The 56,131-nt window shown below is 69.8% G+C and carries 55 protein-coding genes (2 of these 55 only partly in view); 23 read left to right on the forward strand and 32 right to left on the reverse strand.

What is annotated here, in order from left to right; translation table 11 throughout:
* The 3 genes in view from B842_RS11695 to B842_RS11705 are tightly spaced (at most 35 nt apart) and all read left to right on the forward strand, a layout consistent with a single transcriptional unit that may run on beyond the window.
* Positions 1-5 carry the 3' portion of a hypothetical protein gene (locus tag B842_RS11695; RefSeq protein WP_245631315.1) on the forward strand. The gene continues 1,600 nt to the left of window position 1, outside the view, so only the last 5 of its 1,605 coding nucleotides appear in the window; the start codon falls outside the window, past its left edge; it ends in the stop codon at positions 3-5.
* On the forward strand, positions 5-1,081 hold the full coding sequence (locus tag B842_RS11700) for a glutamate ABC transporter substrate-binding protein (protein ID WP_040086838.1): 1,077 nt from the start codon (positions 5-7) through the stop codon (positions 1,079-1,081). The genes B842_RS11695 and B842_RS11700 overlap by 1 nt, the downstream gene beginning before the upstream one ends.
* 35 nt (positions 1,082-1,116) lie before the next feature.
* Positions 1,117-3,495: a serine/threonine protein kinase gene (locus B842_RS11705; RefSeq protein ID WP_082028523.1), complete on the forward strand. Its 2,379-nt coding sequence runs from the start codon at positions 1,117-1,119 to the stop codon at positions 3,493-3,495.
* A gap of 84 nt (positions 3,496-3,579) precedes the next feature.
* Here the strand turns inward: B842_RS11705 and B842_RS11710 are convergent, their stop codons facing one another.
* The 3 genes from B842_RS11710 to pta form a co-directional block, all read right to left on the reverse strand.
* Positions 3,580-4,584 (reverse strand): hypothetical protein, encoded by a 1,005-nt coding sequence (locus tag B842_RS11710; protein WP_040086839.1) that lies wholly within the window; start codon positions 4,582-4,584, stop codon positions 3,580-3,582.
* Positions 4,585-4,771: 187 nt separating this feature from the next.
* On the reverse strand, positions 4,772-5,971 hold the full coding sequence (locus B842_RS11715; RefSeq protein WP_040086840.1) for an acetate kinase: 1,200 nt from the start codon (positions 5,969-5,971) through the stop codon (positions 4,772-4,774).
* Positions 5,972-7,345, reverse strand: a complete 1,374-nt coding sequence (gene pta, locus B842_RS11720) for a phosphate acetyltransferase (RefSeq protein ID WP_040086841.1) — start codon at positions 7,343-7,345, stop codon at positions 5,972-5,974.
* A 481-nt stretch (positions 7,346-7,826) separates the two neighbouring features.
* Here pta and B842_RS11725 point away from each other — a divergent pair, with 481 nt between their 5' ends.
* The 3 genes from B842_RS11725 to B842_RS11735 are packed head-to-tail and all read left to right on the forward strand — an operon-like array spanning position 7,827 to position 10,134.
* The gene (locus B842_RS11725; protein ID WP_040086842.1) at positions 7,827-9,194 is read left to right on the forward strand and encodes an FAD-dependent oxidoreductase; all 1,368 of its coding nucleotides are present in this window, start codon (positions 7,827-7,829) and stop codon (positions 9,192-9,194) included.
* A gap of 1 nt (position 9,195) precedes the next feature.
* Entirely contained in the window at positions 9,196-9,630 is a 435-nt protein-coding gene (locus B842_RS11730) for a GNAT family N-acetyltransferase (RefSeq protein ID WP_040086843.1), read from the forward strand.
* A gap of 21 nt (positions 9,631-9,651) precedes the next feature.
* A complete protein-coding gene (locus B842_RS11735) occupies positions 9,652-10,134 on the forward strand; it encodes a GNAT family N-acetyltransferase (protein WP_040086845.1) in 483 nt (160 codons plus the stop codon).
* Here the strand turns inward: B842_RS11735 and B842_RS11740 are convergent.
* Positions 10,110-11,129, reverse strand: coding sequence for an ATP-grasp domain-containing protein (locus B842_RS11740; RefSeq protein ID WP_052437921.1), 1,020 nt, complete (start codon positions 11,127-11,129; stop codon positions 10,110-10,112). The two genes, B842_RS11735 and B842_RS11740, sit on opposite strands and share 25 nt — an antisense overlap.
* On the reverse strand, positions 11,130-12,422 hold the full coding sequence (locus tag B842_RS11745; protein WP_040086847.1) for an adenylosuccinate synthase: 1,293 nt from the start codon (positions 12,420-12,422) through the stop codon (positions 11,130-11,132). It lies immediately after the preceding gene.
* 103 nt (positions 12,423-12,525) lie between these two features.
* On the opposite strand from B842_RS11745, the gene B842_RS11750 reads away from it, so the two are divergent.
* From B842_RS11750 to B842_RS13300, 3 genes are all read left to right on the forward strand, one after another.
* Positions 12,526-13,368, forward strand: coding sequence for a hypothetical protein (locus B842_RS11750; protein WP_040086849.1), 843 nt, complete (start codon positions 12,526-12,528; stop codon positions 13,366-13,368).
* Between the two features lie 267 nt (positions 13,369-13,635).
* On the forward strand, positions 13,636-14,550 hold the full coding sequence (locus tag B842_RS13530; RefSeq protein ID WP_082028451.1) for a PRC-barrel domain-containing protein: 915 nt from the start codon (positions 13,636-13,638) through the stop codon (positions 14,548-14,550).
* Between the two features lie 296 nt (positions 14,551-14,846).
* A complete protein-coding gene (locus B842_RS13300) occupies positions 14,847-15,530 on the forward strand; it encodes a PRC-barrel domain-containing protein (protein WP_052437922.1) in 684 nt (227 codons plus the stop codon).
* 4 nt (positions 15,531-15,534) lie between these two features.
* Here the strand turns inward: B842_RS13300 and B842_RS11765 are convergent, their stop codons facing one another.
* The 7 genes from B842_RS11765 to B842_RS11795 form a co-directional block, all read right to left on the reverse strand.
* Positions 15,535-16,716 carry an FUSC family protein gene (locus B842_RS11765; RefSeq protein ID WP_040086851.1) on the reverse strand — a complete coding sequence of 394 codons (1,182 nt, stop codon included), beginning with the start codon at positions 16,714-16,716 and terminating at the stop codon, positions 15,535-15,537.
* Between the two features lie 60 nt (positions 16,717-16,776).
* Entirely contained in the window at positions 16,777-17,808 is a 1,032-nt protein-coding gene (fbaA, locus tag B842_RS11770) for a class II fructose-bisphosphate aldolase (protein WP_040086852.1), read from the reverse strand.
* Between the two features lie 121 nt (positions 17,809-17,929).
* Positions 17,930-19,129, reverse strand: coding sequence for a glycoside hydrolase family 76 protein (locus B842_RS11775; protein WP_040086854.1), 1,200 nt, complete (start codon positions 19,127-19,129; stop codon positions 17,930-17,932).
* 90 nt (positions 19,130-19,219) lie between these two features.
* Positions 19,220-19,897, reverse strand: coding sequence for a TrmH family RNA methyltransferase (locus B842_RS11780; RefSeq protein WP_174520242.1), 678 nt, complete (start codon positions 19,895-19,897; stop codon positions 19,220-19,222).
* Positions 19,878-20,432: an orotate phosphoribosyltransferase gene (gene pyrE / locus B842_RS11785; RefSeq protein ID WP_040086858.1), complete on the reverse strand. Its 555-nt coding sequence runs from the start codon at positions 20,430-20,432 to the stop codon at positions 19,878-19,880. Before pyrE ends, B842_RS11780 begins: the two co-directional genes overlap by 20 nt.
* A 37-nt stretch (positions 20,433-20,469) precedes the next feature.
* Positions 20,470-21,609, reverse strand: coding sequence for a type III secretion system chaperone family protein (locus B842_RS11790; RefSeq protein ID WP_040087689.1), 1,140 nt, complete (start codon positions 21,607-21,609; stop codon positions 20,470-20,472).
* A gap of 34 nt (positions 21,610-21,643) precedes the next feature.
* A complete protein-coding gene (locus B842_RS11795; protein ID WP_040087690.1) occupies positions 21,644-22,483 on the reverse strand; it encodes a sulfurtransferase in 840 nt (279 codons plus the stop codon).
* 184 nt (positions 22,484-22,667) lie between these two features.
* On the opposite strand from B842_RS11795, the gene B842_RS11800 reads away from it, so the two are divergent.
* A complete protein-coding gene (locus B842_RS11800) occupies positions 22,668-23,165 on the forward strand; it encodes a DinB family protein (RefSeq protein WP_040086859.1) in 498 nt (165 codons plus the stop codon).
* On the opposite strand, the gene B842_RS11805 is transcribed toward B842_RS11800, so the two are convergent.
* Entirely contained in the window at positions 23,151-23,408 is a 258-nt protein-coding gene (locus tag B842_RS11805; RefSeq protein WP_052437923.1) for a DUF7218 family protein, read from the reverse strand. The two genes, B842_RS11800 and B842_RS11805, sit on opposite strands and share 15 nt — an antisense overlap.
* A gap of 85 nt (positions 23,409-23,493) precedes the next feature.
* On the opposite strand from B842_RS11805, the gene B842_RS11810 reads away from it, so the two are divergent.
* Positions 23,494-24,108 (forward strand): nucleotidyltransferase domain-containing protein, encoded by a 615-nt coding sequence (locus B842_RS11810; protein WP_040086861.1) that lies wholly within the window; start codon positions 23,494-23,496, stop codon positions 24,106-24,108.
* Between the two features lie 53 nt (positions 24,109-24,161).
* On the opposite strand, the gene clpB is transcribed toward B842_RS11810, so the two are convergent.
* Positions 24,162-26,720 (reverse strand): ATP-dependent chaperone ClpB, encoded by a 2,559-nt coding sequence (clpB, locus tag B842_RS11815; RefSeq protein WP_040086863.1) that lies wholly within the window; start codon positions 26,718-26,720, stop codon positions 24,162-24,164.
* 123 nt (positions 26,721-26,843) lie between these two features.
* On the opposite strand from clpB, the gene B842_RS14025 reads away from it, so the two are divergent.
* Together B842_RS14025 and B842_RS14030 are read left to right on the forward strand one after the other, a co-directional pair.
* On the forward strand, positions 26,844-27,083 hold the full coding sequence (locus tag B842_RS14025; RefSeq protein ID WP_245631314.1) for an MmcQ/YjbR family DNA-binding protein: 240 nt from the start codon (positions 26,844-26,846) through the stop codon (positions 27,081-27,083).
* A gap of 6 nt (positions 27,084-27,089) precedes the next feature.
* Positions 27,090-27,230: a hypothetical protein gene (locus B842_RS14030; RefSeq protein WP_245631313.1), complete on the forward strand. Its 141-nt coding sequence runs from the start codon at positions 27,090-27,092 to the stop codon at positions 27,228-27,230.
* Between the two features lie 53 nt (positions 27,231-27,283).
* On the opposite strand, the gene B842_RS11825 is transcribed toward B842_RS14030, so the two are convergent.
* A complete protein-coding gene (locus B842_RS11825) occupies positions 27,284-28,633 on the reverse strand; it encodes a sodium/glutamate symporter (RefSeq protein WP_040086865.1) in 1,350 nt (449 codons plus the stop codon).
* Between the two features lie 39 nt (positions 28,634-28,672).
* Positions 28,673-29,704 carry an alcohol dehydrogenase AdhP gene (adhP, locus tag B842_RS11830; RefSeq protein WP_040086867.1) on the reverse strand — a complete coding sequence of 344 codons (1,032 nt, stop codon included), beginning with the start codon at positions 29,702-29,704 and terminating at the stop codon, positions 28,673-28,675.
* 190 nt (positions 29,705-29,894) lie between these two features.
* Between adhP and B842_RS11835 the strand changes: the two genes are divergently transcribed.
* Positions 29,895-30,965 carry an LLM class flavin-dependent oxidoreductase gene (locus B842_RS11835; protein WP_040086868.1) on the forward strand — a complete coding sequence of 357 codons (1,071 nt, stop codon included), beginning with the start codon at positions 29,895-29,897 and terminating at the stop codon, positions 30,963-30,965.
* A gap of 3 nt (positions 30,966-30,968) precedes the next feature.
* Here the strand turns inward: B842_RS11835 and B842_RS11840 are convergent, their stop codons facing one another.
* The 4 genes from B842_RS11840 to B842_RS11855 are packed head-to-tail and all read right to left on the reverse strand — an operon-like array spanning position 30,969 to position 34,007.
* Positions 30,969-31,901, reverse strand: a complete 933-nt coding sequence (locus tag B842_RS11840; RefSeq protein ID WP_052437924.1) for an ABC transporter substrate-binding protein — start codon at positions 31,899-31,901, stop codon at positions 30,969-30,971.
* Positions 31,898-32,563 carry an ABC transporter permease gene (locus B842_RS11845; protein WP_040086870.1) on the reverse strand — a complete coding sequence of 222 codons (666 nt, stop codon included), beginning with the start codon at positions 32,561-32,563 and terminating at the stop codon, positions 31,898-31,900. Before B842_RS11845 ends, B842_RS11840 begins: the two co-directional genes overlap by 4 nt.
* Complete coding sequence (locus B842_RS11850) at positions 32,560-33,204, reverse strand: ABC transporter permease (RefSeq protein ID WP_040086872.1); 645 nt, start codon at positions 33,202-33,204, stop codon at positions 32,560-32,562. Before B842_RS11850 ends, B842_RS11845 begins: the two co-directional genes overlap by 4 nt.
* Complete coding sequence (locus B842_RS11855) at positions 33,201-34,007, reverse strand: ABC transporter ATP-binding protein (protein ID WP_040086873.1); 807 nt, start codon at positions 34,005-34,007, stop codon at positions 33,201-33,203. The genes B842_RS11850 and B842_RS11855 overlap by 4 nt, the downstream gene beginning before the upstream one ends.
* Before the next feature lie 108 nt (positions 34,008-34,115).
* Between B842_RS11855 and B842_RS11860 the strand changes: the two genes are divergently transcribed.
* Together B842_RS11860 and B842_RS11865 are read left to right on the forward strand one after the other, a co-directional pair.
* Positions 34,116-35,099, forward strand: coding sequence for an alpha/beta fold hydrolase (locus B842_RS11860; protein WP_040086876.1), 984 nt, complete (start codon positions 34,116-34,118; stop codon positions 35,097-35,099).
* A 34-nt stretch (positions 35,100-35,133) separates the two neighbouring features.
* Positions 35,134-36,300, forward strand: coding sequence for an FAD-binding oxidoreductase (locus tag B842_RS11865; RefSeq protein ID WP_156119519.1), 1,167 nt, complete (start codon positions 35,134-35,136; stop codon positions 36,298-36,300).
* Here the strand turns inward: B842_RS11865 and B842_RS11870 are convergent.
* Complete coding sequence (locus B842_RS11870; RefSeq protein WP_040086878.1) at positions 36,286-37,089, reverse strand: carbon-nitrogen hydrolase family protein; 804 nt, start codon at positions 37,087-37,089, stop codon at positions 36,286-36,288. The two genes, B842_RS11865 and B842_RS11870, sit on opposite strands and share 15 nt — an antisense overlap.
* Before the next feature lie 92 nt (positions 37,090-37,181).
* On the opposite strand from B842_RS11870, the gene B842_RS11875 reads away from it, so the two are divergent.
* A complete protein-coding gene (locus tag B842_RS11875; protein ID WP_040086879.1) occupies positions 37,182-37,421 on the forward strand; it encodes a hypothetical protein in 240 nt (79 codons plus the stop codon).
* Positions 37,421-38,590, forward strand: a complete 1,170-nt coding sequence (locus B842_RS11880) for an alpha/beta hydrolase (RefSeq protein ID WP_052437926.1) — start codon at positions 37,421-37,423, stop codon at positions 38,588-38,590. The genes B842_RS11875 and B842_RS11880 overlap by 1 nt, the downstream gene beginning before the upstream one ends.
* Here the strand turns inward: B842_RS11880 and exaC are convergent.
* From exaC to B842_RS11910, 6 genes are all read right to left on the reverse strand, one after another.
* Entirely contained in the window at positions 38,560-40,080 is a 1,521-nt protein-coding gene (gene exaC, locus B842_RS11885; protein ID WP_040086881.1) for an acetaldehyde dehydrogenase ExaC, read from the reverse strand. The two genes, B842_RS11880 and exaC, sit on opposite strands and share 31 nt — an antisense overlap.
* Before the next feature lie 145 nt (positions 40,081-40,225).
* Positions 40,226-40,630: a heat shock protein transcriptional repressor HspR gene (locus tag B842_RS11890; protein WP_040087699.1), complete on the reverse strand. Its 405-nt coding sequence runs from the start codon at positions 40,628-40,630 to the stop codon at positions 40,226-40,228.
* A 20-nt stretch (positions 40,631-40,650) separates the two neighbouring features.
* Positions 40,651-41,844 carry a molecular chaperone DnaJ gene (dnaJ, locus tag B842_RS11895; protein WP_040086882.1) on the reverse strand — a complete coding sequence of 398 codons (1,194 nt, stop codon included), beginning with the start codon at positions 41,842-41,844 and terminating at the stop codon, positions 40,651-40,653.
* Between the two features lie 140 nt (positions 41,845-41,984).
* Positions 41,985-42,638, reverse strand: coding sequence for a nucleotide exchange factor GrpE (gene grpE / locus B842_RS11900; protein WP_040086884.1), 654 nt, complete (start codon positions 42,636-42,638; stop codon positions 41,985-41,987).
* The gene (gene dnaK / locus B842_RS11905) at positions 42,638-44,488 is read right to left on the reverse strand and encodes a molecular chaperone DnaK (RefSeq protein WP_040086886.1); all 1,851 of its coding nucleotides are present in this window, start codon (positions 44,486-44,488) and stop codon (positions 42,638-42,640) included. The genes grpE and dnaK overlap by 1 nt, the downstream gene beginning before the upstream one ends.
* Positions 44,489-44,663: 175 nt before the next feature.
* Positions 44,664-45,755 carry a DUF4272 domain-containing protein gene (locus tag B842_RS11910; protein WP_040086887.1) on the reverse strand — a complete coding sequence of 364 codons (1,092 nt, stop codon included), beginning with the start codon at positions 45,753-45,755 and terminating at the stop codon, positions 44,664-44,666.
* 264 nt (positions 45,756-46,019) lie between these two features.
* Here B842_RS11910 and B842_RS11915 point away from each other — a divergent pair, with 264 nt between their 5' ends.
* From B842_RS11915 to B842_RS11925, 3 genes are read left to right on the forward strand one after another with little or no spacing between them, the layout of a single operon-like run.
* Positions 46,020-49,298, forward strand: a complete 3,279-nt coding sequence (locus B842_RS11915) for a bifunctional proline dehydrogenase/L-glutamate gamma-semialdehyde dehydrogenase (protein WP_040086889.1) — start codon at positions 46,020-46,022, stop codon at positions 49,296-49,298.
* Positions 49,291-50,721: an AI-2E family transporter gene (locus B842_RS11920; protein WP_082028453.1), complete on the forward strand. Its 1,431-nt coding sequence runs from the start codon at positions 49,291-49,293 to the stop codon at positions 50,719-50,721. Before B842_RS11915 ends, B842_RS11920 begins: the two co-directional genes overlap by 8 nt.
* A 1-nt stretch (position 50,722) precedes the next feature.
* A complete protein-coding gene (locus tag B842_RS11925) occupies positions 50,723-51,427 on the forward strand; it encodes an FAD-dependent oxidoreductase (protein ID WP_040086891.1) in 705 nt (234 codons plus the stop codon).
* On the opposite strand, the gene B842_RS11930 is transcribed toward B842_RS11925, so the two are convergent.
* Both B842_RS11930 and B842_RS11935 read right to left on the reverse strand, forming a co-directional pair.
* Positions 51,384-51,962: a nucleosidase gene (locus B842_RS11930; RefSeq protein ID WP_040086892.1), complete on the reverse strand. Its 579-nt coding sequence runs from the start codon at positions 51,960-51,962 to the stop codon at positions 51,384-51,386. The genes B842_RS11925 and B842_RS11930 overlap by 44 nt on opposite strands.
* Before the next feature lie 14 nt (positions 51,963-51,976).
* On the reverse strand, positions 51,977-52,912 hold the full coding sequence (locus B842_RS11935; protein ID WP_040086894.1) for a hypothetical protein: 936 nt from the start codon (positions 52,910-52,912) through the stop codon (positions 51,977-51,979).
* Between the two features lie 249 nt (positions 52,913-53,161).
* Between B842_RS11935 and B842_RS11940 the strand changes: the two genes are divergently transcribed.
* Together B842_RS11940 and cobA are read left to right on the forward strand one after the other, a co-directional pair.
* Positions 53,162-53,686 (forward strand): hypothetical protein, encoded by a 525-nt coding sequence (locus B842_RS11940; protein ID WP_040086896.1) that lies wholly within the window; start codon positions 53,162-53,164, stop codon positions 53,684-53,686.
* On the forward strand, positions 53,683-54,432 hold the full coding sequence (gene cobA, locus B842_RS11945; protein ID WP_052437927.1) for a uroporphyrinogen-III C-methyltransferase: 750 nt from the start codon (positions 53,683-53,685) through the stop codon (positions 54,430-54,432). The genes B842_RS11940 and cobA overlap by 4 nt, the downstream gene beginning before the upstream one ends.
* A gap of 8 nt (positions 54,433-54,440) precedes the next feature.
* Here the strand turns inward: cobA and B842_RS11950 are convergent, their stop codons facing one another.
* The 3 genes in view from B842_RS11950 to B842_RS11960 are tightly spaced (at most 9 nt apart) and all read right to left on the reverse strand, a layout consistent with a single transcriptional unit that may run on beyond the window.
* On the reverse strand, positions 54,441-55,355 hold the full coding sequence (locus B842_RS11950) for a sulfite exporter TauE/SafE family protein (RefSeq protein ID WP_052437928.1): 915 nt from the start codon (positions 55,353-55,355) through the stop codon (positions 54,441-54,443).
* Between the two features lie 9 nt (positions 55,356-55,364).
* Positions 55,365-56,012 (reverse strand): sirohydrochlorin chelatase, encoded by a 648-nt coding sequence (locus tag B842_RS11955; protein ID WP_040086897.1) that lies wholly within the window; start codon positions 56,010-56,012, stop codon positions 55,365-55,367.
* Positions 56,013-56,015: 3 nt separating this feature from the next.
* A protein-coding gene (locus tag B842_RS11960) for a sulfate adenylyltransferase subunit 1 (protein ID WP_040086898.1) crosses the window boundary here: on the reverse strand, positions 56,016-56,131 show its end. Its footprint extends 1,153 nt past the window's final position; the window shows 116 of its 1,269 coding nt (coding positions 1,154-1,269); its start codon lies off the right edge, out of view; it ends in the stop codon at positions 56,016-56,018.

The raw sequence follows: 56,131 nt of genomic DNA on the forward strand, positions 1-56,131 counted from the left end.
TGTGATGCGCCGTACCCTCGCCACCCTCGCCCTGCCCCTGTGCGCCGCACTCTTCCTCAGCGCCTGCTCCCTGCCGACGCTCGAGTTCCAGCGCTCCCCCGACGAGGGCCGTCCCGCCCTGCCGCCGCGTCCCGTCGCGCACGCCTACGGTCCGCCGATGCCCGCCGGCTCGCGGGTGGAGGAGCCCGGCGCGGAGGAACCCCGGGAGATCAACACGTGGGACGTCGTCGGCTCCCTGCGCCCCTACGAGGGGGAGCACGACCTCGCGTTGACGATCCCGCGGATCGTGGAGCGCGGCCGCATCATCGTCGGCGTCGACCAGTCGCAGAACCTGCTCTCCTTCCGTGACGGCGTGTCCGGTGAGCTGCAGGGTTTCGAGGTCGATCTCGCCCGGGAGATCGCCCGCGACATCTTCGGCGACCCCGAGCGCGTGGACTTCCGTTTCGTCGAGTCCGCCAGCCGCATGGACGCGCTGGAGAGGCACGAGGTCGATCTGGTCATCCGTACGATGACCGTCACCCGCGCCCGCCAGCAGGACGTGAGCTTCTCGACGCCCTACCTCACCACCGACTCCCGCCTCCTGGTCATGCGCAACTCCGCCATCCAGAGCGTCGCCCAGCTGCCCGGCCGCACGGTGTGCGTCACCGACGGTTCGACCGCCCTGGAGAAGGCCCGCATGTACGCGCCGCAGTCGCGGATCCTCAAGACCCGGGGCTGGGCCGACTGCCTCGTCGCCCTGCAGCAGCACCAGGCCGACGCGATCCTCTCCGACGACACGATCCTCTCCGGCATCGCCGCGCAGGACCCCTACACGGAGATCGTCGGCGAGTCGCTGGCCTCCGAGTCCTACGCCGTCGCCGTGGCACGCAGCACCACGGGGCTCGACACCGACGGGCTCGTCCGGCAGATCAACGCCACCATCGAGCGCGTGCGTGACGACGGCACCTGGTGGCGCCTCTACGACCGCTGGTTCGCCGTCTACCTGGCCACCCCCGGCCCACCCGCCCTGAACTACCGCGCCGAGCCCCCGCCGGTGCCGCCCACGCCCCCTGAGACACCCGGAGAGGAGGAGACCCCGTGAAGGACCGCGACCTCCCGCCGCCGGAACTGCCGGACATGGACGACTCCCCCGGCACGCAGGCCGTCCACTTCGACCCCTTCGCCGACGACGAGGACGACGTCAACGACGCCGGCCTCGACGCCCTCATCGCCGACCTGGGCAACCTCCGCGACCAGCACGAGGCCCCGACGACGGCCACCGCAGCGGGCACCGTGCCGGGCGGTCTCACGACGGGACCGGCCACCGCCCCCACCGCGGCGGCGGTCCGGGACGACACCTCCGCCCGCGCCCGGCAGGAGGCGCTGTCGACCTTCCGCGAACGCCGCGGCACACAACGCGGCGGCCGCACCGTCGCCGACGGCATGGTCGACCTGCCGTTCATCCTGCCGGCCCAGCCGGAGGAGGCCCTGCAGGACCCCGCGGAGGCCGCGAAGAAGGGCATCCCCGCGCCGCACCTCAACCCCGGCGACATGGTGGCCGGGCAGTACGAGATCCTCGGCGTCATCGCCCACGGCGGCATGGGCTGGATCTACCTGGCCAACGACCATTTCGTGTCCGGGCGCCTCGTGGTGCTCAAGGGCATGCAGTCGGAGAAGTCGGCGGACGAGTTGGGCGCGGCCGTCGCCGAGCGGGAGTTCCTGGCGGACATCACGCACCCCGGGATCGTGAAGATCTTCAACTTCATCGACGACCCCCGCGTGCCCGGCGGCTTCATCGTGATGGAGTACGTGGGTGGGCCGTCGCTACGCAGCCACCGCAACAGCCACGAGAACCATGTCCTGCCCCTCGACCTGGCGATCGCGTACATCATCGAGGTGCTGCCCGCGCTCGACTACCTGCACTCCCGCGGCGTGGTCTACAACGACCTTAAGCCGGACAACATCATCGTCACGGAGGACCAGGTCAAGCTCATCGACCTCGGTGCCGTCTCCGGCATCGGCGCCTACGGCTTCATCTACGGCACCAAGGGCTTCCAGGCGCCCGAGGTCTCCTCCGAGGGTCCGAGCGTGTCCAGCGACATCTACACCATCGGCCGGACCCTCGCGTCGCTGACGATCCACATGCCCAAGGACGAGAACGGCGTCTACCTGCCGGGCCTGCCCAGCCCGTCGACGGAGCCGCTGTTCCGCAAGCACCTGAGCTTCTACCGCCTGCTCACGCGCGCCACCAACCCCGACCCGACCCGCCGTTTCCGCGACATCTCCGAGCTGTCGACACAGCTCTACGGCGTGCTGCGTGAGGTCATCGCGATCCGCACGGGGCAGCAGTTCCCCGCGCAGCACTCGCTGTTCTCCCCGCAGCGTACGACCTTCGGCACGAAGCACCTGGTCTTCCGCACCGACCAGCTCATCGACGGCATCGACCGCACCGTGCGCATCACCTCCCCCGAAGTCGTCTCCGCGTTGCCCGCCCCGCTGATCGACCGCACCGACGTCGGTGCCGGCATGCTCTCCGGTTCCTCCTACACCGAGCCGCAGGAGGCGCTGGAGACGCTGCGCCAGGCGATGAAGACGCCCGAGTACGAGCAGTCCGCCGAGATCCCCCTCGGCGTCGTCCGCGCGATGCTGGACCTGGGTTTCACCGGTCAGGCACGCACGTGGCTCTCCTCCCTCGAGGGGCGGCTGGGCCACGACTGGCGTTTCCAGTGGTACTCCGGCGTCACCGCCCTGCTTCTCGACGACTACGTGTCCGCCCAGAGGCACTTCGCGGAGGTCCTCAACATCCTCCCCGGCGAGGCCGCCCCCAAACTCGCCCTCGCCGCCGTCGACGAGCTCATCCTCCAGCAGCTCGGCCACCACCACAGCGCCCTCCTGCCCGAGAAGGTCGCCCGCGCCGCCTCCCTGCTCAGCGCCAGCCTCGACTCCGTCGACCCCGAGGTCTTCGGCCAGATCAACCCCACCTGGGTCCACGTCTCCCAGGACCCGGCACACCTGCGCTTCAACGCCATGGGCCTCTACGGCCTGGTGTGGGCCACCAACCCCACCACCGTCTCCTCCGCCTTCGGACTCGCCCGCCAGCTCATGGCCGAGGACCAGATCGAGATGGCCGTCGCCGCCCTCGACCGCGTGCCCCAGGCCTCCCGCCACCACCGCATGGCGCAGCTGACCACCATCCTCCAGCTCATCTCGGGCACCCTCACCGAGTCCCGGATCCGCCGTGCGGCCCGGCGCCTCGAGGAGATCCCCACCAACGAGCCCCGCTTCCTCCAGATCAAGATCGCCGTCATGTCCGCGGGCCTCAACTTCCTCCGGGACGCCGACGTCGAGTCCGCCGCCTCCCCCAACGACCTCTTCGACTACCCCTTCACCCAGCGCGGCCTGCGCTACGGACTGTCCTACACCCTGCGGCAGCAGGCCCGGCAGGCCCCCTTCTCCCGGCACCGTTATGCGCTGGTGGACCTGGCGAACCAGGTGCGGCCGGTGACGTGGTTTTGATTTTCCTCCCCTCTCCCTCCCCTCTCCCTCCCCGTTGACACGTGACTTTCCCCGCAGATCCCGGTTTCCCCAGGTCGCGCGGTGTTACGGGTGGGGTTGACGTGTGAACGGAGAGGATGACCAGGCCAGCCCGGCGCTGGTCCACAGAGCGGGGTCGAGCGGCACGCCCCGCTCCGCGACGCGCCGGTACATGGCCACGATCCTCGGCACCGCCGAGCCGTCGCTCAAGTTGTGGTTGTTCACCCGGAAGTTCAGCACGCCGAGGTTCGATATCCGGTGCTGACGGATCACGTCGTCCCGGGCGGCGATCTCCACCGGTATCCCGAACTCCCCCGCGAGCTTGCCGCCGCCGTCGTACTCCGTCCCGAAACCGATCTCCGGCCAGCAGAAGTCCAACCGGGCGATGAAGCTGCCCAGGTGATCGCGGAGAATGACCTGCTGATGCGGCGCCGGCAGCCCCGCCTCCCACAGCGCCACCTTCAGGTCCGACTCGCGCGGGCTCCCCGACCACGGTGTCGCCAGCCGGGCGGTGTCGCGCATCGCGTCGACACCGACCCGTCCGGCGGCCCGGGCCAACGCGGCGTCGATGTCCTCCCGCGTGATCGTCCCCCGGGCCAGCGCATGATCCAGGCACCGCACGCCGGTGGTCACGTCGTGCCAGCGGGCGAGGTCGAGTCCGGTGCCGGCGACCGGGGTGACATGGACCTTCCCGAAGCGGGTCTCCACCACCTCCGCCGCCACCGACTGCCGCAGTGACAGGTGCCGGTGGACCACTCCGCCCCGGGTCCGACCGGCCCCGGTGACGCCGTGGGCGGCGAGTTCGACGGGGTGCGAGTCCTCCCACCCGGGCAGGGGCAGACCATGGATCAGCGCCGCCGACTTCCCGGCCACGATGCAGGTCGGCGCGGCCACCCCCGCCGCGACTATCGACGCCAGCGCCCGCTCCCGTCGGCCCAACCCGTGCCAGTCGGCGCTCCGGATGTGGATGCCCTTGGCGAGCCTGATCCGCGCCGCCACCCCGTAGAACTTCTTGCGCTCCCATGCCGTCAACGCGGACACGTCAATGAGAGGCCCCCCGACCCGTGACATGCCCACACCCTAACCCGCTCCGGCACGGCAGGCAGCGGACCACCCCGTTCACACGTCGGTCCCACCGGCCACACCTCGTGACCTGCGGAAACGCCCGACGTCGAGAAAAGCCACGTGTCAACAGAGAGGCCGGAAGCACGCGAAAACCCCCGACCAGCCAGGGTCGGGGGCTCACACGCAGAAGCGGCTACTTCTTGGCCAGGGCGGTGGCCTTCTGTGCGATGGCCAGCTCCTCGTTGGTCGGGACGACGAAGACCTTGACGGCGGAGTCGTCGGTGGAGATCTCGCGCGGACCGTCGTTGGGCAGGTCGTTGCGCTCCGGGTCGATCTTGATGCCGTACATCTCGAGGTCGGCCATGGCGTCCTCGCGGACGAACTTGGCGTTCTCGCCGACACCGGCGGTGAAGGTGATCGCGTCGACGCGGCCGAGGGCGATCATGTAGGAGCCGATGTAGCGGCGCAGCTGGTGGATGTAGATGTTGTACGCGGACCAGGCGTCGGTGTCGCCGTCCTCGATCATCTGGCGCAGCTCGCGGAAGTCGTTGACGCCGGACATGCCCTTGATGCCGGACTGGCGGTTGAGCAGGGTGTCGATCTCGTCGATGGACAGGCCCGCGGTGCGGTAGAGGTGGAAGATGATGCCCGGGTCGATGTCACCGCAGCGGGTGCCCATGACGAGGCCGGCGAGCGGGGTCATGCCCATGGAGGTGTCGATCGCGTGGCCACCCTGGACGGCGGAGCAGGAGGCGCCGTTGCCCAGGTGGAGGACGATCTGGTTGACGCTCTTCGGGTCCTTGCCGAGCAGCGCCGGGACCTGCTGGGAGATGAACTCGTGCGAGGTGCCGTGGAAGCCGTAGCGGCGGACGCCGTTCTCGCCGGCGACCTTCGCGTTGATGGCGTAGAGGGCGGCGGCCGGGGGCATGTCGGCGAAGAAGCCGGTGTCGAAGACGGCGACGTGCGGGATGTCCGGGAGGATCTCGCGGGCGACGACGATGCCGTCGACGTTGGCCGGGTTGTGCAGCGGGGCCAGCGGGATGATGTCGCGGATCATCTCGACGACCTGGTCGTTGATGAGCTCCGGCTCGGAGAAGACCTTGCCGCCGTGGACGACGCGGTGGCCGACGGCGGAGATGTCGACGTCGTGCGGTCCGACGCCGTGCTCGGTCATGATCTGGAAGGAGCGCTCGAGACCGACGGAGTGGTCGGCGATGGGCTCCTGGACGGAGTACTTCTCACCGCGGATCTTGATGGTGATGGAGCCCTGGGGCTCACCGATCTGCTCGACGAGGCCGGAGACCAGCGGCTCGTCGTTGGCGTCGGCGGTCGGGTCGAGGACCTGGAACTTGATGGAAGAAGAACCGGAGTTCAGGACGAGTGCGTAGGTCATTTAGTTTCCTCCGGCCTGGATGGCGGTGATAGCGACGGTGTTGACGATGTCCGGGACGGTGGCGCCACGGGAGAGGTCGTTGACGGGCTTGTTCAGACCCTGCAGGATCGGTCCGACGGCGAGGGCGGAGCCGGTGCGCTGTGCGGTCTTGTAGCCGATGTTGCCGGCTTCAAGGTCGGGGAAGACGAAAACGTTGGCCTGGCCTGCGACCTCGGAGTCGGGCATCTTCTTCTTCGCGACGCCCGGGTCGACGGCGGCGTCGAACTGCAGCGGGCCGTCGACCTTGAGGCTCGGGTCGATGCGCTTGGCGTTGTGGAGGGCCTCGATGGCGCGGTCGACGTCCGGGCCGGAGCCGGAGGCGCCGGTGGAGTAGGACAGGACGGCGACGCGGGGGTCGATGCCGAACTGGGCGGCGGTCTTCGCGGAGACGACGGCGATCTCGCCGAGCTGCTCGGCGGTCGGGTTCGGGTTGACGGCGCAGTCGCCGAAGGCCCAGAGACGGCCGCGCATGACCATCAGGAAGATCGAGGAGACCACGGAGGCGTCCGGGGTGGTCTTGATGATCTGGAAGGAGGGCTTGATGGTGTGCGCGGTGGTGTGCGCGGCACCGGAGACCATGCCGTCGGCGAGGCCCTTGTGGACCATCATGGTGCCGAAGTAGGAGATGTCCTTCATCGTCTCGCGGGCCTCGTCGAGGGTGACCCCCTTGGACTTGCGCAGCTCGACGAACTCCTCGGCGAACTCCTCGAGGAGCGGGGAGGCGAGGTGGTCGACGATGTGGGCCTTGCCCAGGTCGACGCCGAGCTCACCGGCGCGGTTCTTGATGTCGGCGGGGTCGCCGAGGATGGTCAGCTCGACGATGTCGCGGTCCAGCAGCTGGCCGGCGGCGAGCAGGATGCGGTCGTCCTCGCCCTCGGGGAGGACGATATGGGCCTTGGCGTCCTTGGCGCGCTGGAGCAGCCAGGACTCGAAGACCGGCGGGGACATGACCGGGGAGACGGAGACCTTGAGGGCCTCCTTGACCTTGACGACGTCGCGCAGGCCGTCCTCGGTGACGGCTGCGGCGATGACGGCGTCCAGGGACTTGGCCTGTCGCTCGGCGAGCTGGACGTGGGAACCGGAGGCGTCGGTGAGCAGGAGGATCGGCAGGCCGAGGGCGGCGGCGATCTCCGCGTCGAAGTGCAGGTTGCCGGTTCCGACGATGAGCACCGGGCCACCGTCGAGGAGGCCTGCCGTGACGATGCTGCCGACCTTGGGCTCGTGGTCGTCGAGACGGTGGACCTGGAGGCCGAGGGAAGCGGCGAGGCCGTCAATGTCAACACCGTCAAAGTTGCGGTTGATGACACTGAGCAGTGCTGAACGCGGGTCAGACATGCATAACCTTTCTGTCGCTGAGCGGGGTGTCCGGGGTAACACATCATCGCCGCTCGTGTGTGATCGGTCGCCATTCTATAACGAATGTCGCCTCCGCCACACAAGTACCAGGAGGAATTTTCAGACTTAACACGACATAGCCGGGCATTCCACAAATTGATACCCGCACCGAACGGGCGGCGGAAGGGGCACGGGAGCGTCGATAAGCATCCATCGCCGCAGCTCACACCCTAGAAATGACGTAACACCAACCCTGCATGAAGTGTATTTGGATTCATGCCCGTCCGCGCGGCAGGGAGTCCTGGATCACTCCCCCACAGCCTTTGACACACCTGCAAATGTCCGCGAATCGCCCGGCAGTGACCGCCCTGGGCCACACCCCATGGCCACCCCCGCCCCGGAATAGATCGCGACGCAGGGTGGTCAGTAGTATGGAGCGAAAGTATCTCCCTGTTTCCGAACTTAAGGATGTCACCCCACCATGTCCCGCCCCCTGCGCGTCGCCGTTGTCGGTGCCGGTCCCGCCGGCATCTATGCCTCGGACCTGCTCGTGAAGTCAGGTGAGGACGTGACCGTCGACCTCTTCGAGCGCATGCCCGCCCCCTTCGGTCTCATCCGTTACGGCGTCGCGCCCGACCACCCGCGCATCAAGGGCATCATCAAGTCGCTGCACGCGGTGCTCGACAAGCCGGAGATCCGCCTGCTCGGCAACATCGAGATCGGCAAGGACCTCACCGTCGACGAGATGCGTGACTACTACGACGCCATCGTCTTCTCCACCGGCGCCACCGGCGACCGCGAACTGCGCATCCCGGGCTCCGACCTGGACGGCTCCTTCGGCGCCGGCGAGTTCGTCGGCTTCTACGACGGCAACCCGGACTTCGCCCGCGACTGGGACCTGAGCGCCGAGAAGGTCGGCGTCATCGGCGTCGGCAACGTGGCCCTCGACGTCGCCCGCATCCTGGCCAAGACCGCCGACGAGCTCAAGGTCACCGAGATCCCGGACAACGTCTACGAGAACCTCGCCCGCTCCGCGGTGAAGGAGGTCCACGTCTTCGGCCGTCGCGGCCCGGCGCAGGCCAAGTTCACCCCGCTGGAGCTCAAGGAGCTCGACCACTCCGAGAACATCGAGGTCATCGTCGACCCCGAGGACATCGACTACGACGAGGCCTCCGAGAACGCCCGCCGCGAGTCCAAGTCCGTCGACCTCGTCTGCCAGACCCTCGAGGGCTACGCCATCCGCGAGCCGAAGGGCGCACGCAACAAGCTCTTCCTCCACTTCTTCGAGTCCCCGGCGGAGATCGTCGGCGAGGACGGCAAGGTCGTGGGCCTGAAGACCGAGCGCACCGAGCTCGACGGCACCGGCAACGTCCGCGGCACCGGCGAGTTCACCACGTGGGACGTCCAGGCGGTCTACCGCGCCGTCGGCTACCGCTCGGAGGCCGTCGAGGGCGTGCCCTTCGACGACGAGAGCGCCGTCATCCCCAACGACGGCGGCCGCGTCATCGACCCCGCCACCGAGGCCCCGGTCAAGGGCCTGTACGCCACCGGCTGGATCAAGCGCGGCCCGGTGGGCCTCATCGGCAACACCAAGTCCGACGCGAAGGACACCACCACCATGCTGCTGGAGGACTTCGCCGCCGGGCTTCTCGACGCCCCCGCCCACCCCGCCCCGGAGGCCATCCTCGAGCTGCTCCACGAGCGGGAGATCGCCGTGACCACCTGGGACGGCTGGTACAACCTCGACGCCGCCGAGCGCGCCCTGGGCGAGGCCGACGGCCGTGAGCGCAAGAAGATCGTCGAGTGGGACCAGATGATCATCTCCTCCCACCCGGAGTACGAGATCTAGGGTGCGGATCACCGCGGGTCCCCTCCGGGACCTCACCCCGCTGCAGGTGCACCAGCTGTACAAGCTGCGCGTCGACGTGTTCGTCCACGAGCAGCAGTGCCCCTACGCGGAGATCGACGACACCGACGCCCGTGACACCACGGTGCACATCTGCGCGTGGTCGCCGGAGGGGGAGCTGCTGGGCACCGCGCGCATGTTCCCCGTCGGGGAGGAGCGCCAGTTCGGCCGCTTCTGCCTCGCCCCCGCCGCCCGCGGCACGGGGCTGGCGCGGACCATCATGGAGCGGGCCCTCGAGCTCGGGGCCGACCGGCCCCTGGTGCTCGACGCGCAGGCCCCGCTCGTCGACTACTACGCGGGGTACGGTTTCCGCCCCGCGGGTGAGCTCTTCGACGACGAGGGCCTCCCCCACCAGCCCATGCGACGGGAAAAGGGCTGACGGCCGGGATACTGTGAGGGCATGAGTGAAAGCCCCCGCGTCTACGCCGTCGTCTCCCGTTTCTTCGACCTCTCCGCCCACGAGATCCATGCGCTGCTGAAGCTGCGCGCGGACGTCTTCGTCACGGAGCAGGGCTGGGCCCACACCGACATCGAGGACGTCGACATCGACGGCTCCTCCCGTCACCTGCTGCTCCATGACCTCACGCAGCGCCCGATGCCGCTGCTCGGTGCGGCGCGGGTGATCGACGCGGAGGTGGACGGGCGCGGCGTCGCGAAGCTGGGACGTATCTGCCTCACCCCCGCCAGCCGGGGCCGGGGCGTGTCGACGGCGCTCCTCGAGGCGGCCGTCGCCATGGCGCGGGAGACGTTCCCCGGGCGCGACATCGTGCTCGACGCGCAGGAGCCGCTGGTGGAGTTCTACTCCGGTCACGGCTTCGAGCCCTACGGCGAGCCCTTCACCCTCGGGCCGGTCGAGCGTCAGCCGATGGTGCTGGCCATCTGAGCGACCCGTTCGCGGGCCGTGTCAACGGTCTCCGCGGTGGCGAGCGCCACGCCCGCGGTGCCGTCGTAGAGACGGACGTCCGATTCCGGCACGGCCAGCGCTGCCGCCAGGTCCGCGGTCCCGGGCGGGCCCGTGAGGGGGGCGCAGGCGCCGGGTGAGATGAGCGTCGTGTCGATGGGCAGGCCCAGGATGGCGCGGGCGTGCAGGTCCCACTGGGAGAAGCGCTGCGTGCACAGGGTGACGGCGCCGATCCTGTGGGGGCGCGGGGTGACGGCGGAGAAGTAGACGTCCTCCCCCGCGACGAACATCTCGACCGTGAACAGGCCGCGCCCGCCGAGGGCGTTGGTGATGCGGGCGGTCATGGAACGGGCGTTCTCGAGAGCCCGCGGGTTGACCTCCATCGGCTGCCACGCGGCGACGAGCGCCCCCTCCCGGTGGGTGTGGCCGAGGGGTTCACAGAACCAGGTGGCCAGCCGGCCGGTGGCGGGGTCGACCGAGCGGACGGCGAGCATGGTGAGCTCGTGGTCGAAGTCGACGAAGCGTTCCACCATGACGCGGTCGCCCTGCCAGGCGCCCGCGAGGTCGGCCTCGGTGCGCACTACGGCGTGGCCGGAGCCGAAGGTCGCCGGCTTCACGATGCACGGCAGCCCCAGCTCCTCGACCGCCGCGGTGAACTCCTCGCGGGTGTCGGCGAAGCGGTAGGCCGTGGTCGGCAGGCCGAGCTCCTCGTTGGCGGTCCTCCGCAGGCGGTCGCGCGTCACGGTGAGCGCGCAGCCGCGGGCCGAGGGGGCGACGGTCACGCCGGAGGCCTCGAGGGCCTCCAGCGCGTCGACGTCGATGTCCTCCGTGAGGGGCACGACGATGTCGGCGCCGTGCTTCTCGACGAGCCCCCGCACCTCCGCAGCCCCCGCGGGGGCGGTGCGGACGGTGACGCCGAGGCGTCGGAAAGCGGCGGTGAGCTCCTCGGACTCCCCGAGCAGGAGGACAGTGGTCACTTACTTGTCCGCGAGGACGTCGTGGCGCACGATCGTCTGATCGCGGCCCGGGCCGACGCCGATGTAGGAGATGCGGCAGCCGGAGAGCTCCTCGAGGCGCAGGACGTAATCCTGGGCCTTCTGCGGCAGTTCCTCGAAGGTGCGGCAGCCGGTGATGTCCTCGTCCCAGGCGGGCATGGTCTCGAAGATCGGCTCCGCGTGGTGGAAGTCGGTCTGGGTGGTCGGCATCTCGTCGTGGCGCACGCCGTCGACGTCGTAGGCGACGCAGATCGGGATCTCGCCGATGCCGGTGAGGACGTCCAGCTTGGTGAGGAAGTAGTCGGTGAAGCCGTTGACGCGGGAGGCGTAGCGGGCGATCACGGAGTCGTACCAGCCGCAGCGGCGCTTGCGGCCGGTGTTGACGCCGACCTCACCGCCGACGGTCTGCAGGTACTCGCCCCACTTGTCGAAGAGCTCGGTCGGGAACGGGCCGGCGCCGACGCGGGTGGTGTACGCCTTGATGATGCCCAGCGTGGTGGTGATGCGGGTCGGGCCGATGCCGGAACCGACGCAGGCGCCGCCGGCGGTCGGGTTGGAGGACGTGACGAACGGGTAGGTGCCGTGGTCGACGTCGAGCATGGTGGCCTGGCCGCCCTCCATGAGGACGCGCTTGCCCTGGTCGAGGGCCTCGTTGAGCATGCGGTCGGAGTCGACGACCATCGGGCGCAGACGGTCGGCGTAGCTGAGGAAGTACTCGACGATGGTCTCCGGGTCGATGGCCTTGCGGTTGTACATCTTGACCAGGATCTGGTTCTTGACGTCCAGTGCGGAGGTCACCTTCTGACGCAGGATCGACTCGTCGAAGATGTCCTGCACGCGGATGCCGATGCGGTTGACCTTGTCGGCGTAGGCCGGGCCGATGCCGCGGCCGGTGGTGCCGATGGCGCGCTTGCCCAGGAAACGCTCCTGCACGCGGTCGAGGACCTGGTGGTACGGGGCGACGAGGTGGGCGTTCGCGGAGATGCGCAGGCGCTCCGGGTTGGCGCCGCGGGCGGCGAGGCCGTCGATCTCCTCGAAGAGGGCCTCGAGGTTGATCACGACACCGTTGCCGAGGATCGGGACAGCGTTCTCCGAGAGGACTCCCGCCGGGAGGAGCTTCAGCTCGTACTTCTCGCCACCGACGACGACGGTGTGGCCGGCGTTGTTGCCGCCGTTGGGCTTGACCACGTAGTCAACTTCGCCGCCCAGGATGTCGGTGGCCTTACCCTTGCCTTCATCGCCCCACTGGGCACCGACGATCACGATTGCAGCCATTATTGGGTCACTTCCGCTCAAGTTTCGGGAACGCGTGGCCGGGTGCAGCCACAGACGGCTTATCATTCTACTACCTCGCGGACTCCTTGTAGTATCAAACCTCATGCGAATGGTGATCCTGCGCTGTGGCGACGTCGAAGTTCCGGCCGGTCTGCCCGGCACCGTGGTGTCCCTCCCGGCGATTCCGGGGCGACGCGATCTCTCGCTTCTCGACGCCGCCGCGGCCGAACTCCTCCCCGAGGATCCGACGCCCTCGCTGGACGACATCGCCCGGCAGCCCGACGTCGAGCACCTCACGACCCCGGCCCTCGCCCCGCAGGCCCCGTACCTGCCGGAGCCGCTGCGCGTGGTGGTCGTGGGCACGGACGCGGCCCTGTCGGCTGTGCTCACCCGCATGATGCGCGGCGACTACCTGTGGGCGGAGGTCGCGTTCGTGCCGGTCGGCGAGTCCGTCGCCGCCCGGAACTGGGGGCTGGACGAGCCCTGGTCCACCGCCCTGGGCGGCACGGTGCGTCCGGTGCCGCTCATCCGCACTGACCTGGGCATTGCCGTCGCCGGCTCGGCCACGATCACCAACTGGGAGCCCGGGGAGATCACCGCGGAGATCATCGTCAACGACCATGTGCTGCTCCGCCACGAGGGACGTGAGGACGTGCTCTTCGACGGCGTCTTCGGCGCCCGCCTCGTCCCCATGCTCGACGCCCCCGGCATCGCCGCGGTGCAGATGCGCGAGCCGGAGAACCTGGAACTGACCTTCCGCCAGCGCCTGGCGCACCGCTTCAGCGGGTCGACCCCGCTGGACCCCTCGTCTCTGGCCACGGGGCGTGCGGTGCAGGCCGGGGGCCCGGCCCTGGCGGTGACCGTGGACGGTGTGCGTCACCGGCGCCCGCTGGAGCGCTCCACTTTCTACCGTCACCTGAGGGACCTTCAAATCGTGCGCCCCTAATGTGATTAGAATCACAAAAGAAGTTCGGGCGGTGATGGCGGAAAGATGTGGTCGCCGTCACAATCGGGTGTGCGCGGGCGTCCGGAATCCGCAGCGACCTGACCAGCGGAATCCATCAATGTCCAGATATGTGCCCAGTCCAGCGGCCGGATTGTAGCCTCCCGTCCTGCGAATGCAACACCCCTCCGCAGAACCGGGTTTTTCGTGGCAGAGCCCCGCAACCGTTCCTACGCTCGGGATCACAACCACCCCGAAAGGAACAGCGCCATGAACCGCAACATCGCAGACCTCGTCAACGCCACCGCCTACGACCGCGACGGCGAGAAACTCGGCTCCGTCAAGGAGGTCTACATCAACGACTCCACCGGTCAGCCCGACTTCGTCGAGGTCGGCCACGGCCTCTTCGGCATGAGCTCCAGCATTGTCCCCCTCCGCGGCCACCGCCTCGACGGGGAGAACCTCCAGCTCGCGTTCTCCAAGGAGCACATCAAGGACGCGCCCGACATCGACGACGACGCCCACCTCTCCGAGGAGGACCACGCCACCATCTACCGCCACTTCGGCCTGGACGGCACCCCGGACTCCGAGGTCTACGAGCGCCACGTCTTCGAGGACGACTACGCCGGCGACCGCTTCGACCACGACCGTGACCTGGAGCGCGACCTCCGTGACGCCGAGCGCCATGACCTCCACGACGCGGAACTGCGCGGGACCGACCGGGACGTCCCCGTGACTCCCCCGGCGCCGGGCACCGACGTCCACGGTTTCGGCGACTACAACCGCGAGACCGACGCCCCCGCCGACCGCCTACGTGCGGAGTCCGACCGCGAGCTGGGCCTCGACCGCACCCCCGAGGACCGTGCCGCCCGCGGCACCAGCGCCTACGGCATGAGCGACGAGCCGCGCGAGCAGTACCGCGACTACGAGACCGCCGAGCGCGACTACGCCAAGGAGACCCGCGCCCACCAGAACGACGACGCCGACCGCGGCCGCGCGGAGGCCGAGCACGACGCCCGGGAGCAGCGCGGCGTCCGCCTGCGCCGCTACCGCGTGCAGCCGGTCGACGACCGGGTCGACCCGCCGATGCGCGAGCAGCACGACCCGCGCGACCTCGGCAACGTCGACGCCGACGGCCGCCCGCTCGACGAAGGCGACGAGCACATCCCCCGCTCCCGCTTCTGAGCCGGCCCACCCGAAGCCCCCTGTGATGATTCCCACACAGGGGGCTTTTCGACGCCACCCGTTCCCCCATCCACCACAACGTGCGGCCACCTTTTCAACCCCACCCCGCCCACCTGCAGTATCCATGCCCGTCGACACATATTCCCAGTTGAGAGGCGGGATTCTAGTCCACTTTCCCCGGAATGCAATACCCCGTACCGGGACGCCACAGGACAGTGGCGCGTATCACAACAACCCACTAAACTCGACTTTATCCGTAGATATTCTACGGTGCCAGATTCGAGAGGAACGACATCATGAACCGCCGTATCGCAGACCTCGCCGCCGCCACCGCCTACGACCGTGAGGGCGAGAAGCTCGGCTCCGTCACCGAGGTCTACATCAACGACACCACCGGGCAGCCCGACTTCGTCGAGGTCGCCCACGGACTCTTCGGCATGGACTCCAGCATCGTCCCCCTTCGCGGCCACCGCCTCGACGGGGAGGACCTCCACCTCGCCTTCACCCGGGACCGCATCAAGGACGCCCCCGACATCGACGACGAGGCACACCTCAGCGATGAGGAGCAGGAGCGCTTCATCTGCCACTTCGGACTCGCCGGCACCACCGGCTCCGAGGCCTACGAGGCCTTCGACTTCCCCAGCACCCTCGCCCCCGGCGTCGCGGTCCACGGCTTCGGCGACTACAACCCCGTCGCGGACGCCTCCGCCGACCGGATGCGCGCCGACTCCGACCACAAGCTCGGACTCGACCTCACCCCCGAGGACCGGGCCGCCCGCGGCACCAGCGCCCACGGCATGAGCGACGAGCCGCGCGAGCAGTACCGCGACTACGAGACGGCCGAGCGTAAGTACGCCAAGGAGGCCCGCGCCCACCAGAACGACGACGCCGACCGCGGTCGCGCGGAGGCCGCCCGCGACAAGGAGCGGCGGGGAGCCCGTCTGCTCCGCTTCCGCAACCGGGGTGCCGAGGCCAGCTGACCGTTCACTGATCCCCGATGCCCGGCCACATCTCCGGCGGGTAGCCGGGGGTCTGTGACGTCGGGGCCAGCGCGGAGGTGGCGGACTCCCGCGACCATCCGCACACCTCGAGCAGGTCCACCGTGATCGAGCGGGCCTGGGCGAGAATGACGTACTCGGAGAGCACCGCCCCCTCGCTGACGGCGTCGATGCCGGTGCGGGAACCGATCACCTGCAGACGACGCACCAGGTCCGGGATGTCCTGCGCCTCGTTGGAGGGGGTGCGCACGTCGAAGACGTCCGAGAGCGACGCCGCGACGTCGGCCAGTTCGTCGACGATGTTGACCAGGCGGGTCGACGCCGTGTCGCGGTCCCTGCACAGCACCTGCGCCCGGCGGGCCAGCACCCGGCTGTTCCGGATCATCGACTCGACGGCCGGCAGTATGCGCTCGAGGGAGCGGACCCGCCGCCGGGAGCCCCACAGCAGCGGGGACAGCAGCGTCAGCTCCCGGCCGACCTCCGCGGCGGAGAGCATGTTGTTGATGTCGGCCTGCGTGTCGTGGACGGCCTCCAACGCCTGGTCCAGGGCGTCGGCGTCACGGGTGTCGAGGGCGAGGGCGACGTCGTCAAGCACGGAGGAACCGATGCCCAGCAGCTTCGAGACCTCCTCCCGCCCCGAGTTCACGGGGGAGGACGGCAGCAGCGCGATGGTGAGCAGACCGATCGCCGCGCCCACGAAGGCGTCGAGCATGCGGTCGGGGCCGCCGCCCTCCGTGCCGGGCGGCAGGATCGTGGCGATGAGGATCGAGCCGATCGCCGCCTGGTTGCTCACCAGCGGCGACTTCGACAGGAACGACGCCACCAGCAGGGAGATTCCCACGATGAGCGGGATCTTCCACAGGCCGTCGGGCGTGTAGTGGACGAGCAGATCGCCGAGACCGACGCCGACGACGACGCCGAAGGACAGCTCCAGGGCCCGCCGGATGCGGTCGCCGCCGGTGAGCCCCAGGATGATGATCACCGTGATCGGCGCGAAGAACGGGACCGGATGCCCGATGAGGGACTGCGCCACCCAGAACGACACCCCCGCGGCCACCGCGACCTGCACGATCCGGAAGAAGCGCTTCCGCACGCGCAGCGCCCGGGACTCCAACGAGCCCTCGAGCTGGCGGAGACGTTCCAGGGTGCCGATTCTCAGTTTGGCCATGCACCGATACTAAGCGCAGAAAGCCCCGCACAGGGCGGGGCTTTCCTCGGGTGGAGAAGACTACTTGACGGTCTTGCCCACGGAGTGCAGGTCCTGGCAGGCCTCGATGACGCGCTCAGCCATCGACTGCTCGGCCTTCTTCAGGTAGGAACGCGGGTCGTAGGCCTTCTTGTTGCCCACCTCGCCGTCGATCTTGAGGACGCCGTCGTAGTTCTGGAACATGTGCGTGACGATCGGACGGGTGAACGCGTACTGGGTGTCCGTGTCGACGTTCATCTTGATGGTGCCGTAACGCAGCGCCTCCTCGATCTTCTCCTTCTCGGAGCCGGAGCCACCGTGGAAGACGAAGTCGAACGGCAGGGCGTCGTCGCCCAGACCCAGCTTGCGGCGGGCCACCTTCTGGCCCTCGAGCAGGACCTCCGGACGCAGCTTCACGTTGCCCGGCTTGTACACGCCGTGGACGTTGCCGAAGGTCGCGGCCAGCAGGTAGCGGCCGTTCTCACCGGTGCCGATGGCGTCGATGGTCTTCTCGAAGTCCTCCTCGGTGGTGTAGAGGTTGGCGCCGGCCTTGGCCTCGACACCGTCCTCCTCGCCGCCGACGACACCGATCTCGATCTCGAGGATAATGTTCGCCTTGCGGGACTTCTCCAGCAGCTCCTTCGCGATCTCCAGGTTCTCGTCGATCGGGACAGCGGAACCGTCCCACATGTGGGACTGGAAGAGCGGGAGCTCACCGGCGTCGACGCGCTCCTGGGAGATGGCCAGCAGCGGGCGCACGAACTCGTCGAGCACCTCCTTCTGGCAGTGGTCGGTGTGCAGGGCGACGTTGACGCCGTAGTGCTTGGCGGCCTCATGCGCGAAGGAGGCCAGGGCGACGGCGCCGGCGACCTTGTTCTTCACGGACAGACCGGAGCCGAATTCGGCGCCACCGGTGGAGAACTGGATGATGCCGTCGGACTCGGCCTCGGCGAAGCCGCGGAGAGCGGCGTTGATGGTCTCCGAGGAGGTGCAGTTGATGGCCGGGAAGGCGTAGCCGCCCTCCTTGGCCCTGTCGAGCATCTCGTTGTAGATTTCGGGAGTCGCGATAGGCATAGGGTGATCCTCCGGGTTAGCAAACAGGTCCGTATACCAGTATGCCTCCCTTTGGCCTCCCGCGCTCGCAACAGAGGGCGGAAAACCCGCGTCACCTCCCCCCCCGCCCCGCGCGCGGGGATCAGGACCGCTGGGTCTCCGCGTAGGTGGACACCCGGGCGGCGGCCTCCAGCAGCATCCAGCCGGAGAGCTGGACGGAGAGATCGCGTTCGTCGATACGCAGGACGCCGAGGGCCTCCGGCAGTGACGACGGCGCCAGGCCGAAGTTGTGCGGCAGGCGGGCGTCGGCGGTCCAGTCGGTGGCGAAGACGGGCAGGCCGTCCACCTCGAGGCGGCGGTTCCACACGGACTCCGCCGAGGAGAGGACCAGGCGGGCGGCGATCTTCTTCGCGGCCCGGTTGGCGGCGTTGTCGGAGGGCAGGCGCACCGCGACGTCCGCGAGGTAGCGCGCGAGGATTCCCTTGAACAGGCCGCCGTCGCCATCGCCGGTCTGCCAGTCGATGATGCCCGCGGGGGTGGCCATGTGGACCGCCACCGCCTGCACCAGCGAGCGGATGCGGGTGATGTACGGCATGGCCTCGTCGACCGCGTCGGCGTCGGCCATGTCGAGGATGCCGTCGGCGTGGGCGAAGCCGGCCTTCTCCCGCAGGGCGAGGGCGATCTCCAGGTTCGCGCCGAGGGTCACCCCCTGGCAGTACGGGTGGAGGTTCTCCACCAGCTCGGGGCCGTGCATGCGCATGCGGATGCCGTCCATGACGAGGCCGTCGTCGTTGATGAGGTTCCCGTGGATCCACTCCACGATCGTGCGGGCCTGCCCGAGCCGGCCGGTGCGCGCCATCATGATGGCCGCCGGACCGTTGGAGGGCACGTTGTAGAACGTCTCCCCGGTACGCCACGGCAGGACCCCGGTGAGGGAGTCGATGCCGTCGACGATGTTGTGCTCGAGGCGCGGCAGGACGGTCGGCATGGGCACCTGGCTGAGCGCCCCGGCGCGCCGCAGGGCGAGCGCGAGCCACGCCTTGTCGTCGTAGTAGCGGTTGGAGGTCAGCGGCCCGAGGTTGCGCAGACGGATGCCGTTGATCGTGTTCGCGACGATCCGGCGGCGCGCGCGGGTGGGGCGGCGCTTCGTGGCGTCGACGAGGCAGTCGAGGTAGTGCGCCTGCCACCAGTAGTGCCAGTGGTGGAGGAGCCGCTCCTTGGTGGTCGGCGGCCAGCTGACCACCGCCAGGTTGGTCCGCGGAATCCCCCAGACACGCGCCGAGTGGCGCTCGTTGATGGCGGCCTCCGCCAGGTCGGCGCGGTGCGCCCAGGTTTCCTGCACGTTCTTCCCGTCGCTCCGTAGCTTCCGTGTGTTACACCCCGTTGTGTCACACAAGGATAACGATTTCCTTGCGATTGCGTCACTACAAGGTCACCAGGCGTGACGCAGATCTCCATGCTGCCGGATCCAGGCGTGCATCGCTATGCCCGCCGCCACCCCCGCGTTGATCGACCGCGTCGACCCGAACTGGGCGATCGAGCACGTCATCAGCGCCCCCTCCGCCGCCTCCGGGGTGATGCCCGGCCCCTCCTGCCCGAACAGCAGCAGGCACTCCCGCGGCAGCTGGGCGGTCTCCAGCGGCACCGAACCGGGCGTGTTGTCGATGGCCACGACGGTCAGCCCCTGGTGCGCCGCCCACGCGAGCAACGAGTCCACGTCCGGGTGGTGCATGAGGTGCTGGTACCGGTCGGTGACCATCGCGCCCCGCCGATTCCAGCGCCGCCGCCCCACGATGTGCACCGTGTCCACCGCGAAGGCGTTGGCGGTACGCACGACGGTGCCGATGTTGGCGTCGTTCTCGAAGTTCTCGATCGCCACGTGCAGCGGGTGCCGCCGCGTGTCGATGTCCCGGACGATCGCCTCCCGCGTCCAGTAGCGGTAGGCGTCCACCACGTTGCGGCGGTCCCCCTCGGCGAGCAGCTCCGGGTCGTAGCGGTCAGCGTCGGGGCCGGTGGGCCACTCCCCCTCCCACGGGCCGACGCCATGCCGGCCCTCACCCCACTCGGTCGGCCCCTTCTCCACTCCGGGATCAGGCGAGACCAAGGTCATCCAGGCCCAGGAGGTAGCGGTACTCGAGACCCTCCGCACGGATGACCTCGTCGGCGCCGGTGGCACGGTCCACGACGGTGGCCACGCCGACGACCTCGGCGCCGAGCTCACGCAGCGCCGCCACGGCGGTCAGCGGGGAGTTGCCGGTGGTCGTGGTGTCCTCCACCACCAGCACCTTCTTGCCCACGACGTCCGGACCCTCCACGCGGCGCTGCATGCCGTGCTTCTTGGCCTCCTTGCGCACCACGAACGCGTCGATCGGACGGCCCTCAGCGTGCATCACGGCGGTGGCGACCGGGTCCGCGCCCAGGGTCAGACCACCGACGGAGACGTAGTCCCAGTCGGAGGTGAGCTGACGCAGCAGCGCACCGATGAGCCTCGACGCCTCGTTGTGCAGGGTCGCGCGGCGCAGGTCGACGTAGTAGTCCGCCTCCTTGCCCGACGACAGGGTCACCTTCCCGTGCACGATCGCCAGCTCCTTGACCAGTTCGGCCAGCTGTGCGAGCTGCGTCGCGTCGACATCAGTACGGCTCATGGGATTCTCCTTCAGGTACGGGGATCTACCCGAAACCTTAGTCGTCGAAGAGGGAGGAACCCCCACTGAGATCACGCGGCATCCGCGCGCCCCGGGGCCCCTCCTCCGGCTTCTCGACGCCGTCCGCGATCGCCTCCACCTCATCCGCACCGATGTCCCGCGGCTCGACGACGCCGCGAGCCACCGCCTGCCGACGACTCGGCAGGTCCAGCGGCTCCTCCGGCCGCTGCACGAGGGGACGCTCGCCGGCGTCGACGCCCTCGCGGGCCACCGCCAGCACCCCGAAACCGGGCTGCGGGGGTTCCGGCATCTGCCGGGTGGGGTCGAGGTCGTCGAGAAGCAGCGTCTGGGAGGCCGTGGCCTTCGGCGGCAGGGCGCGGGCGACGTCGGAGAGCATCGCCAGCGGCGCGAGCATCTGCTCCCAGTCGCCGCGGTGCGAACCCTTCGCCGTCTGCGCCAGCACCCAGTCGGACTCGATCCACACGGCGGTGACCACGTCCGGGAACACCTCGAAGGCGGTGGTGAAACGCTCGTCGACCAGCCGCTCCGCCACTCCCGTGTCGGTGGCGAGGACACGGAAGTCCCCCACCGTGAACGCCTCGATCAGGTCGTCCGAGGACTCCTGCTCGAGGGCGGCGATACGGCGGGCGTCGATGACCACGTCCGACCCCGCACCCCGGCGCATCGCCATGACGTTGACGCCGCCGAGATCCATGAGCAGCATCTCGTGGCCGTAGGCACGGCCGCTGACGATGTCGCGGGCCACCGCCCCGCTCGCCGCGGCACCGCGCGCCCATTCGTCGTTGAGCCAGTCATCCGTGCGGGCGAAACCGTAGCCCTTCTCCTCCGCCCAGGCGCGACGCTCGCGACGCAGCGCGCCGGGCAGGCTCAGCCCGTGGCGACGTTCCGGGGCGGGGGCCGGCGCAGGCTCCGGCTCGGGCACAGGGTCCGGGTCCTCCGCTTCCGGCTCCGGCTCCGGGGCGTCCGTCTCCTCGGGGGGCGGCGGGAGGTCGGTGTCCTCCGGCGCCCGGTCCTCCGTCACCGTCTGCTCCGTCTGCACCGCCTGCTCCTCCCCCTGCTCCGGCGCAGGGGCGACCCGCTGGCGGGCGTCGACACGCCACAGCACAGCCGCCGCACCAGCGGCGAGAGCAGCGAGGGCAAAGGCAATGGTGGACATCATCCTCGACAATAGTTGCCCGCGGGCGTTTTCCTCAGAAGCCCCGCTGGACCGGGTTCCCCGGATCGGCCGACCACTGGGACCAGCCGCCGACGTAGTGCGTCGCACAGCCCAGTCCGGCGTACTCCATCGCGGCGATCGCCAGGGCGGAGTGGTTGCCGGAACCGGAGTAAACGATCACCCGCTCCGGGGAGGTGATTCCCTCCCGCGCGAAACGCTCCCGGATCTCCTCCGGGGCGCGGACCGTCCAGTCCTCGTTGAGCAGATCGCGGACCGGGATGTTCACCGCGCCCGGGATGTGCCCCGCCTTGAGGTCGAGGAACTCACGCTGTCCCGCGAAGCGGCGGGCGTCGCGGGTGTCCACGAGGACGCCCCCGGAGGCGATGTGGTCACGGACGTCGTCGATCTCGGCGACAGGCAGCTGCCCCGCCCGGACCCGCCCACCGATGGCGGTGGCGAAGTTGCCCGGACCGCCGACGATGGGGAAACCCAGCTGGTCCCAGAGACGGAGACCACCGTCGAGGATCTGCACGTCCGCGATGCCCGCCCACCGCAGGATCCACCACGCACGGGCCGCCATGAGTCCCCGGCCCTCGTCGTAGACCACGACGCGGCTGTCCTCGTCGAGGCCCCAGCACCCGAACCAGTCCTGCAGGTGGTGGGGCTCCGGGAGGGGGTTGCGTCCCTCGGCGGAGCTCGGGATGCCGGCCAGCGCGTAGGGCGGGTCGCAGAACAGGGCGGTCGGCATGTGCTCCGACTCGTACTTCTTGTAGCCGCCGCCGTTGCCCGGGGCCCAGTAGGAGGCGAGGACCGTCTGCGGCTGACCGTGCCAGATGTCGTCGCGCAGTGACTCCGCGCTCACGAAGGTGCTCATGTGTCCCGATGGTAGGTGCTGCCGGACGGAGAGCCGGCCGTCCTCCCGCGGGCGGGTGTAGGCCACCGCGCCCATCGCCGGGGACAGGACTCCAGACGCGCACCCGTCGGCGAGGATGAGCGCGACCGTGGTGGATGCGTCGCCGTTCATGGGACCAGCGTACGGACGCCGGTAGCATGGCGACATGAAAACGACAGACACCATCCGCGACCTCATCGGCCGCGTCGAGCACTCCCTGTCACAGCTCCGCGACCTGTCGCCGCAGGAGCTCAACACCCACCCCGGCGGGCACCCCAACTCCCCCGCCTGGCTGCTCTGGCACGTCGGCCGGGAACTCGACATGCAGCTCGCGCACATCTCCGGCGGCGAGGAGGTGTGGGCCCGCCACCGCGACCGTTTCAACCTCGGGGACATCGGCGACACCCTCGGGTACGGCCACACCCCCGAGGAGGCCCGCTCCGTGCTTCTCGACGACCACACGCTCCTCCGCGCCTACATCCGCGAGGCGCTCAGCGCCGTCGCCGCGCACGCCGCGCGGGTCACCGACTGGGGCGAGGTCGTCGACACGTACGACGGGGAGCCGGTCACCCGCCAGGTGCGCGTGACGTCCCTGCTTCTCGACGCCCTCGAGCATCTCGCCCAGGTCCACTACATCGCCGGCATGCCGTCAATGGTTCCGTAGGGCCTCGATGAGCTCGGCCTTCCGCATGCCGGAACGTCCCTCGATGTCGAGCTCGGCGGCGCGTTTCCGCAGCTCCTCGACGGTCCAGTCCTCGTAGCTGCCGGCCTCACCCCCTTTTCGGCCCACCTCCTCCCGGGAGGTGTTCGCCGCCGCGTTGGCGATCCGGGCGGCCTTCTCCTGGCTCGCGCCGTCCGCGCGCAGCGCCTCGTAGAGTTCACGGTCCTTGATCGGGTCCTGTGCCATGGGCCCCAGCGTAGCGACTGTCCCCCGGGCGTGCGCTACGATAGTTGCGTAAAAGCAATTTCTGCTGCACTCCGGGAGGTGTGCCGTGCGCCTGCAGAACCCGTTCGCCGTCCTGAGCACCACCGGCCTCGACTCCCAGGTCCTCCAGGTGACCGCGGGTACCGAGCAGCTGTTGTCCGCCACCCAGATCTCCGAGCTGCTCCCCGAGGGAGGCACCCGGCAGGGCGTGCAGAAGGCTCTCGACCGCCTCGTCGACCAGGGCATCATCACGGAGACGACGGTCGGCCGGTCACGGGCCTACACCCTCAACCGCCACCACCTGCTCGCCGACGCCGTCCTGAGCATCCACCGCACCCGCTCGACCCTGCTGACCAGGACAGCCGCCGCGGTCGCCGCCTGGCCCGTCGCCCCCACCACCGTCACCCTCTTCGGTTCCGCGGCCCGGGACGACATGCGCACAGACAGCGACATCGACCTGCTCATAGTCCTGCCCGACGACGCCGACCATGAGGCAACGGACCAGCAGGTGCACGACCTCGCCACCGCGATGTCCCTCTGGACAGGCAACGACGTCCGCCCCCTGGTCTACCGCGAGTCGGAGGTGTCCCCCACCCCGGTCTTCGATGAGATCCTGCGCGACGGCATCCCCGTGGCCGGCGACCGGTCCTGGTTGCGGAGACATCTCCGCGCCACCTCATAGCGACGCCGCCCGCTCCCCGGGGTGGGGAACGGGCGGCGTCGATAAGCGGGGGTCTAGCCGCGGGAGACGTCCAGCGACTCGCCGCCCTCGGCGACGTCCACGCGGACGGTGTCGCCGTCGCGGATCTCGCCGGCCAGCAGCTCCTTGGCCAGGCGGTCACCGATCGCCTGCTGGATCAGGCGACGCAGCGGACGGGCGCCGTAGGCCGGGTCGTAGCCGCGCTCGCCGAGCCAGGACTTCGCCGCATCGGAGACCTCCAGCACCAGGCGGCGGCCCGACAGGCGGGCGGCCAGCTGGCCGATCTGGATGTCGACGATGTGGGTCAGCTGCTCCTGGGACAGCGGGTCGAAGATGACCACGTCGTCGAGGCGGTTGATGAACTCCGGCTTGAACGTCCGCTTCACGGCCTCCATCATCTGCTCGCGGGTGCCACCGGCACCCAGGTTCGAGGTGAGGATGAGGATCGTGTTGCGGAAATCGACCGTGCGGCCCTGGCCATCGGTGAGACGACCCTCGTCGAGGACCTGCAGCAGCACGTCGAAGACGTCCGGGTGGGCCTTCTCGACCTCGTCGAAGAGCACGACGGTGTACGGGCGACGGCGGACGGCCTCGGTGAGCTGACCGCCGGCGTCGTAGCCGACGTACCCCGGAGGGGCACCGACGAGACGGGCGACGGAGTGCTTCTCGCCGTACTCGGACATGTCGATGCGGACCATGGCACGCTCGTCGTCGAAGAGGAACTCCGCCAGCGACTTCGCCAGCTCGGTCTTGCCCACACCGGTCGGACCGAGGAAGAGGAAGGAACCGGTCGGACGGTTCGGGTCGGCGACGCCGGCCCGGGCGCGACGGGTCGCGTCGGAGACGGCCTGCACGGCCTCCTCCTGTCCGACGACACGGTTGCCCAGCACCTTCTCCATGGCCAGCAGCTTCTCGGTCTCACCGGCGAGCATCTTGCCCGCCGGGATACCGGTCCACGCGGAGACGACCTCGGCGATGGTGTCCGGGGTGACCTCCTCGCTGAGCATGGCGTTGTTGGCGCCGTCCGCCACCGCGGCCTCCGCCTCGGCGACCTCCTTCTCCAGCTCCGGGATCCGGCCGTAGCGCAGCTCGGCGACCTTGCCGTAGTCGCCGTCACGCTCCGCGATCTCGGACTCCTGGCGCAGCTTCTCCAGTTCCTCCTTCGCACCGCGCACCTTGTCGATGCTCGTCTTCTCGTTCATCCAGCGGGCCTTGAGCTCGCCGAGCTTCTCGCGCTCGTCCGCCAGCTCGGACTGGAGCTTGGTCAGACGCTCACGGGAGGCGGCGTCGGTCTCCTTCTGCAGGGCGACCTCCTCGATCTCGAGGCGGCGCACGATGCGCTCGAGCTCGTCGATCTCCTGCGGCGAGGAGTCGATCTCCATGCGCAGGCGGGAGGCGGCCTCGTCGACCAGGTCGATGGCCTTGTCCGGCAGGAAACGGTTGGTGATGTACCGGTCGGACAGGGTGGCGGCCGCGACCAGCGCGGAGTCCTGGATGCGGACACCGTGGTGGACCTCGTAACGCTCCTTCAGGCCACGGAGGATGCCGACGGCGTCCTCCACCGAGGGCTCACCGACGTAGACCTGCTGGAAACGACGCTCCAGCGCGGCGTCCTTCTCGATGTACTTGCGGTACTCGTCGAGCGTGGTGGCACCGACCAGGCGCAGCTCACCGCGGGCGAGCATCGGCTTGATCATGTTGCCGGCGTCCATGGCGGACTCACCGGTGGCACCGGCGCCGACGATGGTGTGCAGCTCGTCGATGAACGTGACGATCTGGCCGTTGGAGTTCTTGATCTCGTCGAGAACCGCCTTGAGGCGCTCCTCGAACTCGCCGCGGTACTTCGCGCCGGCCACCATCGAACCCAGGTCCAGGGAGATCAGGGTCTTGCCCTTGAGCGACTCCGGGACGTCCCCGGCCACCATGCGGCGGGCCAGGCCCTCCACGATGGCGGTCTTGCCGACGCCCGGCTCACCGATCAGCACCGGGTTGTTCTTGGTGCGGCGGCTGAGCACCTGCACGACGCGGCGGATCTCCGAGTCACGGCCGATCACCGGGTCGATCTTTCCCTCGCGGGCGCGGGCGGTGAGGTCGGTGGAGTACTTCTCCAGCGCCTGGAACTGGCCCTCCGGGTCCTGGTTGGTCACCTTGGAGGCGCCGCGCACGGACGGGAAGGCGCCCTTGATGGCGTCGTAGGTGGCACCCCGGCCGGTGAGCAGCCGAGCCGCGTCGGAGTCGCCGCGGGCGATACCGGCCATGAGGACCTCGGTGGAGACGTACTCGTCGCCGAGCTCGCCGGCCAGCTCCTGGGCGGCGGTCAGCGAGTTGAGGGCCTCGCGGTTGAAGTTCGGGTTGGCCAGGTTGGCGCCCTCGGCCTTGGGGTAACCGTCGACGAGCTCGCGGGCCTCGCGGGCCACGGTCTCGGGGTCGACGCCGGTGGCCTTGAGCACCGGGGCGGCGATGCCGTCCTGCTGGTCGAGAATCGCGGCCAGCAGGTGGGCCGGACGGATGTCCGGGTTACCGTTCGCGGAGGCCGTCTGCAGTGCGGACTGCAGGGCCTCCTGGGTCTTGGTGGTGGGGTTGAACGAGCTCATCGCACGTTTCCTTTCTCTTTCATTGGTCAGCTACTAGTAGTAACGCCTCAAGAGTTGAGTCTGTTCCACTCAAGGGGAAAAACTTTGAGTCGGGCACGCTCAAGTTTAGGGCAGGATGGTGCCATGAGCCCCACGCTTTACGACGCCGCCCGCGCCCGCGCCACCGAACTCCCCGGCGCGGAGAGGACCTTCCCCTTCGACGGCCACAACGCCGACATCGAGGTGTGGAAGGTCCGCGGGAGGATGTTCGCGATGCTCACCCGCGGGGTGGTCACCCTCAAGGCCGACCCCCACGAGGCGGAGATGCTGCGTGCCACCCACGACTGGATTCAGCCGGGGTGGCACATGAACAAGAGGCACTGAATTTCGGTGGGCGACGGGGTGTTCGCGGAGGGCGCGCAGTACCTGCACGACCTGGTCACCGACTCCTACCTCCTGGTGGTCGCCGGCCTGCCCCGCCGGCGGCGACCGGTCGACCCGGCGACGTTCGGCCGGGACGAAGGTGGATAGCCGGTACGTAAGGCGTTTTTCAGGGCCCTCGGCAGGGCCTTACGTACCGGCGATCACCCTCCGACCTTCGCGGCGGCCCGTTTCTCGGCGCCCGGCGTCTTCTTCGTGAAGATCGGCACGAGGATGACCGCCACGCCGACGATGAGGGACGCCCAGCCCAGGCCCGCGGTGAGGCCGGCGAGCACCGCGATGGGCGCGAGGATGGTCATGCCGATCTCGAAGGGGGCGAATCCGACGTAGGCCACGCCGTACTCGTTGAGCGTGCCGGACTTGAGCTTCGGGTCGACGATCTTGAGCAGGGCGATACCGGTGGCGACGGCCGCGGTGGCCCAGCCCCAGGAGAAGATGCCGCGCTCGAGCCACTTCTCGCCGAAGAACTCCGGCGAGAGCACGAAGAAGATGAACGTGCAGTACACGACGCCGAGGACGAAGAGGACGAGCAGCGGCACCCAGTAGTCGGCGATGGCGGCGGGCACGATCGACGCGACGCCGAAGGCGATGAGGTAGTCGGTCGCGGCGCCGGACATGGAGTTGACGGTGTTCTTGTCCAGGAAGTCCTTGCGGCCGAGGCCGGAGAGGAGTGCGCGTCCCAGCAGGCCGATGACGAACGACATGGCGAACAGCGGGATGGACACGTTCGGGAGGATGCCGGTGATGAAGCCGTTGACCAGGTAGGCGACGAGCACGGTGAGCATGACGAAGCCGAGGTGCAGGGCCAGCGGTTCGATGGAGGAGGGGTTCGTCGTCGCCTTACCGATCGACGGGCGCTCCTTGACGTTGTCGATGTAGCCGGAGCGCAGGTCCCACGGCAGTTCGCCGGGCATGGTGGAGGCGCGGCCGGTGCGGATGCCCCAGTTGGCGAAGATGAGGCCACCGACAATGGCGGCCAGGGTGCCCACCGTCGCGGCGGTGAAGCCCAGGGAGCTGGCGGCGACCGCCCCGGCCTCCTCCAGGGAGTGGCCGACGGCCGCCGCGGTGCCGAAGCCGCCGACGAAGCCCACCGGCAGCATCATGCCGAACCAGCTCTCGGTGCCGAAGAGGGGCTTGAACAGGAAGACCCCTAGCAGGATGAACAGTCCCCACTGGCCCATGAACATGCCGGTGGAGTACGACCACATCTGCCGGGCGCCGGTGCGCACCGAGGGGGTGAGGTCCATGGCGTAGGCCATCGAGGCGAAGACGAAGGCGATGAGGATGCCGGTGTAGGTGCCGATCTGGTCGGAGAAGTTGATCCAGCCCAGCACCTGCGGGCCGAACACCAGGCCCAGCAGGCCGGCGGTGATCGAGGCCGGCAGGAGCAGTCGCTGGAACAGCGTGACCTTCCTGCGCAGCAGGTTGCCGACGACCATGAGCAGGGAGATCCAGCCGACGTCGATAAGCAGGCTGTAAGGGGTGTAGTCCATACCGCTCAGCTTATGTCAGGTGGTAGGACCATACAGCACTCAGTACTTGATGGACATGCGTCCCTCGATCTTGCCGTGGCGCATGTCCTCGAAGACGGAGTTGACGTCGTCGAGGGAGCACTCGTGCACGGTCGGCTTGATCATGCCACGGGCGTAGAAGTCGAGCGCCTCCTCGAGATCCTGGCGGGTGCCGACGAGCGAACCACGGATCGTCAGCGCCTTGAACACGATCTCGAAGATGGGGGCCGGGAAGTCCCCCGGCGGCAGGCCGTTGAACACGATGGTGCCGCCCTTGCGGGCCATGCCGATGGCCTGGCCGAACGCCGCCTCGTGGACCGCGGTGACGAGGACGCCGTGCGCGCCGCCGCCGGTGAACTCCTGGACGGCCTCCGCCGGGTCGGAGTGCTTGGCGTTCACGGTGAACTCCGCGCCGTGGCGCTTGGCCAGCTCGAGCTTGTCGTCGGCGATGTCGACGGCGATGACGCGCATGCCCATGGCGACGGCGTACTGGACGGCGATGTGGCCGAGGCCGCCGACGCCGGAGATGACCATGAACTGGCCGGGCCTGGTCTCCGCGACCTTAAGGCCCTTGTAGACGGTGACGCCGGCGCAGAGGATCGGGGCGACCTCGACCGGGTCGGAGCCCTCGGGGATGCGGGCGCAGTAGCGGGTGTCGACGAGCATGTACTCGCCGAAGGAGCCGTTGACGGTGTAGCCGCCGTACTCGGCGTCGTTGCACAGGGTCTCCCAGCCGGTGCGGCAGTGCTCACAGGTGCCGCAGGCGGACCACAGCCACACGTTGCCGACCATGTCACCGACCTTGAGGTCGTGGTCGCCCGGGCCGAGCTCGACGATCTCGCCGACGCCCTCGTGGCCCGGCACGAACGGCGGCTCCGGCTTCACGGGCCAGTCGCCCTCGGCGGCGTGGAGGTCGGTGTGGCAGACGCCGGAGGCGTGGAGCTTCACCAGCGCCTGGTGGCGCCCGGGGGTGGGCAGGTCGATGTCGCGGACGTTAACGTCGGGGCCGAACTGCTCGACGACGGCGGCGCGGAAGGTGGCGGGGGCAGACATGGGAGATCCTTTCGGAGTGACGAAAATGTGCTACCAATCACACTAGCGGCCCGGCCAGTATGACCGCCATCACATTTTCCAATTCTCATCAAATATTCAGCAACTCCTGCGGTGCCACCTCCCTCTGCGCACGCACCCTCGCCGGGCGCTGCCCCGCCACACTCCTCCAGCAGAAAGTAGACTCAGCCGCGTGAAAGCCTTCGGATTCCTCAGTTTCGGTCACTACGCCATCGGCAACCAGCCCGGCCCCGGGGCCGGCGACACCCTCCGCCAGGCACTGGAGCTGGCCGTCATCGCCGACGAGCTCGGCGTGAACGGGGCCTACTTCCGCGTCCACCACTTCGCGCCCCAGGGCGCCTCCCCGATGCCGCTGCTCGGCGCCATCATCGGCGCCACGAAGAACATCGAGGTGGGCACTGGCGTCATCGACATGCGCTACGAGAACCCCCTCTACCTCGCCGAGGAGGCCGCCGCCCTCGACCTGCTCTCCGACGGTCGCGTCGCCCTCGGTGTCTCCCGCGGATCACCGGAACCCGCCCGGCGCGGCTGGGAGGCCTTCGGCTACTCCGCCACCGAGGCCAACGGCTCCGACATGGCCCGCGACAAGTTCGAGCGTTTCCTCACCGCCATCGACGGCTACGGCGTCGCCGAGGCCGCCCCCGCCGAGGAGCAGTACCCGCGCATGTACCAGCCGGGCACCCCGCTGCCGGTGTTCCCGCACTCCCCCGGCCTGCGCCGCCGCGTCTGGTGGGGCGCCGGCACCCACGCCAGCGCCGAGCAGGCCGCCCGCGACGGCGTCAACCTCATGAGCTCCACGCTCGTCTCCGAGGCCGACGGCTCCCCCCTCGCCGACCTGCAGGCCGAGCAGATCGCCCGCTACCGCGCCGAGTGGGCCGACGCGGGCCACGACTGGACGCCGCGGGTGTCGGTGTCCCGTTCCGTGTTCCCCATCGTCGACGACCGCACCCGCGACCTCTTCGGCCTCCAGGCCACCGGTCGCGACCAGATCGGCTCCCTCGGCGAGGGCACCCCGGTCACCTTCGGCCGCACCTACGCCGCCGAGCCGGACACCCTCATCGAGCAGCTGCGTGCCGACGCCGCCGTCATGGCCGCCGACACCCTCATGCTCACCATCCCGAACCAGATGGGCGTGGAGGTCAACCGGACGATCCTGGAGGCCTTCGCCGAGCACGTCGCCCCGGCGCTGGGCTGGCGCCCGGCGTCCGAGGGCCGCGTCGAGGGGTACCCGCTCGAGGGGTAGCGGTCAGGCCTTGTCCGCCACGAAGTCCCGGGCGATGACCGGCGGCTCGGCCTTCTCCTCTCCGATGTTGCGCAGGTTGAGCGCCACCAGCGCGTCCGTGGTCAGCTCCCCGGAGATGCCGTTGACGGCGTCGAGGGCCTCCTGCGGGATGGCGTCTGCGCGCATGAGCGGCAGGACGTTCTGCGGGAGGATGAGCTGCTCGGGGTCCTCGAGGGTGACCAGGTCGACCTCGTTGCCGGCCGCGTCCAGCAGCGGCGAGGTGGTGTAGATGTCGGCGACCTCCGCCGCCCCCTCCAGCACCGCGGCGACGGTGAGCGGGCCACCGCCGTCGGAGATCGGGACGACGGAGATCTTCGCCGCGTCGACGCCGTAGACGGAGGCCAGGCCGGGCGGGCCGTAGGGGCGCTCGGCGAACTCCGGGTTGGCGGCGATGCGGACCCGGTCCAGTTTGTCCAGGTCAGCGAGGGTCGTGAGGCCGTGTTCCTCGGCCAGGGCACGGGTCACGCGGTAGGAGTCCTTGGACTCGCCGTCGGCGATGTCACCGGCGACGAGCCCGGCGGGGAGGACGTCGGCAAGCGCCTCAGCGACGTCCCCGGCGGAGGCGCCGGACTCGAGTTCGGCGCCGTAGTACTGGGCGAGGTTGCCGGAGTACTCCGGCACGAGGTCGATGCTGCCCTCCTCGAGGGCCTTGAGGTAGACCTCGCGGGAGCCGATGCCGGAGGTCACCTCGACGTCGAAACCGGCGTCCTCGAGTGCGGCGGCCCAGATCTGGCCGATGATCTCGGACTCGGGGAAGTTGGCGGTGCCGATCGTGATGGTCCCGTCACCCGCGTCGGCAGTCGGGGAGGTGGCCAGCGGGTCCTCGTCGGAGGAGGAGCAGGAGCTCAGGGCCAGGGCGGCGAGGGCGAACACGGTGGTGGTGAGGCGGAGTTTCATGACACACGTCCTTGGGGTTGCAGTGATTTCTGGAGCAGGGCAAGACTGAGGTCGACGACCAGCGCCAGTGCCGTGACCAGCACGGCTCCGGCGAGCATCTGCGGGTAGTCCCGCAGGGCGAGGCCGTCGATGAGGTAGCGGCCGAGGCCGGACAGGCCGATGTAGGCGACGATCGTGGCGGTGGCCAGCACCTGGACGACGCAGGAACGCAGGCCGCCGATCATGACGGGCAGGGCCAGCGGCACCTCGACGCGACCGAGGATCTGGGCCTCGCTGAAGCCGCTGGCCCGCGCGGAGTCGACGACGTGGCGCGGCACCGCGATCATCCCGGCGACGATGCCGGCCAGCAGCGGCGGCACGGCGAGGAGGACGAGCACGATCGTGGAGGGCACCAACGGCATGCGCACCCCCGTGGACAGCGACACCGTCAGCCAGGTGAGCAGCCCCAGGGAGGGCAGGGCACGCAGGGCACCGGCGACGGAGAGCACGAGGTCCGCGCCCCGGCGGGAGTGCCCGACCCACAGCCCCAGCGGCACCGCGACGGCCAGCGCCAGGCCGACGGCCAGCGCGGTGTAGCCGAGGTGGTCGAGCGTGCGGGAGAGGATGAGCGGCCAACGGTCCGCGTCGGTGAGGAACGCCCACGTGAGCGAGATCTGGTTCATCCGACCCTCCTGGCCCACGGCATGAGGAGGCGGCCGAGGAGGACGAGGGCGGCGTCGAGAAGCACCGCGAGCAGCACCGTGCCGACAAGCCCGACGATGATCTGCGTCGGGAAGGAACGCTGGAACCCCTCGGTGAACAACGTGCCCAGCGACGCGACGCCGATGAGCGCACCCACCGAGACCAGCGAGATCGTCGACGCCGAGACGACACGGATGCCGGCGAGCAGCGCCGGGCCCGCGAGAGGGAGCTCGACGGTGAGGATTCGGCGCCACGCGGGGTAGCCGGTGGCGATCGCCGCCTGCCGGACGTCCCCCGGGACGGTGCCGAAGGCGTCGACGGTCGCCCGGACCTGCAGCGCGAGGCCGTAGAGCGTCATCGCGACGATGACGTTGAGCGGCGAGAGGATCGACGTGCCCAGCACCAGCGGCAGGACCACGAACAGCGCCAGCGAGGGGATGACGTACAGCAGTCCCGTGAGCACCACGACGACCTCCCGGGCCGGGCGGTAGCGGTGCGCGAACCAGCCGACGGGCAGCGCGAGGAGGAAGGACGCGAGGATCGCGGGCCACGACAGCGAGAAGTGCGCCCAGGCCAGCTCCCCGATGCGCCCGGCGTTGTCGGCCACCCAGCCCCACCTCATTCCAGCACCCCCCGGACGCGGCCGTTCCGGTCCACCACGAGGGTCCGTCCGCCACGATTCTCGACGCTCAGCATCCGTCCCTCCGCCCCCGTGAACTCACGGACCCGGTCGTTGGCGGGGGCGGTGAGGAACTCCTCCGGCGGGCCGGTCTGCTCGATGCGGGCACGGTCGCCCAGCAGGACGATCCGGTCGCCGAGGAGGAAGGCCTCGTCGATGTCGTGGGTGACCATGAGGATGGTCCGGGCCTTGCGCTCCTGCAGGGCGAGGACCTCCTCCTGCAGTCCCCGGCGCACCACCGGGTCGACGGCGCCGAAGGGTTCGTCCATGAGGAGGATGTCGGGGTCGGCGACGAGACCGCGGGCCACCCCGACGCGCTGCGCCTGCCCGCCGGAGAGTTCCGCCGGATACCGTCTCCCCAGGTCCGGGTGGAGTCCGACGAGGCGCAGCATCTCGACGGCGCGTTGCCGGGCCACCGTCCGGGGCATGCCGGACAGCTGCGCGACGGTCGCGACGTTGTCCAGCACCGTGCGGTGCGGCAGGAGACCGGAGTGCTGCATGACGTAGCCGATGGAACGGCGCAGGCGCACGGGATCGAGGTAGGCGACGTCCGCGCCGCGGACCAGGACACGGCCGGCGTCCGGGGAGACCATCCGGTTGACCATGCGCAGCAGCGTCGTCTTGCCGCAGCCGGAGGGTCCGACGAACACGGTCGTGGAGCCGGACTCGACGCAGTACGAGAACCCCTCCACCGCCGGTGTGGCGCTGCCGGGGTACGTGCGGGAGACGCCGTCGAACTCGATCATCGTGGTCTCCTTCCGGGGCACGGGGCGGCCGGGGGCGGGTGTCCTGTAATTCTAATCATGTTTTCTTCTGCACAGGTCGGAGAAAGGCCCGGGCGTATCCTCGGGGGCATGGTCCGCACCCGCCGCCGTCTGCTCCTGACCACCGTCGCCCTCCTCGTCGTCGTGCTCGTCGCCGGCGTGGTTCTTCTCCGCGACGGCCCGGAGGTGGGGTCCTGGCGTTCCGCGGAGGCGCAGGCCACGTACGCCGAGAACTACGAGCTGCTCATCGCGGAGCTGCCGGTGGCACCCGAGCGGCTGGACGTGGAGACCCCGCACGGCGTGGTCCGCGCCCTCCACTGGCCCGGCGCGGGTGAGCCGGTGCTGCTCATCCCGGGGCGTTCCTCCGGATCCGCCCAGTGGGTGGAGAACCTGCCCGGGTGGATCGGCGCCCGCCCGATCTACGCGCTCGACCCGCTGGGGGACGCCGGCTTCTCCACCCAGCGGGTGCCCCTGGACAGTGTCGGGCAGCAGGCGGACGCCTATGTCGAGGTCCTCGACGCCCTCGGGGTCGACCGGGTCCACGTCGTCGGCCACAGCTTCGGCGGGGCGCAGGCCGCCAACCTCGCGGTGTGGCACCCCGACCGGGTGGCATCGGTGGCGCTCATGGAGCCGGTGCTCGTCATCGCGTCCCCGCCGGTCTCCCTCTTCTTCTGGGCCACCGTCGCCTCCCTCCCGCTGCCGCAGTCCCTCCGGGACCGCGCGCTCGCGGAGATCGGCGGCACCACCGTCGAGGCCGTCCGCTCCGACTCCCCCATGTCCCGCATGATCGACGCCGCCAGCCGCGGCTACTCCGCCGCGCTGCCCATGCCCGGCCCGCTCACGGACGAGCAGTGGCGGACGCTCGACATGCCCGTGCGTCTCGACCTCGGCGGGAGACAGTCCCTGAGCGGCGGCGGGGCCGCCGAACGCATCCGCGGGCTGCTTCCCGACGCCACCGTCACCGTCTGGCCCGACGGCACCCACTCCCTGCCCATGGACCGCGCCGCGGACTTCGACGGGCTGCTGCCCGACTTCTGGGCGGCGGCGGAGGGCACGGGCGACGCCACCCCTTGACCCGCTCCCCGACCCACCGGGCACAATGGAGTCCATGCAGACCCTGTCCGACACCGGTGCCGTCCTCCGCGAACGCAGCGACGAGTTCCGGGACGCCGTCCAGCAGCGCCTCTACCTGGACGTGCTGGAGTCCCGGCAGGTGTTCCCTATCTCCCTGCGGCACACGCACCTCGAGCTGGCGCCGGCCTGCGCCTGGGTCCTCGAGCGCACGCCGGGCACGGGGGCGGTTCCGCCGGAGATCCTCGACCGGCTGCGGGAGCTGGGACGGGACCACCGTCGGCACGGTTTCCCGACGGAGATCTACCCGGCCTTCGCCACCGCGCTGGGCCACGGGCTGCGCACGCTCGACGCCCCGCACGCCGACGCCGCCGCCCGGGCGCTGGACACGGTGTGCACCGTCATGGCCGCCGCTGCCCGGGAGGCCGACCAGGCGGGGATCGCCCCCGCGTACTCGGCGGAGGTCCTCGGCGTGCAGCGGCGCACCCGGCACATCAGCGTGGTGAGCCTCGAGGCGGGTGTGCCCATCCCCTACCTCCCCGGACAGCACCTGCCGGTGAACTCGACCTACCTGCCGGGCGTGTGGCGGATGTTCTCCCCGGCGCTGCCGAGCAACCCCTTCGGGCAGCTGGAGTTCCACATCCGGGTGCTGGAGGACTCGGACATCTCCCAGCTCCTGGCCACCCCGAAGCCGGGTGACTACTGGATGTTCGGCCAGCCCCGCGGGGGACTGCGGATCACGGGTGAGCGTGACGTCCTGATGATCGCGCACGGCACAGGCCTGGCGCCGCTGCGGGCGATGCTCTTCGACATGCTCACGTGGGAGGAGCGTCCGCGCGTGCACCTGTTCGTCGCGGCGGAGTACCCGGGCGAGCTCTACGACCTCATGGGACTGTGGAATCTCTCCCTCGTCAGCCCGTGGTTGTCGGTGGTGCCCGTCGTCGAGCACCCCACGGACGCGTGGTGGGTCGGCGCGACCGAGTTCTCCCGCGCCCCCTACGGGCTGCACCTGCAGCAGACGGGGCAGGTCGGTGAGCTGGTCGCCTCCTACGGGGCGTGGGCGGACCGGGATGTCCTCGTGGTGGGTGATGCGGCGGGGGTGCGGGCGACCGTCGAGAAGCTCATCGCGGGAGGTACCCCGGCCGCGCACATCCAGACCGAGGCCTGGGAGAACACCGACGACTGGCCGTCACAGGACGGGTAGCGTCCGCCGTGCCTTCGTCACCTGCTCCAGGTCGAGGTCGAGGACGATGATCTCCGGTTCGTAGCCGGCCTCCGCTTCCCGACGCCCCGTCGGCCCCACCACGCAGGAGTGCCCGATGCCGGTGGGGCCGCTGGACTGCCCGGCCTCGGCCTCGCCACCCGGGCGGGCCTGGCCGGCGGCGACGATCCAGCAGGTGGAGTCGAGCGCGCGGGCCGCGGTGAGGGTGCGCCACTGGTAGAGCTTCTCGGGGCCGTCCATCCAGCTGGTCGGCACGACGATGACCTGCGCCCCGGCCCGCGCGAGGTCCTGGAACTGACTGGGGAAACGGATGTCGTAGCAGGTGGCGACGCCGACGGTGGTGCCGTCGACGTCGAAGGTCACCAGGCCCTCACCCGGTTTGACGGTGTCGGACTCGCGGTAGCTGAAGGCGTCGAAGGTGTGGAGCTTGTCGTAGCCGAGGTGGACGTCCGGTCCGGTGACGAGCGCGGTGTTGTACACGCGGTTGATGGTCTTCCCGTCGCGTTCGACGGTGTCGGCGGGGCGGAACATGCCGGCCACCGCCGTCACGCCGAGTTCGCGGGCGGCCTCCCGCAGGCCGGTGGCGAACTCGCCGTCGAGCTCCTGGGCCTGCCGGTCGAGCCGCCCGGTGTCGAAGGCCTGGCTCGTGGCCTCGGGGAACACGATCAGGCGGGCCCCCTGCGCGGCGGCCTGCCGCAGGCCGTCGACAGCGAGGGCCAAATTCTCGACGATATCCGGTCCGCTGGTCAGCTGCACGATGCCGATCTTCATGGCACCCACACTATGTGGATAACCCGGAGTTATCCACAGGTCGGCGCACCCCGCGGTTGGCAGATCGACGCCCGCCCCGCACACTGACGGCCATGGACCAGCTCACGATCACCACCGCCGCCTCCGACCACCTCGCCTCCCTGCTGCGCCGCCTCTCCCCGCCGGACCCGCCCGCCCTGCCCCCGGGGTCGCGCACGGCGGCCGCCCTCGACCGCGCCGCCCGCACCTGGGCGGGCACGCACCGTTCCGCAGAGTCGGCGCTGCGCGACCACGTCCACGAGGTGCGCGGGTTCCTCGACCGCGTCCGCGCGCTGGATCGGTCGTTGTTCTAGTGCTTCCCGACGCCCCCTCCCTCCGCCACGCCGCCCACCTCCTGAGCACCGACGCCGGGTGGCTCACCGAGCAGCACGACTGGCTCACCCGCACCGTCCGCGCCCTGCCGGGGACCGGTTTCCGCGGGTCCGCCGCGCAGGCCGCCGTCGACCGGATGCACCACCTCACCGCACCCCTGCACGGCCCTCCGGAGCAGATGCTGCGGGTCGCGCAGGTCCTGTCGATGACGGCCACCCTCCGGGAGGAGCTCGACGCGGTCGCCCGCCGCGCGGTCCTCGCCGTGGAACGGATCCCCGGCGCGGAGGGGCTGCTCGCACTGCTGCTCAAGGATCTGCGCGCTCTCGGGGACCTGCTCGACCACGCCTGCGCCCGGCAGGTGGACCTGCTGTGCACGTCAATCCCCGCCGAGGATCCGGCCCGGCTCGGTGACACCCCGGACCTGGGCATCGACGCCGTCCATGAACTCAACGCGCTCACCTCAGGGCTGGAACTGCCCCCGGATGTCCGGCTCCTCGAGATCGGCGGGGAGGGGGCGGGCCGCCTGGTCGCGGCGGTCGGCGACGTGGAGACCGCCGCCTCGGTGACCACGCTGGTCCCGGGTGTCGGTTCCTCCGATCCGGCGGGCCTGCCGGTGCACCTCGACCGGGCGCGCACCGTCGCGCAGGCCACGGGCGGGGCGGCGGTGCTGTGGCTCGGTTACCCCGCGCCGACCGGTCTGCCGCAGGCGCTGGCGCAGGAACCCGCCCGGGCGGCGGGATCCGAGCTCCGGGTCTTCCAGCAGGAACTCGCCCGACGTCATCCCGGGCAGCGGCGGATCGTCGTGGGGCATTCCTACGGGGCGGTGGTGGCGGGGCGGGCGGCGTCGTCAGGCGGTGGCCTGTACGCCGATGACCTGGTGCTGCTCGGCAGCCCGGGGGCGGGGGTCGGGTCGGCTGCGGAGATGACGTTGCTCGGCGACGACCCGCGGATCCACGCGATGACGCACCCCGTCGACCCGATCAGGCTGGTCGCGGGCACACACGGGCCAGACCCGACGACCCCGGGATTCGGGGCGCGGGTCTGGCCGGGTGACAGGGAGGGCGACCACAGCAGCTACTGGGATGACCCGGTGCTGCTGGGGCTGCTCAAGGGGTGGGCTCAGAAGAATCCCAGGGCGTCATCCGAGTAGGAGACGAGGAGGTTCTTCGTCTGCTGGTAGTGGGCGAGCATCATGAGGTGGTTCTCACGGCCGATGCCGGACTCCTTGTAGCCACCGAACGCTGCGTGGGCCGGGTAGTTGTGGTACTGGTTCACCCACACACGACCGGCGTGGATCTCGCGGCCCGCGCGGTAGGCGGTGCGGCCGTCACGGGACCAGACACCGGCGCCGAGGCCGTAGTTGGTGTCGTTGGCGATCTTGATGGCCTCGTCGAAGTCCTTGAAGGTGACGACGGAGAGCACCGGGCCGAAGATCTCCTCCTGGAAGATGCGCATGTCGTTGGTGCCCTTGAACACGGTCGGCTCGATGTAGTAGCCGTTGTCAAGGCCTTCGATCTTGTTGATGCTGCCGCCGGTGAGGGTCTCCGCGCCCTCCTGGGGGCCGAGCTCCAGGTAGCCGGAGATCTTGTCCATCTGCTCCTGGGAGGCCTGCGCACCCATCTGCGTCTCGGTGTCGAGGGGGTTGCCCTTCTTGATCTTGTTGACGCGCTCGACGCCGAGCTCGAGGAACTCGTCGGCGATGGACTCGTGGATGAGGGCACGGGACGGGCAGGTGCAGACCTCGCCCTGGTTGAGGGCGAACATCGCGAAGCCCTCGAGGCTCTTGTCGCGGAAGGCGTCGTCCTTGGCCATGACGTCGGGGAAGAAGATGGACGGGGACTTGCCGCCCAGCTCCAGGGTGACCGGGATGATCTTCTCGGCGGCGGCCTTGTTGATGATCTTGCCCACCGCGGTGGAACCGGTGAAGGCGATCTTGGCGATGCGGTCGGAGCTCGACAGGGCGACACCCGCCTCCTCGCCGAGGCCGTTGACGATGTTGAGCACGCCCGCCGGGAGCAGGTCCTGGATGATCTCCACGAGGTAGAGGAGGGAGGCCGGGGTCTGCTCGGCCGGCTTGAGGACGATGGCGTTACCGGCCGCCAGGGCCGGGGCGATCTTCCAGGTGGCCATGAGGATCGGGAAGTTCCACGGGATGATCTGGCCGACGACACCCAGCGGCTCGTGGAAGTGGTAGGCCACGGTGTCGTGGTCGATCTGGGACAGGCGTCCCTCCTGCGCGCGGGTGGCGCCGGCGAAATAACGGAAGTGATCGATCGCGAGCGGAATGTCGGCGGCGAGGGTCTCGCGGACGGCCTTGCCGTTCTCCCAGGTCTCGGCGACGGCGATCTCCTCGAGGTGCTCCTCCATGCGGTCCGCGATGCGGTGCAGGATGAGGGCGCGTTCGGCCGGGGAGGTCTGGCCCCAGGCGGGGGCGGCCTTGTGGGCGGCGTCGAGGGCGAGCTCGACGTCGGCGGCCTTACCGCGGGCCACCTGGCAGAACACCTCACCGGTGACCGGGGTGATGTTGTCCATGTACTCGCCGTCGACGGGTGCCACCCACTCGCCGCCGATGTAGTTGTCGTAGCGCTCGCGGTAGTTGACGATCGAGCCCTCGGTGCCGGGATTCGCGTACACGGTCATGATGGTGTCCTTTCACAGGGATTTGAGTGGCCTGCACCACACCATACAGTGACCCGCGCCACTTTTGTCAAGAATTGTTGTGACAGGCGCACAAACCCACGCTCACCCCGGGAAACAGGGTCAGCGTGGGCTCGTGTCGGTTCTTCTAGCGATGGTCCTGATGTCGCCGCAGCCGGCCGCGACGCGGCTCCCACATGACGATCGCCGTGGAGCGCGGCACGTGGACCAGCTCGCCCCGCGGCCGCGTCTGCTGCTCACGCAGTTCCTCGACCTCGGCCCGGAGGCGGTCGACCTCCTCGGTGAGCTCGATGATCGCCTTGATGCCGGCGAGGTTGACGCCCTCCTCCTGGCTGAGCTGCTGGATGCGGCGCAGCAGGGAGATGTCCTTGCGTGTGTAGCGTCGTCCGCCGCCGCTGGTGCGCTCGGGCGTGACCAGCCCCATGCGGTCATAGGTGCGCAGGGTCTGGGCGTGCATGCCGGTGAGTTCAGCGGCGACCGAGATGACGAAGACCTCGCCCAGGTCATCCGTCGGTGACTTCTCCTCCTTCATGGTCACTACACCTCCTCATGTCACTTGTTCCCGGCCCACCCGTCGCGCGGGTTGAAGCCGGAGTCCTTCTCCGCCTGCGCGTACTCCCGCAGGGCGCTGGTGGCGGCGGCGTCCATGTTCTTCGGCACGGCCACCTCGACGGTGACCAGCAGGTCACCGGCCTTGTCCCCGCTCTTCGGCACGCCGCGGCCACGGACACGCAGGGTCCGGCCGTTCGGGGTGCCGGCGGGCACCTTGACCCGGACGGGGGCGTCGAGGGTCGGCACGGTGATCGTGTCGCCGAGCGCGAGCTCGGAGAAGGACACCGGGACGGTCACCTCGAGGTCGTCGCCGTCGCGGGTGAAGACGGCGTCGTCACGCACGTGGACGGTGACGAACAGGTCGCCCGCGGGTTTGCCCTGGGGGCCGGCCTCCCCCTGGCCCGCGAGGCGGACCTTCTGGCCGTCGATGACGCCCGCCGGGATGCGGACGGTCAGCTGACGGGTGCGGCGGACGGTGCCCGAACCGTGGCACGTGGTGCAGGGGTCGGTGATGACCTGGCCGGTGCCGGAGCAGTTGGTGCACGGTGCGCTGAAGCCGAAGGCGCCGCGGTTCTCCGAGGTGAAGCCGGAGCCGTTGCACACCGAGCAGGTCTGCGGGTTGCCCGACTTGGAGCCGGAACCGTGGCAGGTGTTGCAGGGTGCGTCGCCGGTCAGCTGGAGCGGGATCGTCGTCCCCTTGGCTGCCTCACGGAAGTCAAGGGTGATCTCCGTCTCGACGTCCGCTCCCCGCGTCGGCCGAGCTGCGTGGCGAGGACCGCCGCCGCGGTTGAAAAGGCCACCGAAGATATCGCCCAGACCGCCGTCCGCAGAAAATCCTCCACCGGATCCTCGTCCGAAGATGTCCGAGGCGTCGAAGCCTTCCGACGTCTGGCGAAACCCGCCGGGGAATCCGGCGCCTCCGCCTCCGCCGAAGCCTCCGAAACCACCGCCGGAGCGGAGCATCGCCTTCAGCTGGTCGTATTCCTTGCGCTTGGTCTCGTCGCCGATGACGTCGTAGGCCTCGGCCGCCTTCTTGAAGCGGTCCTCCGCGGCCTTGTCGCCCGGGTTCTTGTCCGGGTGGTTCTCACGCGCGAGCTTGCGGTAGGCCTTCTTGATGTCCTCGGCGGAGGCGGATGAGGAGACCCCCAGATCCGCGTAGTAGTTCTTGTCTGCCCACTCTCGCTGAACGGTCACTGGGCATCTCCTCCTTTCAGAATGAGGAATCTATGTCTGATTATGTTTTATCGCTGCTAAAAAAGGGGGCACCGCCGCCCGAGGGCGGCTGGAGGTGCGTGTCTCGGACGGCGGTGCAGGTGTGTGACGGGCGGGGCCCGTTACTCGGTGGGGGCCGGGTCGGCGATGATGACCATCGCGTTGCGGACCACCCTGTCCCCGACGCGGTAACCGCGGCGGAGGACGGTGCCCAGGGCCTTGTCCTCACCGGAGGACAGATCCTGGACGGCCTCGTGGATCTCCGGGTCGAAGGTCTCCCCCTCCTCGCCGAAGGGGGTGAGCTTCAGGCCGGTGACCGTGTCGGTGAACTTGTCGGCGAAGGCCTTGAGCGGCCCCTCCTCGAGGTCACCGTGCTGGCGGGCCAGCTCCAGGTCGTCGAGGATCGGCAGCAGCTGGGTCAGCACCGACGCCTTGGCGGCGTCGATGATGCCCTGGCGGTCACGCTCGGTGCGCCGACGGTAGTTGGCGAACTCCGCGCTGACTCGCTGCAGGTCCTCGGTGCGCTCCGCGAGCTGGGACTCGAGGTCGGAGACCTCGCCGTCACCGTCGGCATCGGGGTCGATGTCGGACAGTGCGGCCTCCAGCTCAGCCTCGAGTTCCGGGTCGAGCTCCGGCTCCACCCGGGCCTCGGGGTCCTCGTCCTGGGCACGCGCGGCCTCGTCGGCGGCTGCCTCGGCACGCTCGGCCGAGGTCGCCTCCGGGTCGGTGTGCTCCGGGTCGCCCGGGTTGTCGGGCATCGGGTTGGGGTGCGTCACTACTTCTTCTCCTCACCGGTGTCCGGCTCGTCCTCGACGACCTCGGCGTCGACGACGTTGTCGTCGGCGTCCCCGGTCGGCGCGTCAGCCTGGGTGGCGCCGGCGTTGGCCTCAGCCTCGTAGATGGCCTTGCCCATCTCCTGGGACTCGGCGGAGAGCTTCTCGACGGCAGCCTTGATCGCCTCGAGATCCTCGCCCTTGAGAGCCTCCTCGACCTCCTTGGCGGCATCCTCGACCTTGGTCTTGATGTCCTCGGAGACCTTGTCGGAGTTCTCCTCCATGAACTTGCGGGTCTGGTAGACCATGGACTCCGCGTTGTTGCGGGTCTCCTGCTCCTCGCGGCGCTTCTTGTCCTCCTCGGCGTGGACCTCCGCATCCTTGATCATGCGGTCGATCTCCTCCTGGGACAGGCCGGAGCCGTCCTGGATCTTGATCGTGTTCTCCTTGCCGGTGCCCTTGTCCTTGGCGGTGACGTGGACGATGCCGTTGGCGTCGATGTCGAAGGTGACCTCGATCTGCGGCACGCCACGCGGGGCCGGGGCGATGCCACCGAGCTCGAAGGAACCGAGCAGCTTGTTGGCTGCGGCCATCTCGCGCTCACCCTGGAAGACCTGGATCTGCACGGAGGGCTGGTTGTCCTCGGCGGTGGTGAAGGTCTCGGAGCGCTTGGTCGGGATGGTGGTGTTGCGCTCGATGAGCTTCGTCATCACGCCGCCCTTGGTCTCGATGCCGAGGGACAGCGGGGTGACGTCGAGAAGCAGGACGTCCTTGACCTCGCCGCGCAGGACGCCGGCCTGCAGGGCGGCGCCGACGGCGACGACCTCGTCCGGGTTGACGCCCTTGTTCGGCTCGCGGCCACCGGTCAGCTCCTTGACCAGGTCGGTGACGGCCGGCATGCGGGTCGAGCCACCGACGAGGACCACGTGGTCGATGTCGGAGACGGACAGGCCGGAGTCCTTGATGACCTGGTTGAACGGCTGCTTGGTGCGGTCGAGCAGATCCTGGGTGATGCGCTGGAACTCGGTGCGGGACAGGGTCTCGTCGAGGAACAGCGGGTTCTTGTCGGCGTCGACGGTGATGTACGGCAGGTTGATGGTGGCCTGCTGGGAGGAGGACAGCTCGATCTTGGCCTTCTCGGCGGCCTCGCGCAGACGCTGCAGGGCCATCTTGTCCTTGGTCAGGTCGATGCCGTTGGTGGCCTTGAACTTCTCGACGAGCCAGTCGACGACACGCTGATCCCAGTCGTCGCCACCCAGCTGGTTGTCACCGGCGGTCGCACGGACCTCGACGACACCGTCACCGATCTCCAGCAGGGAGACGTCGAAGGTACCGCCACCCAGGTCGAAGACCAGGATGGTCTGCTCCTTGTCGCCCTTCTCCAGACCGTAGGCCAGAGCGGCGGCGGTCGGCTCGTTGACGATGCGCAGGACGTTCAGGCCCGCGATCTGGCCGGCCTCCTTGGTGGCCTGACGCTGGGCGTCCTCGAAGTAGGCCGGGACGGTGATCACGGCGTCGGTGATCTCCTCACCCAGGTAGGCCTCAGCGTCGCGCTTCAGCTTCATCAGGGTACGGGCGGAGATCTCCTGGGCGGTGTACTTCTTGTCGTCGATCTCGACGTTCCAGTCGGAGCCGATGTGGCGCTTGACGGAACGGATGGTGCGGTCGACGTTGGTCACGGCCTGGTTCTTGGCCGGCTGACCGACGAGGACCTCGCCGTTCTTGGCGAAGGCGACGACGGACGGGGTCGTCCGCGAGCCCTCGGCGTTGGCGATAACGGTGGCCTCGCCACCCTCGAGCACGGACACCACCGAGTTGGTGGTACCGAGGTCAATTCCTACTGCGCGTCCCATTATGTGTTTCCTCCTGTTGTCAAGGGATTTTCGCTTAAGTTGACTGCCACCGGCTCAACTTCTGGAACCAACCTACCAGAAGCCTTGAGTCCGGCCCACTCAACCTGACACTCCCTACAACGGGCCACTATCCAAAGTTGTTCCCGATCGACTCAACTTTCTTTGAAACTGCAGGTCAGAGCAACCTTTCCGCCTCGCCCCACGCACTCCGCGGCGACATGATCCACGCCAACGCCTTCGTCCACTGCTCCGCAATGAGCGGCACCGGGCCGCCGTCCCCCGCCTCCCCGGCCAGCCCGTGATGGAGGATGTGCACCAGATCGAAGGCCTCCAGCAGCTGAGTCACGCCCCGCAGACCCGGCGAACGGGCCAGCAGCGTCGCGGTGGTCTCCTCCGCCAGGCTCTCCGGCCCCGCCTCCCAGGCCCGCGGATCGAAGTCCCAGGCCCGGAGGCGGGGTGGCGGCAGGTCGATGATCTGCGTCGCCCACGCCAGCGCCTCCACCGCCCGGGCGGAACGGGCGAACATCTCCGCCTCCGCGCGCAACTGTGCCGGGATCACCGGACCGCCCCCGTCCGGGGACGTCGAGAACGCCGCCTGCCGCGCCCGGCCGACATCCTCGAGGAACCCCCTCTCCCGGCCCGTCAGCGAGTCCACCACCAGTGACCTCCCCGCCACGAGCTCATCCGCCGACGGGAACACCCCCTGGCGGATGTGCTCCGCCGCGTCAACCACGACCAGCAGTGCGCCGAGCCGGTAGAGCACCCGGGTGACGTCGCGGAGCACGACCTCCTCCTCCGCCGGGATGACCGGGATCTGCTCGTCGAGCTCGAGACCGGCCTGCCGCAGGGTCCGCAGATTCCGCTGGCGCCGCACGTAGGCGTCGGCGTGCACCGGCACCTTCACCCCCTTGCCCGGCGCAGCCAGGTTCTCCCCGTCGAGGTTGCGGAACGGGCCGTTGCCCACGCGGAACACGCAGTAGTGCGCCCACCCGGCGAACTCGGTGAGCTGCCGCGCGGTGTAGCCCTCCGGACGCGTGAAACGGTAGATGACCTGCGAACGCGAGACGTGACGCGCCAGCGGATGCACCTGCGTCACGTCCGGTCCCGTGACGCGCAGCCCGGCCTCGGCGATGTCGCCCAGCGCCTCCCCGATGAGCGCGGACACGTGCCGGGGATCGGTGAGCACCGCGACGGGTCCGTCGTCCGGCCCCACCTCAGGGGCGACGGCCGGCACGGTGGAGAACACGAGGACGTCCATGATTCCCATGCAACCAGACTCCCCACACCCCGGCAGGACGCAGAAACCCCTGTCCCGGAACGATAATCATCCCTATACTGGCCGGGAGAGTAACTCACGTCACATTTCACTCGCAGCCGCCCGGGGCGTCACCCCTGCCCCCGCGGCCCGAAGGAGAAAGGGCCCGCCAGTGAACCTGGAGCGCACCCGCACCCGCCACATCAGTGACCGCCCTCCGGTGGTCGGCTGAGCAGTCCCGCCCAGCCCACCCACCATCCCGGAAGGAAGACACTGATGTCCCAGCACGTTCCTGTCGAGCAGGTGCTCGACAAGGCCATCGAGCGCGCCCGCCTGTGGCTCGCCGCCACCTCCCACTCCGACGGCACCTCCGCCACGGAACGCCTCGCCGACCTGGTCCGTGACCCGGCGGGCGTCAGGTTCACCATGGACTTCGTCGACCGGGTCGCCCGCCCGGAGGACAACCGCACCGCCGCGCAGGCGCTGCGCAGGCTCGACAGCGCACCGGATTTCCTCGGCCGTCTCAACCAGGGGGCACTGCAGCTCGGCGGGATCCTCGGCCCGCGGCTGCCGCACATCGTCATGCCGCTGGCGCGGGCCCGTCTGCGTCAGATGGTCGGCCACCTGGTCCTCGACGCTGACGGCAGAGCACTGGACAAGCTCCTCGACCGCGCCGCCGCGGAGGGCACGCAGCTCAACCTCAACCTGCTGGGTGAGGCGGTCCTGGGTGACGGGGAGGCGGCCCGCCGTGCGGAACGCACCCTGGCGCTCATCGAGAATCCGCGGGTCACGTACGTCTCCGTCAAGGCGTCGAGCCTGGTGGCGCAGCTCAACCCCTGGGACCTGGAGGGCAACCTCGTCCGTCTCAAGGAGCAGCTGCGTCCGATGTACCGCGCGGCCCGGGACTCCGGCACGTTCATCAACCTGGACATGGAGGAGTACAAGGATCTCCGCCTGACGATCCGCCTGTTCACGGAACTGCTCAGCGAGGAGGAGTTCCGTGACCTCGAGGCGGGTATCGTCCTGCAGGCCTACCTCCCCGACAGCTTCGACGCCCTCGTCGAACTCGCCGAGTTCGCCCGCACCCGTTCCACGCCGATCAAGATCCGCCTGGTCAAGGGCGCGAATCTCTCGATGGAGAAGGTGGAGGCGGAGAGCCACGGCTGGGAGCAGGCACCCTACGCCACGAAGCACGAGGTGGACGCGAACTACGTCCGTCTCCTGGACTACATCCTCTCCCCGGAGCACGCCCCGCATGTGCGCATCGGCGTGGCCAGCCACAACCTCTTCAGCGTGGCGCTCGCCTGGGAGCTCGCCCTGGCGCGCGGGGTCACGGAGCAGATCGACGCCGAGATGCTCCAGGGCATGTCCCCGGCGCAGCAGCAGGCGGTCCGCGCGGAGGTCGGCCGGATGATCCTGTACACCCCGGTGGTGCACCGCGAGGACTTCGACGTCGCCGTCTCCTACCTGGTGCGTCGCCTCGAGGAGAACGCCGCGGAGGAGAACTTCCTGCACGCGCTCTTCGCCCCGGGGCACCACATGGACGCCCAGGAGAAGGCGCTTGTCGACGCCGTCCGCGACCCCTCCTCCACCGCTCCCCGCCGCACGCAGAACCGCCTCACGGAGTCGGGTCGCAGCGTCACGGGGCGTTTCACGAACGAGCCGGACACGGACCCTGCCCTGCGCGCCAACCGCGAGTGGGCGCTGGAGCGGCTGGCCGCGGACCCGCACGAGGTCACGGCGGAGGAGGTCACCGACCCGGCGGTCGTCGACCGGGCGGTCGCCCGGGCCCGGGAGCTGGCCCCGGAGTGGGCGTCGCGTAGCGGCCAGGAACGCGCGGAGGTGCTGGAGACGATCGCCGATGAACTGGCCCGGGCGCGCGGTGAGCTCGTCACCGTCATGGCGCACGAGGCCGGGAAGACCGTCGACCAGTCGGACCCGGAGATCTCCGAGGCCATCGACTTCGCCGCCTACTACGGCGAGCAGGCCCGCAACCTCGACCGGGCCCGCAGCGAGTTCACCCCGCACTCCCTCACGGTGGTCATCCCGCCGTGGAACTTCCCCGTCGCGATCCCGGCGGGCGGCGTCACGGCGGCGCTGGCGGCGGGTTCAGCGGTGATCATCAAGCCGGCGCCGCAGACGGTGGCCTGCGCCGAGGTCATGGTCGACGCGGTGCGCCGCGGCCTGGAGCGGCACGGCGTGGACCCGGACCTGGTCCAGTTCCTGCGCGCCGACGAGGGCGAGGCCGGTCAGCGTCTCATCTCCCACGAGGACGTCGACCACGTCATCCTCACGGGCGCCTCGGAGACGGCGGCACTGTTCCGCTCCTGGGACCCGCGGATGAGCATCAGCGCGGAGACCTCGGGCAAGAACGCGATCATCGTCACCCCGGCCGCGGACCCGGATCTGGCGGTCGAGGACATCTACCAGTCCGCCTTCGGCCACTCCGGGCAGAAGTGCTCGGCCAGCTCCCTGGTCATTCTCGTGGGGCAGGCGGGCGAATCACGTCGTATCCGCGAGCAGCTCATCGACGCCGTCCGCACCCTGCGGGTCGGCCCCGGCACGGACATCTCCACCACGATGAACGGCCTCATCGAGCCGCCGGGGGAGAAGCTGCACCGCGGGCTGACCACCCTGGAGGCCGGCGAGACCTGGCTGCTGGAGCCGGAGCAGCTCGACGAGGAGGGCCGCTTCTGGAGCCCCGGCATCCGCGACAACGTCCGCCCCGGTTCCTGGTTCCACCGCACCGAGTGCTTCGGCCCGGTGCTCGGCATCATGTACGCGACGACGCTGGAGGAGGCCGTCGAGTGGCAGAACTCCACCGGCTACGGACTCACCGGCGGCCTGCACAGCCTCGACGACGAGGAGATCGCCTACTGGACGGAGCACGTCGAGGTCGGCAACGCCTACGTCAACCGCGGCATCACCGGCGCGATCGTGCAGCGGCAGCCCTTCGGCGGCTGGAAGAACTCGGTCATCGGCCCCGGCGCGAAGGCGGGCGGCCCCAACTACGTCGCCCAGCTGGGCACGTGGGCGGACGGCGACCTCGACCACGCCCAGGTCGAGCTCATCCCCGCCGTCCGTCAGCTTCTCGACGCCGCCCCCGCCGCCCACCGCGACTGGCTCCGCCGGGCCGCGGAGCTCGACGAGATCGCCTGGCGCGAGGAGTTCGGCCGCGAGCACGACCTCACCGGCCTGCGCAGCGAGGCGAACATCTTCCGCTACCGTCCGCTGCCGGAGCCGCTGCAGATCCACATCGGCGAGGGTGCGGACGAGCGCGACGTCTGGCGCCTGCGGCTGGCGGGGGCGCGGACGGGCACGTCGAGAAGCACCGATGTGACGCCCACCCCGGGCGGACGCATCCGCGCCCTGGGCGCGGTACCTGCGGAGCTGTACGAGGAGGCGGCCGCCGTCGGCGCCGTCGTCCTCGACGGTCCCGTGCTTGCCGACGGCCGCCGTGAACTCCTCCCCTTCCTGCATGAACAGGCGCTCACGGTGACGCTGCACCGTTTCGGTGTGCTGCGACGTGTCGGTGGGATACGGCAGAATGAATGATGTGAACAACCCCATTGACCCCAATCTGCCGGGCGAACACGGAACCGACACCCGCGACCTGACCGACACAGTCTCCGACTACGCCGAGCTCTCGGACGACCCGCGGCTCGACGCCGGTCCGAACGACCGGGACGACGTCACCGACCGCGCGGTCTTCATCGGCCGCGACGGCCGGTGGGCCGCGGGGTGGGCGCTGCGCTTCATCATCTTCGTGGCGGCGGCGTTCATCGCCGGCAAGATCCTGGGCTTCGTGTGGGCGGGCCTCCTGCCGATCCTCCTGGCGCTGCTGGTGAGCACGGTCCTGTGGCCGCCGGTGAAGATGATGCGGGAGAAGCTGCGGTTCCCGCCAGCGCTGGCGGCGGTGGTGGTCATCATCGGGTTCTTCGTCATCATGGGCGCGATCTTCGCGGCGATGGCGCCAACCGTGCGCAACCAGGGCTCTGACCTGGTGAAGCAGGCGAGCGAGGGCATCGACAAGCTGAACTCCTGGGTGCAGGGTCCGCCCCTCAACCTCGAGCTCGAGCAGTTTGACGGGGTGCTGGAGGAGATCACCTCCTTCATCCAGAACCAGTCCTCGCAGATCGCCACGGGCGTGTTCACCGGCCTGAGCGCCGCGACGTCGGTGGCGGTGACCATCGTGGTCATGCTGGTGCTGACGTTCTTCTTCCTCAAGGACGGCGACCGCTTCCTGCCGTGGATGCGCCGCTACACCGGTGCCAACGCCGGCTGGCACCTCACCGAGGTGCTCACCCGCACGTGGAACACCCTCGCCGGGTTCATCCGCACCCAGGCGATCGTCTCCTTCGTGGACGCGTTCTTCATCGGCCTCGGCCTCGTCCTGCTCGGCGTGCCCCTGGCGTTCGTGCTCGCGGTGATCACCTTCTTCGCCGGGTTCATCCCCATCGTCGGTGCCGTCACCGCTGGCGCCCTCGCCGTGATCATCGCCCTCGTGTCCAACGGCGTGACCAACGCCCTGCTCGTCCTGGCGCTGATCATCGCGGTGCAGCAGCTGGAGAGCAACATCCTCCAGCCTTTCCTGCAGTCCAAGGCGATGAACATGCACGCGGCGGTCGTGCTGCTCTCGGTCACCCTGGGCTCCACCCTGTTCGGCATCATCGGCGCGTTCCTCGCGGTGCCGATCGCGGCGACCCTCGCCGTGTGGTTCCGCTACCACTCCGAGCTGGTCGCGCTGCGCGCCGGCGAGATCACCATCGACGACATCGAGATCGCCACCGCCAAGGGCTCGAATCTCACCTCCTGGGAGGCGTTCACCGCGGTGCGCGAACGACTGGTGTCCATCACCCCGACGCTGGTGCGGCGTAAGAACTCCACCGGCGGGGATAACGGGAGCACCGACGTCTCCGCCGGGGACACACCTGAGAAGCCGAACTGGCGGACGGTGTCCTCCTCCGATCCCTCCTGACGTGCGGGCCCTCGTCATCGGCGCAGGTCCGGCCGGTCTCACGGCCACGCTGGTCCTGCGCCGTGCCGGTTGGTACGTCCGCCTCGTGGAGGAGTCCCCTGCGTTGCGGACGCAGGGGTTCTCCGTGCCCGTGCACGAACGGGGCTCGGCGGTGCTCAGCGCGCTGGGCCTGCTGCCGCCTGTCGAGGGACTAGTGGAGATGTGGCGCGGGGATCTGGTGCGTCTGCTGGCGGGGGAGGTCGGGGAGATCGACTTCGGGGTGGGTGCAAAGGACCTGGCGGACCGCTTCGGCGACTACGACGTGGTGCTCGGTGCCGACGGCATCGACTCCCCCACCCGCGCCCTCGCCGGCTTCCCGGAGGGGCGGCGCGCGACGGGTTTCTCCCTGGCCCTGTACCGGGACGACCCCGCGGCCGGTCCCCGGGTGTTCCCCACGGGTGAGGACCCCGGCGGCACCCCGTGGCGCGTCGACGAGATCACCCAGATCGAGCTGCCCCACTGGTCACGGGGTCACGTCATGCTCATCGGCGACGCCGCGGCCGCGTGCGGCGCCGCCACCGGCTTCTCGACGACCGTCGCCCTCGTCATGGCCTACCAGGTGGCCAACGCCCTGGTGGCGGGACGGACCCCTCGTGATGTGGAGGCGCGGCTGCGCCCCTGGGTCACAGAGCAGCAAGCAGCCGCTCGACGGCGTCTGCCAGCTTGACGGCGCTGCCCTCGACGGCCTCGGCCCACTCGGGGGCGGTCTCCTCGTCGGCGCGGTCGCTGATCTGCTTGAGCAGGGTGATCGGCACGCCGAAACGGTGGGCGACGGCGGCGAGGGCGTAGCCCTCCATGTCGACCAGGCCGGCGACCTGCGCGATGCGGTCGCGGGTGGCGGTGTCCTCGACGAAGGTGTCGCCGGTGGCGAGCTGGCCCGTCGGGAAGAGACCGGTGACCTCGGGGGTGATCACGCGCGGCAGGGCGTCGCCGCCGATGTCGGAGGTGAACTCGACGTTGAAGTCGTGCTTGTGCACGCGGTCGATCTCGTAGACGCCGTTCGGGATCTCATCGCGCAGCGCCCCGCAGGTGCCGAGGTTGACGATCCGCGAGGGCAGCGTCCCGTCGGCGCGCCGGGTGCAGAGCTCCTCGGTCAGGGTGATCGCGGCCGGCAGCGTGCCGATGCCGGTCACCAGCAGATCAGCCCCTTCCGGCAGGTGGGCGGCTTCCTCGGACACGGCGGCGACGAACAGAACAGTCATGGGGCCTGATCCTACTACCAGTGGATCCGCGGCAGATCCCACCGGTGCACCAGCCCGAGGAGGTGCAGCATGCGTCGGTAAGCCTGCATGTTCATCACCTCGGACCAGCCGAATCGCTCCAGCGGCGGCAGGTTGTCGGCCCGCTCCTTCTCCTTCTTCAGCGTGAACTCCTGCTCACTTGCCGACGCCCCGTACTTCCCCCTCCCGTCCAACTCCACGTACCTCTCCGTCCCCTCCACCCGGAAGTCCACGTCGTAGCGCCGCCCGTTCCTCCCCCGCACGCTCACCTGCGGGACCAGCGTGAAGTCCCCGAAAAACACCGACTGCGCCAGAAACACCGCCTCCAGCGCGGACTGCACCTGCCCCGTCGCCTTCCCGACGAGCCGCGGCCAGTGCGCCAGCCCCTCCTTCCCCCTGACGTCGTAGGCGCTGAGCGACTCCCGAGTGACCAGCCCCTGCCGCAGCGCACTGCACGCGGCGACGAACCCGGCCCCGAAACCGTGCAGACGGGTGAGGTCGACGAGCGTGCGCTCCACCGTGGTCGCCTTGAGGTGCCGGCCGGTGACGTCTCTCGCGGTCAGCGTGTAGTGCACCTGCCTGAGCTGCGGTGATGCGGCGAGTTTCCGACCCCCGCCGTTGCGGTACACCGCGTGCCCCGCGGGAGTCGGCTCATAGCGCCACAGTTTCCACACGGCCGCCGCGGAGTAGCCGGCCAGAATGCGTCCGGTGCTCTCCCCCAGGGCCTTCGCCTCGAGGTCGTAGCGCTCCCAGGGTCGGAGCTCCCGGAGCGTGGAGGCCTCCAGGTACGCTCCCCGACTCAGCTTGACCAGGTGGCCTCTCCGCACCAGCGTCCGCAGCACGTTCGAGGCGTCCGGCAGGTGCTTCTGCTCCTTACGCAGGATCAGCCCGTCCTCCCGGCGTACGCACCTGTGCAGTCCCTGCTCCTCCATCTGTTCCCCTCTCCTGTCACTGCAGTTGGACTGGGAAAGGGGCGGAAAGGTTCCCGGTCGGCGGGGATCTGGGCGGGCCTGGATTATGCCAGCGCTCTTTGGGGGTGGTTGAGCACTCTGGTGCGGATCAATCAGCACCAGAGTGCTCAACCGCGACGTAAGAGCTGAGACTCCCCGCACCCCCATTGCCAAATAGACAGACCTGTACTAGTCTTTGCAGACAGTTCAGTCTATCGAAAGGAAGAGACCATGCCCGAGTCATCACAGCGGCCCCTGCGCATCGCAGTCATCAGCGACGGAGCCACGGGCATGTGCCTGGCCGAGAACCTGCTCACCACCCGCACAGCCGGGGAGCGCCAGGTCTTCGTCGACCTCATCACCTCCCGCCCGGCCCCCGCCGGCCTTCTCTCCACCGCCCCGGCCCCGACCGGCACCGGCACCCCGCGTCTGCGGCTGATCGGCAACGTGCAGGTGGGCGCCGACATCGAGCTGGAGGAACTGCACGGCCTCTACGACGCCGTGGTCACCCCGGACGCCCCGGCCCTGGAGAACACCGACCTGGCCACCCTCACCGGCGCGGCCCTGGCCTCCGCGGAGATCACCGCCGCCGTGTTCCCGGAGCGTCCGCAGGATGTCCCGCCGAAGGTCCTTGAGCTGCTCGCCGCCCGCGGCGTGGCGGTCACCTCCTGGCAGGGCTGGCCCGCCGGCCGCAGCGTCTCCGCGGACTGGGCCGCTCTCGAGCTGGCCGCCCGTGGCGTCCCGGTGTGCATGTGAGCGCGCCGGTCCTGGACGTGGCCGCGGGTCACGTCACGCTGGTCGGCGGTGGTCCGGGTGCGTGGGACCTCATCACCCTCCGGGGCCTGCGTGCCCTGGAGGCGGCCGACATCATCCTCACCGATCATCTCGGCCCCACCGATGAGCTGTCCCGTCTGTGTGACCTCACGGACAAGACCGTCATCGACGTGTCCAAACTCCCCTACGGCCGGCAGGTCGCGCAGGAGGAGACGAATCGTCTCCTCGTCGAGCACGCCCGCGCCGGCCGTCGTGTCGTGCGCCTCAAGGGCGGCGACCCCTATGTCTTCGGCCGCGGCCACGAAGAGCTTCTCGCCTGCTCCGCCGCGGGCGTGTCCTGCGAGGTGGTGCCTGGCGTGACCAGCGCGATCTCGGTTCCCGGGGCCGCCGGCATCCCCGTCACCCAGCGGGGCGTGGTGCACTCCTTCACGGTCGTCTCCGGGCATCTGCCGCCGGGGCACCCGGACTCGCTCGTCGACTGGGCCGCGCTGGCGCGGGCGGGCGGCACGATCTCGGTGATCATGGGTGTGCGCAACGTCGCCGCCATCACCGCCACGCTTGTCGACGCCGGCCTCGACCCCCACACCCCGGCCGCCGTCATCCAGGAGGGCACCACCACTGGGCAGCGTTCCTTCCGGTGCACGTTGGGAACCCTGGCCACGACGATGGCCGGGAACCGCATCGGGTCCCCGGCCGTGTACGTCATCGGCGACGTCGCCGCCCTGTAGCCCCCGCCCTACCGCACCCCCACCGACTGTCCGGTGGGGGTGCTCGTCGTTCCGGTGACGGGCTGCCCGGCGGCGGCGCGGGCACGGAGGGAGCGTCGCCAGCCGACCCACGAGAAGCCCAGGCCGACGACGATGACGGCCAGCAGCACCGGTCCTCCGGCGAAGGGCAGCACCTTGGGGAGGTTCAGCGCGACCAGCAGGGTGCCCACGACGCCGCCGAGGGCGGCCGGGTTGAGGCGGGTGACCAGCCACGCGGCGACCGGCGCGGCGATGACACCGCCGATGAGCAGCGCGAGCACGGCCGCGAGGTTGGCCACCAGGTCGTCCCACAGGCCGATGACGAAGCCGGCGGTCGCCGCGGCGGTGACCAGGAACTCGGCGGTGTTGACCGTGCCGACGATGCGGCGCGGTTCCGCCCGCCCCAGCGTCATCAGGGTCGAGGTGGTCACCGGGCCCCAGCCGCCGCCTCCGGAGGCGTCGATGAAGCCGCCGAACAGGCCGAGCCCGCCGAGGAAGCCGCGCGAGTGCCCCTTCCCGGCGCGGCGCGGGTGGATGCGTCCGCGGGAGAAGCGCCACACGAGGTTGGCGCCGATGAGGGTGAGGATCGTGGCGGTGACGGGGGCGGCGGCCTGCGTCGATAAGTGGGAGAGCACGGTTGCCCCGGCGAAGGCGCCCACGGCACCGGGGATGGCGAGGCGGCGGACGACCTGCCAGTCGACGTTTCCGAAACGCCAGTGCGAGACGCCGGAGACGAGGGTGGTGCCCAGTTCCGCGGTGTGGACGACGGCGCTGGCTGTGGCGGGGCCGAGTCCGGCGAGCACGATGAGGATCGTGGTGGAGGTGGCGCCGAAGCCCATGCCGAGGCCGCCGTCGACGAGCTGGGCGGCGAGCCCCGCGAGGGCGATGAGCAGGAGTGTGTTCATGGTGGGTTCCTAGGTGAGGGCGGCCCGGTACCGCGCCGCCACGACGTCGCGGAGGGCGTCGGTGAGCGGGCGGTCGGAGGTCGCGTGGGGTTGGGCGGCGCGCAGGCGGTCGAGCAGCAGGGCGTCGGTGACGAAGAGGGGGACGAGGTGGGCACCGCTGCTTATCGACGCCGCCTTCTCCCCCGTCGCCCGCACCACCGCGACGTCCCGCCCGAGGCGGGCGGCGAGGAGGTCGGCCAGCGACCGGACGGCGGCCTCGGCTGCGACGGAGGAGGATCCGACGTGCCCGAGGACGAGGTCCGGGTTGCGGGGGCGGGTGTGGCGGGCAAGGACGTCGGCGATGTCGGGGCCGGTGCCGAGGCCCCGGGCGGGCGTGAGCCGCAGGCCGGTGGCGCGGCGGGCCGCGTCGAGGGCGGCGGGGACGTCGTGACGCGCGTGGAAGGCGTCGGTGAACAGCAGGGGGACGACCACGGCGTGGTCGTGGCCGCGGGCGACGAGGTCGCGGGCGGCGTCGATGAGGGAGGGGGTGTCGAACTCGAGGTGGGCGGCGCGGGCGGTGACGCCCAGCACCTCCCCGGCCGCCCGGGTGAGGCGGTCGACGCCGGCGGCGGCGCGCGGGTGGCGGGACCCGTGGGAGAGGGTGAGCAGGGCGGTCACGGGTCAGCGGAGCCGGTGGCCGACGAGCCCGGCGGCGAGGGTGTCGCCGCTGGCCTGGTCGATGAGCAGGAAGGAGCCGACGGCGCCGCGGGCGGCGTAGGGCTCGACGGGGAGCTCGG

The sequence above is a fragment of the Corynebacterium humireducens NBRC 106098 = DSM 45392 genome, assembly GCF_000819445.1.
Lineage (GTDB): Bacteria > Actinomycetota > Actinomycetes > Mycobacteriales > Mycobacteriaceae > Corynebacterium > Corynebacterium humireducens.

Coding starts and splice junctions, on each gene's coding strand:
- B842_RS11700 (WP_040086838.1), top strand. CDS start 5: ATGCGCCGTACCCTCGCCACCCTCGCCCTGCCCCTGTGCGCCGCACTC.
- B842_RS11705 (WP_082028523.1), top strand. CDS start 1,117: ATGGACGACTCCCCCGGCACGCAGGCCGTCCACTTCGACCCCTTCGCC.
- B842_RS11710 (WP_040086839.1), bottom strand. CDS start 4,584: ATGTCACGGGTCGGGGGGCCTCTCATTGACGTGTCCGCGTTGACGGCA.
- B842_RS11715 (WP_040086840.1), bottom strand. CDS start 5,971: ATGACCTACGCACTCGTCCTGAACTCCGGTTCTTCTTCCATCAAGTTC.
- pta (WP_040086841.1), bottom strand. CDS start 7,345: ATGTCTGACCCGCGTTCAGCACTGCTCAGTGTCATCAACCGCAACTTT.
- B842_RS11725 (WP_040086842.1), top strand. CDS start 7,827: ATGTCCCGCCCCCTGCGCGTCGCCGTTGTCGGTGCCGGTCCCGCCGGC.
- B842_RS11735 (WP_040086845.1), top strand. CDS start 9,652: ATGAGTGAAAGCCCCCGCGTCTACGCCGTCGTCTCCCGTTTCTTCGAC.
- B842_RS11745 (WP_040086847.1), bottom strand. CDS start 12,422: ATGGCTGCAATCGTGATCGTCGGTGCCCAGTGGGGCGATGAAGGCAAG.
- B842_RS11750 (WP_040086849.1), top strand. CDS start 12,526: ATGCGAATGGTGATCCTGCGCTGTGGCGACGTCGAAGTTCCGGCCGGT.
- B842_RS13530 (WP_082028451.1), top strand. CDS start 13,636: ATGAACCGCAACATCGCAGACCTCGTCAACGCCACCGCCTACGACCGC.
- B842_RS13300 (WP_052437922.1), top strand. CDS start 14,847: ATGAACCGCCGTATCGCAGACCTCGCCGCCGCCACCGCCTACGACCGT.
- B842_RS11765 (WP_040086851.1), bottom strand. CDS start 16,716: ATGGCCAAACTGAGAATCGGCACCCTGGAACGTCTCCGCCAGCTCGAG.
- fbaA (WP_040086852.1), bottom strand. CDS start 17,808: ATGCCTATCGCGACTCCCGAAATCTACAACGAGATGCTCGACAGGGCC.
- B842_RS11780 (WP_174520242.1), bottom strand. CDS start 19,897: ATGACCTTGGTCTCGCCTGATCCCGGAGTGGAGAAGGGGCCGACCGAG.
- pyrE (WP_040086858.1), bottom strand. CDS start 20,432: ATGAGCCGTACTGATGTCGACGCGACGCAGCTCGCACAGCTGGCCGAA.
- B842_RS11790 (WP_040087689.1), bottom strand. CDS start 21,609: ATGTCCACCATTGCCTTTGCCCTCGCTGCTCTCGCCGCTGGTGCGGCG.
- B842_RS11795 (WP_040087690.1), bottom strand. CDS start 22,483: ATGAGCACCTTCGTGAGCGCGGAGTCACTGCGCGACGACATCTGGCAC.
- B842_RS11800 (WP_040086859.1), top strand. CDS start 22,668: ATGAAAACGACAGACACCATCCGCGACCTCATCGGCCGCGTCGAGCAC.
- B842_RS11805 (WP_052437923.1), bottom strand. CDS start 23,408: ATGGCACAGGACCCGATCAAGGACCGTGAACTCTACGAGGCGCTGCGC.
- clpB (WP_040086863.1), bottom strand. CDS start 26,720: ATGAGCTCGTTCAACCCCACCACCAAGACCCAGGAGGCCCTGCAGTCC.
- B842_RS14025 (WP_245631314.1), top strand. CDS start 26,844: ATGAGCCCCACGCTTTACGACGCCGCCCGCGCCCGCGCCACCGAACTC.
- B842_RS11825 (WP_040086865.1), bottom strand. CDS start 28,633: ATGGACTACACCCCTTACAGCCTGCTTATCGACGTCGGCTGGATCTCC.
- adhP (WP_040086867.1), bottom strand. CDS start 29,704: ATGTCTGCCCCCGCCACCTTCCGCGCCGCCGTCGTCGAGCAGTTCGGC.
- B842_RS11840 (WP_052437924.1), bottom strand. CDS start 31,901: ATGAAACTCCGCCTCACCACCACCGTGTTCGCCCTCGCCGCCCTGGCC.
- B842_RS11845 (WP_040086870.1), bottom strand. CDS start 32,563: ATGAACCAGATCTCGCTCACGTGGGCGTTCCTCACCGACGCGGACCGT.
- B842_RS11850 (WP_040086872.1), bottom strand. CDS start 33,204: ATGAGGTGGGGCTGGGTGGCCGACAACGCCGGGCGCATCGGGGAGCTG.
- B842_RS11855 (WP_040086873.1), bottom strand. CDS start 34,007: ATGATCGAGTTCGACGGCGTCTCCCGCACGTACCCCGGCAGCGCCACA.
- B842_RS11860 (WP_040086876.1), top strand. CDS start 34,116: ATGGTCCGCACCCGCCGCCGTCTGCTCCTGACCACCGTCGCCCTCCTC.
- B842_RS11865 (WP_156119519.1), top strand. CDS start 35,134: ATGCAGACCCTGTCCGACACCGGTGCCGTCCTCCGCGAACGCAGCGAC.
- B842_RS11870 (WP_040086878.1), bottom strand. CDS start 37,089: ATGAAGATCGGCATCGTGCAGCTGACCAGCGGACCGGATATCGTCGAG.
- B842_RS11875 (WP_040086879.1), top strand. CDS start 37,182: ATGGACCAGCTCACGATCACCACCGCCGCCTCCGACCACCTCGCCTCC.
- exaC (WP_040086881.1), bottom strand. CDS start 40,080: ATGACCGTGTACGCGAATCCCGGCACCGAGGGCTCGATCGTCAACTAC.
- B842_RS11890 (WP_040087699.1), bottom strand. CDS start 40,630: ATGAAGGAGGAGAAGTCACCGACGGATGACCTGGGCGAGGTCTTCGTC.
- dnaK (WP_040086886.1), bottom strand. CDS start 44,488: ATGGGACGCGCAGTAGGAATTGACCTCGGTACCACCAACTCGGTGGTG.
- B842_RS11910 (WP_040086887.1), bottom strand. CDS start 45,755: ATGGGAATCATGGACGTCCTCGTGTTCTCCACCGTGCCGGCCGTCGCC.
- B842_RS11915 (WP_040086889.1), top strand. CDS start 46,020: ATGTCCCAGCACGTTCCTGTCGAGCAGGTGCTCGACAAGGCCATCGAG.
- B842_RS11920 (WP_082028453.1), top strand. CDS start 49,291: ATGAATGATGTGAACAACCCCATTGACCCCAATCTGCCGGGCGAACAC.
- B842_RS11930 (WP_040086892.1), bottom strand. CDS start 51,962: ATGACTGTTCTGTTCGTCGCCGCCGTGTCCGAGGAAGCCGCCCACCTG.
- B842_RS11935 (WP_040086894.1), bottom strand. CDS start 52,912: ATGGAGGAGCAGGGACTGCACAGGTGCGTACGCCGGGAGGACGGGCTG.
- B842_RS11940 (WP_040086896.1), top strand. CDS start 53,162: ATGCCCGAGTCATCACAGCGGCCCCTGCGCATCGCAGTCATCAGCGAC.
- B842_RS11950 (WP_052437928.1), bottom strand. CDS start 55,355: ATGAACACACTCCTGCTCATCGCCCTCGCGGGGCTCGCCGCCCAGCTC.